The following is a 57671-nucleotide window of genomic DNA, read 5'->3' as shown; positions in this document are numbered from 1 at the left end:
CTAATAGTATTGCACAATCATTGGCTTCTAATTGCTCTAATAGTATTGGTATTTTAGTTTCTGAGTTACATGGTCCTTTTTATGGTGCGATGTTAACCGGTATTGAAGCCGAGTTTCGTGCTGCGGGTAAGCACGTGATTATTGCTGCGGGCCACAGTGAACGAGAAACCGAGCAAGACGGTATTGAGTTTTTAAAAAGCCGCAATTGCGACGCACTTATTTTGCATGTCGAAGCGGTATCTGATGACTATCTTATTGAGTTGGCGCAAGGTGATACGCCTTTTGTGTTGTTAAACCGGCATATCGATGCCTTAGCCGATCGCTGTATCAGTTTAAATAACGAATTGGGTGGGTATCTCGCCACTCAGCATTTATTAGAGCAAGGACATCGGCAGATTGCCTATATTGCTGGCCCAATGTGGAAAACGGATGCGCGCGAGCGTTATGCTGGACACCAGCGGGCATTACAAGAGTTTCACTGCGCGCTAAATACCGGGTTATTTTTTGAAGGCGACTTTCGAGAAACGGGTGGTAGCGAAGGCTTACAGAGTATCATTGCAAGCAAACAGCCCTTTACCGCGGTGGTTTGTGCTAACGACGAAATGGCTTCTGGTGCACTGACGACAGCGCGTGAGCTAGGTTATCGCGTGCCTGAAGATTTTTCTGTTGTCGGGTTTGATAACGTTAACTTTGCTTATTACACCTATCCTAAATTAACCACCATTGATTATCCGATCAGTGCAATGGGGCATATGGCGGCACGTTGGGTGCTTAGTCAGGTTTATCAGCAAGCGGATACCGAGGTGCAGCAAGTGTTTGAACCGTATTTAATCAGTCGCGACTCAACTCACCTTATCATTTAGTTCTATCTCATTACCGGGGTCAATCATTGGCGATGGCCGCGGTTTAGCCTTTGTAAAGGCTTTGTCCGATTTTGGAGTGTCTATGCCAGATCAGCCAGCAGCAAAACCGACCAAACAGCTCTATCAGTTGTTGGCCGATGATACTGATGGCCGTGCCTGCAAGGATATCCCTGATGAGGTTTGTACTGCCTTACCGAACAATTATTTATTGTTGTTATGCAGTCAATGCTGCACCGCCTTAGCCGACTTATTAGCTAATCCAAAAACCATCTTAACGTGGTTACTGACCTCACTTGGTACGCCAGCCAGTTTTATCGCTTGGTTGGTGCCGCTGCGCGAGTCAGGTTCAATGTTGCCGCAGTTAATGATTGGGGCCTACGTTAGGCGCTTTGCTAAACGTAAAGCTTTTTTGGTGTTGGGCAGTGTGTTGCAAGCTAGCAGTTTGCTTGGGATGGCGCTGGTTGCCCTTTGGCTGGAGGGGCTTCAAGCGGGGGTCGCTATTCTAATATTGCTAGCTTGTTTCAGTTTGGCGCGTGGTTTGAATTCGGTGGCGCAAAAAGATGTCTTGGGTAAAACCGTACCCAAAGGGCGACGCGGCCGTTTAAGTGGCTTAGCTACGTCTGTTTCAGGTGTTATCACCGCAATCATATCTTTATGGTTATTGCAGCAAGATAGCCACCATAGCTGGTTTTATGCCGGTTTTTTGTTGGCAGCAGCGCTATTATGGTTTGGCGCAAGCGCACTGTTTTCAGCGATCCGCGAGCAAGCTGGCGCCAGCGACGGCGGCGTTAATGCAATGCAAGCGGCGTGGCAAAATGTGCGTAAATTAAAAACCGATAAGGTGCTACGTAATTTTATTATCTGTCGCGGTTTGTTGTTAAGTTCAGCCTTAGTGCAACCCTTTGTCGTGTTATTGGCGCAACAACAAAATAATAGCCATCAAACCTTAATGTTACTGTTACTCGCCAGCAGCGTGGCAGGTGCCGTTAGCGCCAGTCTTTGGGGAAAAGCTGCTGATCGAAGCAGTAAACAAGTACTGCAACTGGCCGCGGTTTTCACCATGTTGGGCTGTGTGTTGCCGATTGTTTATTTACCCGCTGCTGAGAATAGTTGGTTTTACCCTTTACTCTTTGTGTGGTTAAACATCAGTCATGCTGGGGTGAGGTTGGGGCGTAAAACGTATTTAGTTGATATCGCCACCGGTAACCAACGCACCGAATATGTTGCCTTAAGTAATAGCCTGATGGGCGTGTTATTGTTGCTTGTAGGCGCAATAGCGGCCTTGTTTGCTGCATGGTCAGTAACCGCTGTACTGTGTTTCTTTGCGCTGCTGAGCCTTGTAGCCATTTATTTTACTTTTCGTCTTTCTGCGACATAACACAGCGTATGCCCCCTGAACTAGGTTTCTTGCCAGTGCTGTATGCATTGCTGAATTTTTGATCAGCTCACAGCCGTGCTTTTTTCGGCACATATTCACCAATATTTTTTGAGGTTTTTTTAAACAGCTGATTGACTGTTACATGATATTGGCCTAATTTATGTAAGCGCTTACATGAAATTGGGTGCTTTGCTGTGGGCAAATGCCGGCGTGACAAGGTTAAAAACAGGAACTCAGGGTATGACTAAAATAATGAATAACGCTAAACCCCTAGCCGCTTTGGCGCTGCTGGCGGGTTTAAGTGCATGTGGCGGAGACGTTACAACGAACTCAGACTTTACCGCTGTCAACACCGAGCAGCCAGTATCTGATTGGAAACTGGTCTGGAGCGATGAATTTGATGGCACTAGTATCGATCGTCGTAAATGGAATTTTGAAATTAACTGTTTGGGCGGCGGAAACCAGGAAAAACAATGCTATACCGATAGCCCAGAAAATGTTTTTGTTTCTAACGGTAGCTTAAAAATTGTGGCTAAACCTGCAGCAGAGGGTGCACCACAACCTTACACTTCAGCTCGGCTAAACACCCGTTATCAGGGTGATTGGCGTTATGGCCGTATTGAAGTTCGGGCAAAAATGCCGTCGGGTCAAGGTACTTGGCCAGCCGTGTGGATGATGTCGACGGACGAAGTATATGGCGGTTGGCCAAAATCAGGCGAAATCGACATTGTTGAAGCGGTAAACTTAAAAACCGTGGACGGCGACGGTGTAGTAGAAAACAAAGTCTACGGCACGCTGCATTATGGTAAAGATTCACCTAATAATGTGAATAGCGGTAAAGAATACAGTTTACCTTCGGCCAATCCAGCCGATGGTTTCAATACTTATGCCATTGAGTGGCAGGAAGGCGAAATTCGTTGGTATGTAAACGATTATTTGTATCAAACGCAAATGGCCTCAAAGGTTCGTACCAACAGCAAAGGTGAAGCTATCGGTTTAAGCCACCGTGGCTGGTTTGTTGAAAACTTTAATAATGTTACCGGTGAGCTAGAAACTCAGTGGAATAATGCACCCTTTGATCAGCGTTTTTACTTAATTATGAACTTGGCTGTTGGTGGCAACTGGCCAGAAAACGTGAATAACTTAGGTATTGACGAAGCAGCTTTAGCAAATGGTCAAACTATGGAAGTGGAATGGGTGCGCGTGTATCAATGCGACCAAAACCCTAACACCGGTAAAGGTTGTGAAACCATTCGTGCTGGCTACAAAGATGCCGAAACCTTAGTTGAAGGTAAGGCGCCTATTCCAGTGCCACCTTCAGACGGCATAGCCCGTAATTTGACTATTTTTGATGGCACGCCTAATCCAAACTGGCCGGCTTGGGATTGTTGTGGTGGTTCTACCCCTGCGCTGGTTGTTGATGCCGACCGTGGTAATGTTTATGAATTTTTAGTGGGTCCACAACCTACCGTAAATGGCTTTATCACGCGCTCTGCTTTCATCACCGATCCAAATGGTCAGGCTTCGCCTTTTGATGCGTCACCGTTAATTGAAAACGGCAGCATCAGTTTTGATATGCAAGTGGTATCAGCGCCATCTAACTCGGCTTCTACTTGGTTGTTTAAAGTAGAAAGTAACGAAAACACCACTTTTGTTGAATTACCGATTACTGCGAGTTCTGAAGGTGTGGCTCCGGTCACAGGCCAATGGCAAACCTATACTTTCCCGTTAAAAGAACTGGATGCAGCGGGCTTAGACTTGTCGGCTATTGATGTGCTGATGGTGTTTCCTGCTTGGGATACGGGCAATGGCGCAGTATATCGAATGGACAATGTAAAAATTTCTCAGCCGAGCAGTTCACCTGAATTAGTGATCTTTACTGATCAAACGAATCCAGCGTGGCCATTATGGGATTGTTGTGGTGGTAGCACCCCAATTGAAGTGATGGACGATGAAGCGCATGGTACTGTGGCTGAATTTACCGTGGGTCCTCAACCTACCGTATTAGGTTTCTTCAACCGCGCGCCTTTAGGTTCAGGTACGGCTTTTGATGCGTCAGCCTTGTTAGCTGAAGGTGTAGTGCAGTTTGAAGTAAAAGTAGTAAACGCACCCACAAACCCTGCATCAACTTGGTTGTTCAAAATTGAAGCAGCGGGTGGTGATTCAGCAGTTGAACTGCCATTAAGTGCTGGTAATGCGGGTCAAGCTCCGGTAACAGGTCAGTGGGCAACGTACACCTTTAGTATCCAAAGTTTGTTTGATGCGGGTTTAGATATCAGCTCAATCGATGTCTTGATGATCTTCCCTGCTTGGGATACCGGCAACGGTGCAGTATTCCGTGTTGATAACGTAAAAATCTTCAATCCAAACGCTGCGGCTGACGGTGATGGTTCGCTTAATGTGTTCAGCAATAGCGTCAATGCGCAATGGGATCTATGGGACTGTTGTGCCGGTTCAACGCCAAAAGTGGTTGATGCAGGTGCGCCGTATGGCAACGTGGCTCAGTTTGAAATTTTGGGTTGGCCAGAAACCGTATTGGGCTTCTTAGCAAAAGCCGATGGCGCCTTTAATGCCACGCCACTGTTAGCCAATGGCAGCATTAGCTTTGATATGCGGGTGGTAACTGCGCCAACCAATACCAGCAGCACGTGGTTCTTCAAAGTAGAGTCAACAGGTGCAGCGACCGCGGTCGAGTTACCCTTGGCCTCTGGTAATAATAACCAAGCTCCGGTTACGGGTGAGTGGGCCACTTATCGTTTTTCACTGCAAAGTCTATTTGATGCCGGCCTCGATATCAGTGATATCAATGTGTTAATGGTCTTCCCTGCGTGGGGTACAGGCCAGGGCGCGGTATATCAAATTGATAACGTAAAAATTGCCAATAACTAAGCAGTGCGACAAGAGTAGGATAATTATGAAACCAATAACTTTTACTAAGAGTCGAGTAGCTGCAGCGGTATCTGTAGTATTGACTGCCGGTATGATGCTGCCATTACAGGCACAAGAAGCAACTGCTGCTGAAGCTGAGCCGCAAGTTGAAATAATCGAAGTCCGCGGTATTCGGGGAAGTTTAGCTCGTTCAATGGACGTTAAGCGTGAATCGTCAGGCGTCGTTGATGCGATTTCTTCTGAAGAGATGGGTAAATTCCCAGACACGAACTTAGCTGAATCATTACAACGCATTACGGGTGTTTCGGTAAGCCGAGTAAATGGTGAAGGTAGCCAAATTACCGTTCGGGGTTTCGGCCCTGAGTTTAACTTGATCACCTTAAATGGTCGTCAGATGCCCGGTACCGGTTTTACCCGTTCCTTTAACTTAGAAAACCTGTCTTCTGAGGGCGTTAGCGCCTTGGAAGTATATAAAACTGCGCGAGCAGAAAACCCGAGCGGTGGCCTAGGTGCTACCGTGAACATCGTTACCTCGAAACCGCTATCAAGCCCAGGCGAGAAATTTGCCATGATGGGTAAAGCTGTGCATGACAGCTCTAATGAAGTTGGCGAAGATGTTACCCCTGAGTTTTCAGCGTTATACAGCAATACCTTTGCGGATGATCGTTTTGGTGTGGCAGTGTCTTTTGCTTCGGCCCGTCGTGATTTCCAAATCCAAAATGCCAACATTCAAGGCTGGCAAGCAAACGTGCCGCTGCCTAGTAACCCTACTGAGGTTATCGATCGGCGGCCACTGGGAGCCGATGGTTTACCAACCGGCAATTACTTCTTTCCAAAAGATATGAACTACGGCATTGCTGATTTTCAACGGGAAAGAACGACCGGTCAGCTTACCTTTCAATATGCGGCTACTGATGATATTACCTTTACCCTTGATTACACTGGCAGCCGTGCCTTAGTTGGAAGTGAAAGTATTGGTTGGGGTATTTGGAATAACTTTGGCGATAACATCAATGCTTATGAGCTAGACGAGCGCGGTACTGCCATTTTTGCTGATATCAGCGGGGATGATGGTTCTTTTACTGCGAGTAAAGGCACCACTGAAGTTAAAGCTGCGTCTATCGGTTTTAATATGGATTGGCAGATCACCGATGATTTGAACGTCAGTTTCGACTTTCATGATTCCAATAATAAAACCGATAACGGTGCCGATAAAGGCAGCGGTAATAGCGGCCAGGTGATCTTAGGTTCTGATCAACTTATTACTAAGTTTTATGATTACCGTACCGGTGAGATCCCGCAAGCGTACATTTTATGGCGTAACGGTAGCAATGTATTAAACCCAGGTGAAATTGATTCTAACTTTAGTCAGTTTTTTGATTCACCAGGTGAGTCAGATATTCAACAGTTTCAGTTGGATAGCACTTGGTTTAACTCGAGCTTTAATATTCCGTTGGTTTCAATTAAAGGCGGTGTTGCTCGTACTGATCAAAACTTAAGTGGTTCAAACGCTTGGAGTGGCTTACGTGGTGGCCCAGGCTTTAACCCAAGCTATACGTTTATTTTCCCAGACGGCATGTTTACTCGGCGTGATACCGGTAATTTCCTTGATCAATTTGCCGGTGGTGGCAATGGCTTAGTCAGTAATTATTACTACAGCTATAGCTACGATGAAGCCGTGGCTCGGCAAACTGCTTATTTAACTGAAACACTGCTAGGCGACAATGCGTATGTGCCAGATGCCTTTTATGGCCCTTACGGCGAAAGTTATGTACAAGAAGTAACAGACAGTATCTACCTACAATCTGCATGGGAATTTGAAGTGGCAGATTTCCCGGTACAGCTGAATGTTGGTGTACGCTATGAACAAACCGATGTGACAAGTACGGTGCTGCAAGATGTAGAGCGCCAAGTAAATTGGGTTAGCCCATCTGAATGGATTATGCAATATGAGCCGGGTGATGCCAACTACTTAACCTTGACCGGTTCCCATAACGTCTTATTGCCGATGATGGATTTACGGGTTGATATTACTGACGACTTAGTCAGTCGTTTATCAATTGGTAAAAGTATCACTCGCGCACCTTTAGGTGCTTTGGCTGGCGGTCGTAGTTTAAGTGGCAGTCCAAAACCCGGTTCGCGTAGTGGTGGCCAGGGTAATACTAATCTGCAACCGTATGAGTCAACGAACCTCGATTTAAGCCTAGAGTATTATTACGCACCGGGTAGTTATGCCGCCATTGGTTACTATCGGAAGAGCGTGAAAAACTTTATCGGTAATACCATTACAGATATTACTATCGAAGGTTTAAATGACATTCTAAATGGTCCACGTTATCAACAAGCGGTTGCTGATATTACGGCGCGCGGAGAACAACCTACCGACACGGCTATTTATAATCAGTTGTTAGCCAATGGCCATGGTGATGCTAACGGTGCAATTGCACCGACCAGTGCTGATCCGTTAATTGTTTGGAGTATTAGCCAACCACAAAACATCGATGATACTAAGACGGTAGATGGTATCGAAGCCGCTTGGCAGCATATGCTAGGTGAAACCGGTTTTGGTTTTGGTGTTAACGGTACCATCGTTAATGGTGACGTTGAATTTGATATTGAAAGTTTAACGCAACAAACACCGTTAGTCGGCCTGAGTAACTCTGCTAACTTACAGTTATTCTATGAAGACTATGGTTGGTCAGTAAAATTAACTTACGCTTGGCGTGACAGTTATTTAATCGGGGTAGGCCAGAGCCAAGGTTCGTCTGATGCACCACCGCAGTTTGCTAAGGCTTATGCGCAATGGGACATCAGCATCAACAAAGATGTCACTGATAACTTTACCGTGTTCTTTGAAGGGATCAACCTAACAAATGAAACCGAGCAAGGTTACGGCCGTTACGAAGAGCAGTTCCTGTTTGCTCGTCAATATGGTCCACGTTATATCTTAGGTGCCCGTTACCGGTTCTAAGCGTTTCTTCTCCCTGTTGTTTCTTTAGTGCCCGCTTGCGGGCACTTTTTTTGTCTTAACCTTTGTATTAAAACCAAATGAGCTTGGCGTATCATGCTGCTACGCTGTTTGCTGAGTGTCTTTTCTTGCTGCTATCCGCGCCGTTACTCTTCATGCTCAACACCCTGCTCTTGTTTACATGATGCCCATTACCACTTGTATTAGCCTACGGCAAGTAAACCCACCTTTTATAGGTAGCGCCCACCTTGCAATATGTCAGTAAGGTTTAACAAGGATAAGCGCTGAGCGGCAATTGAATAACAAAGGGCGTAACAGGCAGCATAGCAGAGGCACCCTTAAAGTGAGCGGTTGAGTGGTGTGAAGGCGCTAATGAGTTACATAGAATAAGCTTTTGGCAATGAGACGATATGGTAATAACCATAACCCAGCGCGAAGGGATTAGTAAGCAAAGTGCGACAACTGTTCTGTGCATCAAGTAGCAAATCTAGGCTGTAAATCGCAAGCATAAAAAAGCCCAGCGAGGTAACTGGGCTTTATACGGCAAAGGCGCTTTACATATCACAACTCAGCGTAGTGGTGCTGGCATTACTGGTAATGCGTGCATCTGACAGGCTTAATTGCAGCTTGCCTGAAGTACTGATACTGAATACTTCAAACACCTGAGCCAAATTTAAGCCCTGCTGTTGAAAGCAGCTGATATTAAGAGTGAGCTGCTGCCATTCGTTTTCTGGCATAGCGGCGAGTGCGGCAGCAATATTTTGGCTAGCCGTACAATCTGCACCACACTGCATGCCTAATAATACGCTATCCGGTACTGCGCCATGGCGCTGCACAGTTAAACTTAACACGCTTTCTGCGCTGCCAAAGGCTCGCAAATCACGTGGAAACGGACTACCAAAAATTAAGCTAGCAGTTTCTTCACCCGTAAATTCAAAGCGGCGCGCATCTTCTTGTACCAGATTATCAAAGGTACGGCTGCTTATACTTCCTAGCTGTTGTACGCTACTGCTAACGGTCACCGTGTCAGTACCGCTACGTAATTGTAATTGCCAAGGTGAACGCGGAGCGCGCTCAAAAATGGCCATTTCGGTTTCTCCAGCAGCATCACCAGCATCTTCAGACAATTGATTACCTAACACATCTGCTTCGCCATAACGTAAACCAAAACCAAATGGCAGCAGAGGTGCATAATCGGCATCACCAACATTGACCGTCGTTTGCTGCGGGTTAGCAGGCCATGAGAACGATAATTTACCGTGGAAGTCATACTGCGGTGTGCCGTCTGCTTTTGCTAAAATCACATCGGCCACACCTGCGCCTTCACTGCCCGGTAACCATACCGCGACAAAGGCGTCTGAGGCGTTAAGCTCTGGGTTGACCCACATGCCTCGGCCACTGATAAACAATGACACCACAGGAATACCTTGTGCTTTAAGCTGTTGCAGTAAAGCTAAATCAGCTTTATTACCGCGCTGATATTCTAGGTTATCGATATCACCGTTACCTTCTGCATAAGGCTCTTCACCAAACACCACGATGGCCACATCGGGTTTTTGCAAGAAGCTGCCATCAGTTGATAACTCAGTGCTACCACCCGCTGCACTAACTTGTTGCTGGATCCCCGCATAGATGGAGGTACCACCGGGGAAGTCGGCGTTGGTGTTACCGGTGCCTTGCCAGCTAATAGTCCAGCCACCTGATTGTTGGCCTATATTATCTGCGCCTGGGCCAGTTACTAAAATGCGTTGCGTTGGGTTTAATGGCAGTAGATTATTTTGGTTTTTCAATAACACCAAGGACTGACGCACCGCATCACGCGCTACCGCACGGTGCTCTGCCGCACCAATCAGTTCAATGCGACCGGCTAATGGGCGATTGGCGGGGCTGGGCTTATCAAAAAGACCGGCGCGCTTTTTCACGCGTAAGATACGGCGAACCGCATCATCCACACGTTCTTGACTGATCACACCGCTTTTTACTTGCTCAATCAAATTGTAGTAAAGCGGCTTCCACGCTGCGGTAGGTACCATGTAGATATCTAAACCGGCATTGGCTGCTTGTGGGCAGTTATCGTTGGTACAACCAGGAATTTGGCCATGACCATTCCAATCACCCACGATAAAGCCATCAAAACCCATACGCTTTTTCAGCACATCTGTTAACAAATAGCCATTACCGTGAATTTTGCTACCGTTCCAGCTATTAAAGGAGGCCATCACGCTTTGTGCACCGGCTTGCAAGCCGCCCACATAGCCTTGGGCATGAATTTCAAAAAGTTCTTGTTCGCTGACTTCGGTATTCCCTTGGTCGATACCGCCGGTGGTGCCGCCATCGCCAACAAAGTGTTTTACGGTGCTGATCACGCGACGATCGCCCAGAAAATCTGCATCGGCTGCACCTTGTAAGCCCCGCACAATGGCTGCAGCATAGTTGCGTACGATGGTCGGATCTTCAGCATAGCCTTCATAGGTTCTGCCCCAACGATCGTCTCGCACTACCGCAACGGTGGGTGCAAACACCCAATCAATGCCCGTCGCCATCACCTCGCGTGCCGTAGCCTCAGCAATTTGCTCAATTAGCGCTGGGTTGTTGGCCGCACCCAAACCGATGTTATGTGGGAAAATCGTCGCGCCAATCACGTTATTGTGACCATGTACTGCGTCAGTACCCCACATAGTTGGGATTTTGCTGCCATCTAAACTGTCATCAATTGACGCTTGGTACATTTTTTCTGCTAAGGCGGTCCAATCGGCTGGCGTGGCATATTTATCATCGTTAGGGAAAGCGCCGCCGCCATTTAGGTATGAACCGAAACCATATTTGCGCATATCTTCCACGGTAATATCACGAATTTCCGGCTGGATCATCTGCGCAATTTTTTGCTCTAAGGTCATCTGTGCCATTAACTCAGTAATGGCTTGCTCAATGTTGGGATCTTGTGCCACGGGTAAATTCAGTACTGGCCAGATGTTTGCTGGTTGTTCAGTTTCTGGTGGTGTTACCGCCTTATTACACCCGGCTAGCACTAAGGTGCTCGTCAAGGTAAGTAACAGGGTTTGGCGGTTAAGGGAGGTCTTAAGTTTCATCATCAATCCTTAGCTGCGTCTGTAACAACCTGAGGTTTTGAACCAATCAAGCCGTAATAAGCAATGTAAATGTAGCAAAGTAGTGGCAGGATAAAGGCCGGTTGTACGCCAATTCGATCGGCTAAAGCGCCTTGCGCTAAAGGTAAAATGGCGCCACCGACAATAGCTAGGCACAAAATACCAGAGCCTTGACTGGTCATATGTTTTAAACCATTGATCGCCAAACTAAAAATGGTTGGGAACATAATAGAGTTACATAGGCCAATAAACAGTAATGACCACATGGCCAATTGGCCTTCACTTAGCATAGTTAAGGCCAGTAATAACACGGCAGCGATAGCATTGAATGCCAGCGCTTTACCCGCATCTACTTTTTGCATTACCGCGGCACCAATAAAGCGGCCTACCATAGCACCACCGAAATACCAGGAAATATAGTGTGAAGCGGCGGCCGTTGTCATGTTGCCAATTTCAGGTAACGATAAGTAAATAGCTAAAAAGCTACCAATGCTCACTTCGGCACCGACATAAACAAAAATACCCACCGCGCCTAATACTAAATGCCGTTGTTTCCAGGCACTACCTTGCAGCGGTACTGCTGCACTGGGCGCTTTTTTGCCCATGGCGGGTAGTTTTAACCAAACAAAAATAATCGCTAAAACAACTAAGCTTGCCGCTAATAATAGGTAAGGCAGTTGCACAGTTGATTCTGTCACTTCAGTAGCGGTTGGGGCTGGGGCATCTTTACCACCAAAGATTAACCAGGCACCAAAGAATGGCGCCACTGTCGTACCCAGCGAGTTAAAGGCTTGCGTCATCGTCAAACGGCTAGACGCGGTTTCTGCTCTACCAAGGGCGCTAACGTAGGGGTTTGCTGCAACTTGCAGAATGGTAATTCCGGACGCTAATACAAACAGCGCCAATAAAAACAGCCCATACACATGCATTTCAGCGGCTGGATAAAACAACAAACAGCCCGCGCCTGCAATCAGTAGACCAGTGACAATACCTGCTTGATAGCCGATGCGGCCAACCAAAATCCCTGCGGGTACAGAGACAATAAAATAAGCACTAAAAAAGCAAAATTGGATCAACATGGCCTGGGTATAACTCAGGTCAAATAATTGCTTTAGGTAGGGAATTAAAATGTCATTCAGACAGGTAATAAAGCCCCACATAAAGAACAATGTGGTCAGTGCCGTGAGTGCAAAACGGTAATTCCCCGGGTTGTTTTGCATATGCGTTTCGGCCGGGTTTGATAGAGGTGATGCTGCCATAAAGGCTCCCTTGTCTTTTGGGTTGTTAATTGACGTCTTGTCTATTGGCGTCTTTTTAATGTAAGCGCTTTCATTTATAGCACATTGACTGCTGATAGCAATGTTTTTCGGTATTTAGCCGCGGTTTTTTTGCAGAAAAAAGATACAACTTTTTACTCGGTAGGCTTTGTGTTGTGTATGGTATCTCACGAAGCTATCCGTTACTCTGCTTGGCAAAGCGTAAAGGTAATAAGCTATATCATGACCACACTAGCCTCTAGTAAACCGACCTACATACTAAGCATTGATTTTGGTACGCAAAGTGTGCGAGCAATCATTATTGATGAGCATGGCAACATCTTGGCAAAAGGCCAGCAGCCGATGCCGGCCTATCAAACTACCTCGCCTGGTTTTGCAGAATTAACAGCGGCTAGCTATTGGCAAGCGTTACAACAAGCGTGTCAGCAGCTATGGCAAGTAAGTGCTATTCCAGCTTCTGCTTTAGCGGCTATGACGTTAACTACCCAACGAGGCACGATGTTTTGTCTAGATAAAGACAAAAAGCCCTTACGGCCTGCCATTATTTGGCTTGATCAACGACAAGCGAGTCAGTTGCCTCCTCTGGGGTGGCGTCGAGTACTATTTAAGTTCGTTGGTGCAGCGGCCATTGTACGCCGATTTCAAACACGCGCTCCATCAAACTGGCTAGCCAGTAACGAACCAGCCATTTGGCAGCAGACCGCGCATTATGTATTGCTGTCAGGTTATTTAAGTTGGCGCTTAACCGGTGAACTTACCGATTGCACTGCAGCACAAGTTGGCTATTTGCCTTTTAATTTTAAACGACAACGTTGGGCCAGCCGTTTTAGCTGGAAGTGGCGAGCATTATCGATACAACCCCATCAGCTGCCCCGTTTAGTCGCAGCGGGTGAGCCAATAGGAAAACTCTGTGCAGAGGCCGCGGCTGATTTGGGTTTACCAGCAGGATTATCGCTATTGGCGGCCGGATCGGATAAAGCCTGTGAAGTGTTAGGGTGTGGCGGGTTAACGCCCGATATCGGTTGTATCAGTTATGGCACTACTGCCACCATCACCACAGTAAACTCGCGCTATGTAGAACCGCAACGCTGGTTACCCGCCTATCCAGCTGCGCACGGGAATGCTTATACCAGTGAGGTGATGATTCATCGCGGGTTTTGGCTAGTCAGTTGGTTTAAAGAACAGTTTGGTTTGCAGGAACGACAAGCGGCTACAGAGCAAGGAATAGAGCCTGAGCAACTGTTTGATGCGCTGTTAAAAGCTGTACCTGCCGGCAGTATGGGATTAATGCTCCAGCCATATTGGTCACCGGGTATTACTTTTCCGGGGCCTGAAGCGAAAGGCGCGATGATTGGTTTTAGTGATGTGCATGAGCGGGCCCATGTCTATCGTGCCATTATTGAAGGGTTAGTCTATGCCTTAAAAGAAGGCAGCGAGCGGCTGCAACGGCGAAATGGCCAACCTATTCAAACGCTGCGTGTATCGGGTGGCGGTGCTAAAAGCGTTGAAGTTCTGCAAATAACTGCGAACGTCTTTAATCTGCCGGTTGAGCGCCCGCACACCCACGAAACGTCAGCGCTGGGCGCGGCGATCTCAGCCATGGTGGGTTTAGGCCGCTACCCGAGTTACCCCAGCGCTATTGCTGCCATGTGCCGTTTACCGCAGCGTTATTTGCCTGATCCGGTTAACGCTGCGCAATATCAACGACTGTATCGGGAAGTGTATTTGAAAATGTACCGCCAACTCCAGCCGCTGTATAACAAAATCCGCGACATCACCGGTTACCCTACCTAACCCACTGGTCCAACCGCACTCTGAGACAGGTCAGACCGGTGTCTGAGTGTGGTCCAACCTGTCTCAGAGTGTGGTCGGAGGTGTTTGAGCCGAAAAGCGGGCGTCAGCATTCGTTATCGCGGTATATTAATCAGCAATGATCAGTTAGGATTTCAATTGTGACGTGTCAATATGCAGCTTGCAGCGTTACATACTCAGCTGCAGCGACATGGCGGTTTGTTATCACTATGCACGCCACTGGTTTTTTTCATCAATGCGGGCGGGTTTTACTAGACCACTACAGTCACGGTTATCCAACCTGACAAGTTGCACATAGTTTGAACATTGAGTAGCACCAACATGGCGCAGAGAGATAAAGATGCAAGGTATTGATTACTTAGCGAGCCCGCTGGGCTTATTAGAAATTGTGGCGAACGAGGCCGGTGTGGTTGCGGTGACGTTTTGCCAAAGACAACAGCAGCCGAGCACTGAGCCGCAATGGACGCGCGAAGCGAAAGCCCAGTTGGCTGCTTACTTTGCCGGTGAGTTAACGGTGTTTCAATTACCGCTGGCGGCAGAGGGCACTCCTTTTCAGCAGCATGTTTGGCAGGCGCTTCTCACCGTACCCTATGGCCAAACCGCCAGTTATGGTGATATCGCCAAACAAATTGGAAATCCAAAAGGCATGCGCGCGGTGGGTTTAGCCAATAGTAAAAACCCGATTTCGATTATTGTGCCTTGCCATCGCGTTATCGGCGCCAATAAAACACTCACCGGCTATGCCGGTGGCGTTGATAAAAAAGCTTGGTTATTGGCGCATGAAGGGGTTAGCGGTCTAAAGTATTAATCGTCAGAGCGCAGAATACAATGCTTGGCATAATCTTTGGCTTCATTGGCTGTCCAATCGCCTTTAGCTTTGGTATCCATCTGTTCACACCATTTCTTTGAACCCACTTCAGGGGCACAACCTGCTAATAACACCACACTGGCCAATAATGCTAGGGAAAGTTTTTTCATAGTATCTTCCTGATAATTCATATTAATAGGTGCTGCAATATGCAGAAGCGCAGCGCTGTAAAACGCTTTAGCAGTGTAGCGTTTTCAACGGCGTTTTGTCAGAGAAATATTGCGGGGTGTTTTTGCAAAATAAAAGCAGGCTATAGCACTTTAGCTTAGCCTGCCAAATGCGACGGGTTAGCGTGGTACAAACTCTAGCACGGTAGCATTAATGCAATAGCGTGTCGTGCCATTAGGGCCATCATTAAAGCGATGTCCTAAATGAATACCTGATACCGCCGCGACAATTTCGGTGCGGATCATGCCATGGCTGTAATCAGTGCGGGTGGTTACCGCGCCATCAATCGCTTTTTTAAAGGATAACCAACCGCTGCCCGAGTTAAAACGATCTCGGGTGTCAAATAACGGTGCGCCGCTAAACGCATCAACAAATATGCCGTCAGGGGTATTTTTAAATATTTCATATTGTTTACAGAAAGGCCGGTCGGTATCACTTTGAAAGGCCACTTGATAACTTTCGCTATCAGCACCGACACTGAATAAACCCAATGCCTTATAAAATACCTCTGGTTCCATATAGCCTTGTACGCCAAAGACTTCTACCCCGTTTTCGATAAATAACAGGGTGGGGGTTGCCCAAGTGGGCGTGGTGATGGTTAAACCTTCTAACTGGCTGGCTAAGCGATAATGTAGCGGGATCTTACCCTGATATTTACTGCTGACATTGGCTTTGAATTTTTCGCAATATGGGCAATATTCCGCGGCATCAATCATCACAATGTGTTTGCCTTTTAATAAAGCGCTGTTGTCCACCGCCGGCGCGGCGGTAACATTTGAGCTATCAAAGCGCACGCCGGTTGCATGATCTGGGCAATAGCCATTGGGATTTTTGGCGATGTAATCTTGATGAAAATCTTCGGCGGGAAAAAATTGGTTTAATGGCTGTATTTGCGTTTGGATCTCGCCATAACCGGCTGCCGTAAGCAGAGGCTGATATTGCGCCGTCACTTGCTTAGCGATTTTTTGTTGCTGTTCATTTTGAAAGAAAATGGCCGAGCGATATTGCGTACCCACATCATTACCTTGGCGATTGCGCTGTGTGGGATCATGCATTTCATAAAAGCGCTGTAACAAGGTTTCGAGGCTGACTAATTCAGGTTGAAAAGTCACTCGAACCACTTCGGCATGGTTATTCGGGTTAAATTTGTTGCGCTGCTGGGTAATCACCCGATAGCTTGGTTCCACACCATTGCCACCGGCGTAACCTGACTGCACATCCGTGACCCCTGGCATCGCTTCGAAGCGTTTTTCTACACCCCAAAAGCAACCGGCGCCCAGCACTATGGTTTCAAGCTGCATACTGGCTTGCGGTGTAGTTGCCATTAATGGCGTGGTTAAAAAGAAAATACTGAACAAAAAACTGCTAACGATGTTGCTTAAAATACGCATGTTACTGCCCTCAATGACGAGTTTTAATCTACGTTGCGTTATTGGGGATAGACCATTTCAATGCCAATCAGTTCGGGTTGTTACCGAGAGAGTGTTTGTTTCATCCTTTATTTTCCTGCGTTTATCAGATGCTTTCCTTAGCTAAGCCGAAGTGCCTTGTTGCCTCTGAGGTCTTTGCTAATACTCACTGCAAGCCAAACAACCAATAGGTAAATAACGATGAAAATTGAACACGAAGTAAAAGTATTGCGCGTTACCGCTTTGACCAGCTTAGTTTTGTCTTTAAGTTTATGTTTGATGGGTATGAAATCATCTAATGACGGGCGTTTTGAGACCTTAACCGTTGAGCGCTTAAACATTATTGAAGCGGATGGTACCGTGAGAATGCTGTTAACGAACACTGCGCGCTTTCCTACTACCGAAGAAGTGAATGGCAAGGTGTTAAACGAGGATCGTAAAAAGCGCGCCGGCATGTTGTTTTTTAATGAAGAGGGTATGGAAGCCGGTGGTTTTATTTACGATGGTGCGAAAAATGCGAACGGTCATAGCGCGGGCATGTCGATGACTTTCGATAAATACGATGGTGATCAAGTCATGCAGATGCTAACCGTTGATGAGCAGCGTGGTGATAAGCGTATTATTCGCTCTGGGTTGGCTTTTAATGATCGTCCTGCAGCAGAAACCCAAGATGGCGTGCGGAAAATTATGCGCGAGTTGGCACAAATTACCGATCAATCACTAAAACGGCAGAAGATACAAGAATATCAAGATGCCGGACTAATTGGCGGCGCACCCCGTATCTTATTAGGAAAAACTGCACAGCAAAACAATGGTTTGTTTCTTTTTGCCAAAGATGGTTCGCCACGTGCGATGTTTTATGTAGACGAAAACGATGAAGTGCAGTTAAAGTTTATGGACGCAGCCGGCGAAGTGACGCGTTCATGGTCAAGTACTGCGGCTAAATAATGGATAAGGCGGCAATGGCCGCCTTTGTCACTTTCCAAGGACAGAAAGGAACTGATTATGTTGCAGCGGTTTTACGCCTACTTACAAGTTGACCGGCCTTTTTTACTGGGTATTTTCTGCTTTAGTTACTTTTTAGTCATCAGTAACCGCGTGCGAGCGGGAATGGTATCTTGGTATACCTTTACGCCCGAAGCGCCCATTGTCACGTTTTTTTCCGCCTTGCTTATTTTTTTGTTGGTGCGTTATTGCTTAAACCGGTTTCAACATAACGATGACGGCCAGCTCAGTTGGTTGAAGATGTTGCAGATTATCTTTGTCTCTCTGCTAGTCTATTTAGCCGCTAATAACAGCATTAGTGTTCTGATTTCCTTGATGTTTAACACTGTCGAACGTAATTTCTCACCGAATTTGCTGTTAAGCAAAAATTTAGGTGATATTGTCGATGTGGTGTTATTCGCGGGTATTTATTTGGCGCGTTATCATTGGCAGGCGGCCAGTCGTTATCAACAACAAGTTGCCGATTATAATCAACAGCTGGCGCAATTAACTATTCAGCAATTAAAAGCGCAACTGAACCCGCACTTTATTTTTAACGCGTTAAACACTTTAGATGAGTTGATCAGTGTCGATCAAAAACAGGCCAGCCGCTATTTGCATGACTTTGCTGCGCTCTATCGGTTATCTATGCACAATGCTACGCAGCAGTTGGTGCCGCTGTCACAAGAAGTTGAGTTTGCTGAATATTATTTTAAATTAATGCAAACTCGTGTCGGGCCCGGTTATCAGCTAGCCATTGATCCGGATTTGCGCACCAATCAAAGTTTGTTGCCACCCTTTAGTTTGCAGTTATTACTCGAGAATGTGTTTTTACATAACCAAGGCAGCTTGGCAGCGCCGTTGCTGGTGAATATTTCACTACAGCAACAACGTGTTGTGGTCAGTAACCCCTTACAGCCGAGCGCCAAAAAATCACAGAGCGGTAATGGTATCGGTCTAACAAATTTAGCTAAACAGTTTTTGTTTTTAACCGGCCGTAATTTAGATATCAGTCAGGCAAATCAGCGCTTTAGTGTAAGCTTGCCGTTATTAGAGGAGCAGCAACGTGTTTAGGGTAGCCATTGTGGAAGATGAGCCATTGGCGCGTAGCAAGTTACGGCGGTTGATTGCCGAATTACCTGATCCGATGGAAGTCGTCGCTGAACTGGCGACAATAAAAGAAACGGCCGCTTTTTTAACGAGCGGCCAAGCTGTTGATGTGATTTTTTCTGATATCGAGCTGGCGGATGGTAATGTGCTGACCACTTATCAACAAATTCCGCCTTGCTGCCCGCTGATTTTTATTACCGCTTATGATCAATTTATGTTGTCGGCTTTTGATAGTCAGGGTATTTCCTATTTGCTTAAACCTTATAACAGTGAAAAGCTGTTGCAGGCTTGGCAGAAATTTCGCTTATTAAGTGCCAAAACCGTTACTACGCAGCCTGATCTCTCCAAGCTGACTGCCTTGTTAGCGCAGTGGCCTGCAACCCCTGCCGTGGCAAGTTATGCCACGCGCATAGCGATACGGCAGCAGCAACAGATTTACTTTTTGGATATAGCCGATATCAGCTATATCCAAGCTGATGGTGGCCTGATTATGGCGTTTGATGTAGCAGGAAAGCGGCATTATTTGCCTTACACGAGCTTGCAAGCGGTAGAGGCGATTTTAGATCCGCAACGTTTTTTTCGAATTAATCGCAGCGAATTAGTGCAAACGCATTACATTGAGCGGTTAGAGCGCTTTTGTAAAAATACGCTCACGGTCTTTCTTCGTTCTGGCGTGCAGTTAAAAACCAGCCAAAGCCGAACCAGCGAGTTTAGTCGCTGGTTGGGTATTTAGTTGCTTAAACAAAGGTGAGTACTAGGCTAATAATCACGCCGGTGATCAGCAGCTGCATTAAACAAAACCCCATGATGTCTTTGGCTTTTAAACCGGCAATAGCCAGCACAGGCAAGGCCCAAAATGGCTGGATCATATTAGTCCAAGCATCGCCCCAAGCCACCGCCATGGCAACGCGACTAATATCAGCGCCTAACTCCAGCGCAGCCGGTAACATTACTGGGGCTTGCACTGCCCACTGACCCCCACCAGAGGGCACAAAAATATTAACGATACCGGCACTGATAAAGCTAAAAAACGGCAAACTTTCTGCACTAGCAAAACTAACAAACCATTCTGACATGCTTTGTGCTAAACCCGACTGAATCATAATAGCCATAATGCCAGCGTAAAATGGGAATTGGATCACAATACCGGCGCCGCCTTGCACCGCTTGTTGCAAGCTATGCAGTAAACGCCGTGGTGTGCCATGCAGCACTATCGCTAAAAATAGGAATAAGTAATTAACGATGTTTAAATTAAGGCTGCCGCCTTTGACAAAATACTGGACTAAATAAGCAACACCCGCAAAGCCGACGATCAAAGCTAACAGTAGGCTATTTTCAAGTTTATCTGCCGGGCGTTGCTGGGTGATTTCTGGTAAAGGCGTGTCATCGAGTTTAGCGGGGTCGACATAGATACTGTCTTTTGCTGACGGTAACATCAGGTAGTTTACCAGCGGCACTGCAACAAATAGCAAGGCCAGCAATATCAAGTTAAAGTGCGCGAAGATAGTCTCACTGGTTGCGATTAAGCCAATTTGCGCTTCGGCAAAATGTCCTGGTGTCGCAATGGTCAGCGGCACCGAACCGGCTAAACCACCATGCCATACAATAAAGCCTGAATAAGCACTGGCTACCAATAAGCGATAATCCACTTTGATTTGTCGGGCTAATGCTTTGGCAAATAATGCGCCGACCACTAGGCCAAAACCCCAGTTAAGCCAACTGGCGAATAATGAAATCACGCTAACTAACACAATGGCTTGGCCCGGCGTTTTGGCCAGCATAGCTAAGCGATCTAAAATGGCTTTTACCAAGGGCGTACTGGCCAGCATGTAGCCGGTAACCAGCACCAACAGCATTTGCATGGCAAAACTGAGTAAGCCCCAAAAGCCATCTCCCCATTGTTGTAATACTTGCTGCGGCGACTGCTGTTCAAACAGCACTGCGGCAGCAAATACCACTATGGTGAGTAGTAAGACAAAGATATAAGGATCAGGTAGATAACGTTCGACTAAGCGAACAAAGGGTTTCGCAGCGGTATTAAGCATCATCAACTCTTTTTATAATAATAGGCTTAACTTTAAAACAGCTTAGCCAAACAACACAACCGCTACAAGGCGTTAGCCGCAGCACACTTTAGTCTTATGCCAAGAGTGATTAAACGTAAAGGCACTGGCTTCGCCTTGTCGCTTTAGCGTATGCTTAGGTTTTGTGTCTATCCGGAAAAATTAATGAAATTATCTCGTTTATTAGCCACGACAGCGTTGTTAGTTGGCAGCACCTTAATGGCGCCGTTACATGCGACCATCGTGCAATTTAATACGTCGTTGGGCAACTTTGAAGTCAACTTATTCGACGAAACCACGCCAAAAACCGTAGAAAACTTTTTAAGTTACGTTAAAGATCAAAGCTACGATAATAACGTGGTGCATCGTTTGGTGCCGGGCTTTATTGTGCAAGGTGGCGGTTTTGTTTACACCGGTCAGGTGCCGTTTGGGAATGTGGTGGCTAAGGCTGCAGTACAAAATGAACCGAAATGGTCTAATCGACGTGGCACTATCGCTATGGCTAAAATTGGCGATCAACCCAACAGTGCGACTAGCCAATGGTTTTTCAATTTAGTGGATAACCAAACCAACTTAGATGCGCAAAATGGCGGTTTTACCGTATTCGGTCAAATCTCTGTGCAAGGTTTGGAGATTTTGCAGCAAATGGCACAATTACCTACTTATAATTTTGGTGGCGCCGCAACCAACATTCCACTGCGTAATTATACGTCAGCCGATTTTGCCGCCGGTAAAGCCCTAACGGCTGACAACTTGGTGCTGATTGAAAGTGTGTTTGTGATTGATACTCGAGTTAACACTGCTGCCGGTTTAACCCCTGTAGCCAATACTTTAGCAAGTAATGGCGCTTCAGAAGGCGATTCAGGCTCGGGCTCGATTAATTGGCTCGTGTTGTTATTATTGCCATTAGCGGCTTTACGTTTGCGTGCCGCTCATCGTAGCTAAGGCTTGTTGACGTTTGCTGTTTAGATTTTGTTCGTTTGGCGATGTTTTGATTGCGAAATGAGTGCGTTAAGCTTTTCAGGCCGTTTACTAAAAAAGGGTTGCGGCCTTAAATCATTTTTTATCTCTTCCTCGCGCTATTAACAGCAGGCTTAACGTGATGGATGTTTCTACCCTTCTCAAACAACTACCTGTGGCCACGCAACCGGCTTATCGGCAAGTTTTACAATTGTTATTGCAGCAAATCATACCTTTGGCACGGCCTTTAGTGCTGGGTATTAGCGGTGCGCAAGGCAGCGGTAAAAGCACCTTGGCCAAATTGCTGTGTGGCTTGCTGCAACAGCAGGGTATTTCGGCCGCCACCGTGTCGCTAGACGATTACTATTTGTCGCAACACGCTCGGCGACAGTTAGCCGCGCAAGTGCATCCGTTGTTGGCCCAACGTGGAGTACCCGGCACACATGACATTCATAAAGCATTAGCGGATGTGCAAGCGGTACTCGCTGGGCAGGCTGTAGCATTGCCACAATTTGATAAGGCGATGGACGATCGGCTAGCTGACTTACGCAAACAACAGCTTGATGTGCTGATTATTGAAGGCTGGTGTTTAGGTGTGGAAGCCGAAGCTGCTGAGGTGTTGGCGCAGCCTGTAAATGATTTTGAAGCCGCTGCCGACGCTAAGGGCGTGTGGCGTAGCTATGTTAATCAGCAACTGGCCGGTAGTTATGCCGAGTTATGGGCTTTCCTACAGCCACTGATTTGGTTAAAAGCGCCTGATTGGTCCAGTGTTTGTCGTTGGCGAGCTCAGCAAGAGCAGCAATTATGGCAGCAACGAGGTAAAGGTATGTCGGCTACTGAATTGGCTGCTTTTATGTTGCCCTTTCAGCGGCTGACTCAAGCCAGTTGGCAGCAGTTGCCGACACGAGCAAATTACACTATTGTACTAAATGAGGCACAGCAACCGTTGCTCAGCCCTGGAGGCTGCTGGTGATTTACACACATCGTTTGACACTTCGGCCACTGACCCTTGCTGATGCACCTTTTATGCTGAGGTTATTAAATGATCCGGGCTTTTTGCAACATATTGGCGATCGCGGGGTACGCGATTTGGCTGGCGCTGAGCAGCATTTGCAACAAGGGCCGTTGAAAAGTTATCAACAATACGGTTTTGGCTTGCGGGCAATGGAGCACACCGCCACCAAACAGTTGATTGGTATCTGTGGTTTATTACAGCGCGAACAGCTTGATGCGCCCGATCTTGGTTATGCCTTGCTCGAACCTTATCAGCAACAAGGTTTTGCTTATGAAGCTGCCAAGGCCGTGTTGCAGTGGGCGGTTACGTTACGGATACCATCGTTGTATGCCATTGTTAATGAAGATAATACGGCTTCGCAGGCCCTGTTACACAAGTTGGGTTTTGCTTACCATAGCCCCTTTAGTTTAACGCCTGAACAGACCGGTTGGTTATATCAACGAGCATTACCAATAGCTTAAATAACGTTGCTAAACACCGCCGCTTAACAGCCACATTCCTGTAGTTTCCGTTCTAGTTGCGCAATACGCTCCTGTGCTTGTTCACGATAGCGTGTTAAACGCTCGATGGTTGCGGCTGAATTGCTCTTCACAAAATTCACTTGTTCTTCAAATTGCACTTTCTGTTTATTAAATTGAAAGCGTTCTAGTTGAATTTGCTGCACCGCCTCGCGCTGTTGTGCTAATTCTTCCCGTAACTGTTTGATCGTTTCGCGTTGCTCGGCCTGATGTTGCGAGGTAATGCTATTTTGATGTTTCAACAATGCTAAATGAGCGCGTAATTGTTCCACATTGTCGCATTGTTCAGGGTTATTCGGTTGCAACAAGGCTTTTAATTCGGCTAATTCGTGTTGCACGTTATGCAGTTGATCCGCTTGTGCTGCATTAATGGCTAGCGCCTCATCCCGCTCTGCTGTTAACGCACTGAGTTGCTCGCTTTGCGTTGCCTGCTCGGTGGCACTGTGTTGTGGCGAGGCCAGTTGTTGCAGTAAGTCTTGGTGCTGTTGCTGCAGTTGTTGCAATTCTTGCTGTAACTGAAGGTTTTCTGTTGCCGTGGCCTGCTCGGCGGCACTGTGTTGTGGCATGGCCAGTTGTTGTAGTAAGTCTTGGTGCTGTTGCTGCAGTTGTTTTAATTCTTGCTGTAACTGAATGCTGTCGGCTAATGCAGATGGCTCTGCTGTGGTTTTTTGACGGCGTATCTGACTCAACAGCGTATCGCGCTCAGAGCTGAGTTCAGCACATTGCTCGGAATATTCGGCCAGTTGCTGATGGATCTGTTTTTTCATTTCAAAGTGTTGGCGTTGCTGCTCTGTCAATCGTTGTTGTAAGGCATCATACTCGGCCTGTAGCTCAGAAAAATGCTGTTGCTCTTGTTGATACTGCGCCACCGCGTTTTGCGCTGCACTTAACGCTTGCTCGGTGTCTTGCTGTGCGCTTTTAGTCTGCTGCAACGTTGTTTCAAGTACTTCGAGTTGCGTTTGAGCTGTGCTTAATTGCTCAGCCAGTTGTTGCTGTGCCGCCTGCTTTTCCTCTAATTGAGCAATTAACTGCTGTTGTTGTTGATACTGTTGTTGTAACTCAGACAATTGCTGCTCGGTGTCGTTAAGCTGTGCTTGCTTTGAGGCGAGAGCGGTTGCGTGCTCAGAGGCTTGAGCATTGGCGGCGGCCACGGCCGCTTGGCTGGCGGTTAGTTGCTCCGTTGCCTTGCTCAGTTGTTGTTCTAACTGGCCCAGTTGTTGTTGCAAAGCGGTGCGTTCTTGTTGCAGGCTGGCAAAGTGTTCTGCCTGTGTGGTCAGTTTCTGTTGTTGGCTGTGCAATGTTTGCTCTAAAGCCGTTTTACGCTGTTCCAACTGCTGCCATTGCTGCTGTGCCTGTTGTAAGTGCTCAACCGCAACCACTTCACCTTGCAGTGCTTCGGCTAATTGTTTTTGCAACTGTGCCGTTTGTTGCGCGCCTTGTCGCTCGGTTTCACGCAAAAACGCTTGCATAAAATCGTCACTGAGTATTGGCGCTTGCTCAAGCTGTCGCTGTTGAGCTTGCTCGTATCGCCACTTTTTATAGTGTGCTATCACCGTTGCTTGTGCGTCAGACACTTTAGACAAAACATAATCTAGCGACACGGTTTTACCGGTACTTTCTAGATCATCACAAATTCTTTTAACATCAGTATATTGCGACATTTTCTACGCCCTCATAGCGAAGCAACAAAACCAGGGTAGGCAAGAAACCCATGTTGACAGCTTAGAAAATAGCCAAGTTGTCAGCAATGTCGATCTACTCAATAATTATGCTGCGATTGCTTTTTAAATATTAAAGCCTCTAAGTAACTAAAATAATTCATTTTAATTTTTATTTGGCGAGTTAAGTTAACGGTCAAAATTGTGGTTTTAAACATCAATATAATCCTTAGGTATTAGTCAGTGTCACAAGTTTTTGCTATTTAATGTTAGGCAAGGTAAATTAACTGATTATTTGTACAGTGTTTTGTCTGATGATTTTATACATTGCAGAAAAGCCCAGCGTTGGCCGTGCCGTAGCCGATGTGCTCCCCAAACCACAGCAAAAAGGCGATGGCTTTATTAAAGCCGCCAATGGCGATGTGGTGACTTGGTGTATTGGTCATTTACTGGAACAGGCAGAACCTGAAGCCTACAATGCCGATTACAAAAGTTGGCGCAAAGCCCACCTGCCAATTATTCCAATAGAATGGAAACAACACGTTAAGTCGCAAACCCGCCAGCAATTTAATGTGGTTAAAAAACTGATCAAAGAAGCCGATGTGTTAGTGAATATGGGCGATCCGGATCGTGTCGGGCAAATTTTGGTGGATGAAGTGATTAATTATGCGGGGATCAGTCAAGCCAAGCGTGCGGCCACCAAGCGCTGTTTAGTGAATGACATGAATCCGGCGGCGATCAGCAAAGCCTTAAAGGATTTGCGCCAAAACACTGATTTTATTCCGTTAGCCACTTCAGCCTTAGCGCGGGCAAGGGCCGATTGGTTGTATGGTATTAATATGACACGGCTATGTACCTTACTAGGCCAAGAGCATGGTTATCAGGGCGTGTTGTCGATCGGCCGTGTGCAAACGCCGGTGTTGGGGTTAGTGGTGCACCGCGATCTAGAGATTGAACACTTTGTAACGAAACCCTTTTATGAGGTGTGGATAACGCTGCAAACCCGCAGTGGTGAGCAATTTAAGGCAAAGTGGCAACCGAGTGCCGCCTGCGAGCCTTACATGGATGAAGATGGCCGGGTGTTACTGAAAAAGTTGGCTGACACCGTGTTAGCAAAGGTGAGGGGCCAAACGGGCCAAGTTAAAGCCGTGAAACGCGAACAAAAAAGCCAGGCTGCACCCTTGCCTTACAATTTATCCTCATTACAAATTGATGCGTCTAAACGCTTTAATTTAAACGCGCAAAAAACCTTAGATATTTGTCAGCAATTGTATGAACGCCATAAGCTAATTACCTATCCGCGTTCTGATTGTCGTTATTTACCGGCGGGTCACTATGCTGAGCGGCAAAAGGTAAGCCAAGCGATTGCCAGCAGTAGTTCGCCATTAAGTGAGGCCTTGAAAACAGCAGATTTAAACTTAAAAAGTAAGGCTTGGAATGACAGCAAGGTAGGGGCGCACCATGCCATTATACCTACCGAGCGGGTGCTGGATGTGCAGCGTCTTTCGCTAGATGAGCGACATATTTATGAGTTAATTGCCCGACAATATTTAATGCAGTTTTATCCGGCGTTTCGTTATAGCGAGCATCAAATTGATACTGAAGTTGCCGGGGGGTTATTTGTCGCCAAGCAAAAATCGACCGTCGATCTGGGCTGGAAGGCCTTACTTGCACGTTCCGGTTCAACTGACGAAGAGACGAATGAATTCAGTACAGCCTTGCCGGCAGTGCAGCAGGGCGATCAGGTTAATTGTGTTGAAGGGCAACTGGATGAGAAGCAAACCAGCCCGCCGAAGCATTTTACCGACGCTAGTTTACTGGCAGCCATGACCGGCATTGCGCGTTATGTTACCGATCCAGAAATAAAAAAAGTGCTACGCGATACTGACGGTTTAGGTACTGAAGCCACGCGAGCGGGCATTATTGAATTGCTGTTTAAACGACAGTTTTTAACGAAACAAGGTAAAGAGATCCACGCCACACCCATTGGACGGCAATTAATTCAAAGTTTGCCGCAGCGCATGGTCGTGCCCGATATGACGGCACACTGGGAAGCGCAGCTTGAAGCGATTTGTGAAAAACGCTTGCGCTACGATCAGTTTATGCAACCGTTACAACATGGCTTAATTGAGCTAATTAGTGAGGTAAGCCAGCAACATGGGCAGTTTTCCGGATTAAAAGGGCTGGGTCAAAACCGCTTTAGCCGCAGTAAAACCGGCCGAGCTAAATTTGCCGCCAAGAAAACCAGCAGCAAAGCAGCAAGTAAAACAACCTCACCCAAAAAAGCGGCCGGCAGCACTCGGTCTCGTCGCAGCAGCCAATAAAAAACCGCAGTAACAACCTAACCCAAAAGAGTTATAGCCGCTTAGGCTGTTTACTAATAAAGCACAGTAAAACAAGGCTTTTGCACAACAGCGCTAATTCAGGTGTCGCTAACATGAAGGATGCACTAGGCTATAAATAGAGCTAGATAACCGTAACAGTGCAGCGCTGAAAAGGCTGGCACTAGCTATATTGCAAAGATTGCCTACACTTTAATTGTGTCATGGCAGATCAAACAGCCAGCGCTGTTGTACAACAGAGAGGGTGCACAAATGATTTTGTTAGTTGGTGGTGAAAAAGGTGGCAGCGGCAAAAGTTGTCTTGCACAGAATATTGCTGTGTACTTTTCCCGCGAGAAAAATGCTAATGTGATGTTGGTTGATTGCGATCCGCAACGTACCACGTCGGATTGGGTGCAAGAGCGACACATGAATCCAGAATTACCTTGGCTGAATTGTGTGCAAATGTATGGCAAAATTCGTTATGAGCTGAAAAGCTTAGAAATGCATTACGATGTGGTTGTGGTGGATTGTGGCGGCCAAGACAGTGTGGCTTTACGTTCAGCGATGGTGGTGGCCAGTCATGTATTATTTCCACTAAGACCGAAGCGCCGCGATTTAAAAACACTTGAACACCTTGAAGATTTGGTCAGTGCCTGTAATGTAGTTAATCCAGAGATGATTGTGGGTTGTGTTTTAACCCAGTGTCCGTCACTACCTAATCAAGCTGGGCGCATTTTAGATGCAAAAGAGGTCTGTAAGAGCTTTAATTTACGTGTGCTCGACAACATTACTTACAGTCGCAACATTTATGACGATAGCGAAGAAAAAGGCTTATCGGTAATGGATGTGGATAATGAAGGTAAAGCAGCCTCGGAAATGAAATCGATTATTGAAGAATTGCTATCCATGAGGGCGATACAACAAGATGGCGCTAAGCGACCTGAAGAAAAAGTCTTTGCCGTCAAATAAACCCAGTTTTACCACTGAAGAGTTTATTGATGATGCAAATAATTATGCCCTGGGGCTGCCGCAAATTGTCAGCTTGCGGCAACTATTACCAGACGAGGATGAAACGGCTAAACTGCCGATGCGCCATGCTACTTTTACGTTAAGCGAAGAGGCGATTGCCGCCTTAGCCGAGTTAAGTGAATTAACCGGTGAATCTAAATCGAAACTGATCCGCACCTTAATTAAACGCGCCACGCAGTCAGTGCAAATTGATTTGGCGCGCTTAAAACCCACAACATCAAAAAAAGACTAACGATTCCACCAGTGTTTTGTGAGTTAGTTAACTAAAAACGCGTAGGCAGTTACATAAGCCGTTTCTTGAAAAACTTTTAGGCCGGTTGATTTAAAATCTACAGGTAAAGGATGACGTTTAATGCGATCTTTTACTGCCGCACCCGACAAAATGGTGGTGGGACAAGTGGGAATTAATTGAATTGCCGCTTCAATTTTAAACCCTACCGCACCGCCCGCAAATTTACCCTTTTGTGGCCGTTCTTTAATGATCAGATGCTCAATTTTATAATCTTCGACCAGTTTTTTTATCGCAAATTGAAATTTTTGTACGCTTTCAGCTTGTTGATCTTGGCTCAGCGCGATTCGATTAACCCGACATTCCGGAAGATCAAATAAGCCGTCTTCTAAATTCATTAAACATAAAATGGCTTCACTGCCTTTTATTTCGATCCCGCAGACGCGCATGGCAATTTCCTGTTAGTTATCTTGTAATTGGTTTAAATGTTTTTCGATAATGCGGCAGCTTTTTTGCTGCACCTCACCAAAAAGCAAAGAATTAAATTCTTGGTTTACGCAGTAGGTTTGCCGATATTCCAAAATACTGCTGCGACTGGCTGCCGCATTGTTTAGTAATTTTTGTTGGCCAACCCCAAGGTTTTCAGTTAAGGCGGTAAATTCGCGCTGTACCGCAATCACTCCACGATCTTCCTGCTGCCAGCTTTCAGACACCACAGACTCTACCTTGTTAAAAAACATATCTCGGTAGGTTTTAAGTGGCTCTCTGCCAGAAAAAGTGATTAAAAGTAAGATAATAAAGGCAAACCAAAAAAACTTCTTCATAGTTAAGGCTTATAATTGCAAGCGATGCCTCATTCTAGCGGAATTCAAACGCTTTCGCATTAAAGTGTTGTGATATATGGCGCTAGCTTATTTTATGTCAAATAATTTCGGTAAGAGCCTGATATACTGAGGCCATCACCAGTTGTCACCCAGTGCCATGTTATTGTTGAGGAAGACCAGTGGATAAGCAAAAAATTGACGTGAAAAACATACCGGTTGAAGTGAAAATTCATCGACCTGCCGCTGATACCACAACGAAATATGCTTCACGCGATCGGATCTATATTCGTTCGGTGAAGGGATTACACCAAAGCCTGCGTCGTAATATGGGCTTTATCTTTATGTCGTTGTTTTTTCTTTTGCCATGGATCCCATATCATGGTCAGCAAGCCATCTTGTTGGATATTGGTGAGCAAAAATTTAATATTTTTGCCTTAACCCTGTGGCCACAAGACTTTACCTTATTAGCCTGGATTTTTGTGATTGCCGCTTATGCGTTGTTTTTTGTGACAACCTTTTATGGGCGGGTCTGGTGTGGTTATCTTTGTCCGCAATCGGTGTGGACTTTTACCTTTATGTGGTTTGAAGAGAAGATCCAAGGCACGCGTAATCAGCGCATGAAGCTTGATCAGGCGCCGATGAGTTTTAATAAGTTTTGGAAGAAAGCCCTAACGCATTTTTGTTGGTTGGCTTTTGCATTGTTTACCTCATTAATTTTTGTCGGTTACTTTACGCCGATTGGCCCACTATTCCTTAATTTCTTTACACTGCAAGCCGGGTTTTGGGCGGTGGTGTCAGTACTGTTTTTTACTTTTTGCACCTATGGTAATGCCGGCTGGATGCGCGAAATTATGTGTACGCACATTTGCCCTTATGCGCGCTTTCAATCAGCGATGTTTGATAAAGACACTTTTACCGTCACCTATGATGAAGCGCGTGGAGAAAACCGTGGACCTCGAAGCCGCAAAGATACCGATTATAAAGAAAAGGGCTTAGGCGATTGTATCGACTGTAACCTGTGCGTGCATGTCTGCCCTACGGGCATCGATATTCGCAACGGCTTGCAATACGAATGCATTAATTGCGGGGCTTGTATCGATGCCTGTGACGATACGATGACAAAAATGGGCTATCCCAAAGGCCTGATCAGTTACACCACTGAACACACCTTACAAGGTAAACCGGCGAAAGTGTTCCGGCCGAAACTACTGGGTTACTTCTTCGTGTTGATCTTGGTGTGTGTGGCCTTTGTCGTGAATTTAGCCATCCGCAAGCCGTTGGAGCTCGACATCATCCGCGATCGTGGAGCCTTGTATCGTGAAACGCCAGAAGGCTTAATTGAAAATACCTATACCCTCAGTATTATCAATAAATCGCAGCAACCAAAAACGCTGAACTTGTCGGTTATGGGCATTGAACAGTTAAAATGGATTGGTGATACCGAAGTGATATTAGCCGGGGGAGAAAGCCGTAACGTGGTGATAAGCCTCGCTTTAGACCCTTATTATGCGAAGAAGCCGGTGTTAGACGTTAGCTTTACCGTGACGGATGCAGCACAACCCGAGTTAACGATTTCTCAGGAGAATAAATTCTTTGCCGGGCGTTGAGTTGACGCAGCGATTTGATTTTTCAACGCTGCAGCCCGACCTGATATTAGATGCGTTGTACCATTATGGTTTCGATGTTAGCACTGGTCTGTTGGCACTAAACAGTTATGAGAATCGCGTTTATCAATTTAGTGCTTATCGTGATGGTGCCGCACAGCCCGAAAAACTGGTGGTTAAGTTTTACCGACCAGAGCGTTGGACCGCGGCGCAGATTGAGGAAGAACATCAATATGCTTTTGCCTTAGTCGACGCCGACATCCCCATAGTGGCGCCGCTTCGTTTTGCTGGCAGTAGTTTATTGCATTATCAGGGCTTTTTATTTGCGGTTTTTCCAAGTCGTGGTGGCCGTACTTTAGAAATCGACAATGATGAGCAATTGGCTATGCTGGGGCGGTTTTTAGGTCGGATGCACCAGGTTGGCCGCCAGCAACCTTTTCGTGAACGCCCCACCTTAACCGTCGAAAGTCATTTAATTGAAAGCCAGCAAGTATTAGCCAACTTAAGTTTAATACCCACTTATCTGCGGCCGGCCTTTGACAGCGCCTTAGCGCAGGTGATTGCCGAAGCCAGTCGACAATATCGGCCCGCTCAGCTGATCCGGCTGCATGGTGATTGTCATGCGGGTAATCTCTTTTACACAAGCAATGGCCCGTTTTTTGTCGATTTAGATGATTGTCGCATGGGGCCGGCGATGCAGGATATTTGGATGATGCTGTCCGGTGATCGGCAACAGCAGCGTTTTACCCTTGAGTTAATGCTAGAAGAGTACGAACAGTATTGTGAATTTGATCCGGCCGAGTTAAAACTGATCGAGCCATTACGCGCTATGCGTATGATCCATTATATGGCATGGTTAGCACGGCGTTGGGAAGATCAAGCTTTTGTGATGAACTTTCCATGGTTTGGTACAGACAAATACTGGGAACAGCAGTATCTGGCGCTAAAAGAGCAACTGTCATTATTACAGCAACCCCCTTTAAGCTTAGTGCCAGACTATTAACAATTTGCTAAGCTAGTGCGCAAAATGACCCCGCAGTATGACTAAACAGAGGTAAATAATGAAAAAGTGGTTAGTAGCAGCCGTCGCTGCCGTCTTGTTACCCTTGTCGGCATTCGCCAACAATTACGAAGAAGGCAAGCATTACGAAGTGATATCAGAACAAAAAACAGCTAAGCCAGAAGTGAAAGAATACTTTTCTTTCTATTGTGGTGGTTGTTACGCTTTTGAGCCGATTGCCCAGAGTTTATCGAAAAACTTACCTGCCGGTACCGAGTTCAAAAAATCACACGTCGACTTTATCCGCGCCGCTTCACCTGAAGTTCAAAATGCCTTAGCGCGTGCTTATGTCTCTGCTAAAAACCTAGGTAAAGGCGATGAAATGGCCACAGCTATTTTTAATCAAATTCATAAAAGCCGCGTACCATTTCGGGCAGAAGACGATGTGCGCAGCCTGGCGCTGATTAATGACATTGATGCAGAAGCCTTTGATAAAGCCATGCGCAGCTTCCCAGTGCGCGGAGCGGTAGGCCAAATGGCACGTGAGCAAGAACAATTAAGTGAAAGCCGTGTTCTAACGGGTGTGCCAATGTTGGTTGTTAACGGTAAATATAAAATCAATAATCAAAACTTAGATCAACGCAATCTGCAAACAGATATGCAAAACCTTATCGAGTTTTTATTAAAGAAAGACTAGTTATATCTTGCTAATAAAAAGGGCCTGCATGCTGATAATGCAAGTCAGTTAAGCATGACCTGTTTGCTCTAAATCAACCGTTGAAGGCCATGGACGGCCGGAATCGAGCCTCAGGGATGATTCATGGCGTGTTGATGTGAGCAAACCGTGTCATGCTAAATACTAAACTGATCGTCATTACAGCATGCTGGCCCTTTTCTATACGCTTAATCTGCAATCTCAACACCCGTAGGGACTAACTGATAAGCCTCCGCTTTACCTTCAGCTTGTGGCCAAACTTTAACGATACCTTTTGCATAAGCCGTTTTGCCTTTCGCGCTTAATGGAAACACCATATCGCCATCTTTTACTTTGATGCGAAAGCGAGACTCTGCCTCATCGCTTGCGAGTGTCATCCAGCAATGCATTTTGGTACAAACGGCGGTGACAGTACCTGCAATGGTAATTTCTTTATCAAGATAGGTGGCAGGCGATGCTAATACCGAGGCTACACTGGTCAATGCGGTTTTATCAAGGTTCTCACCAAAGGTAGTGGCTGCAGATAAACTGGCCGCAAAACAAAGTGACGCTAAGCTGAAAAGTGCTTTCATGGTTTCTTCCTACAAAGGCCAAAAGAACAATAATGCCGGCACACCGACGACAAGAACAACAATTTGCATCGGCAAACCAAGCTGCCAGTAATCTGTAAAGCTAAAACCACCCGGGCCTAAAATCAAGGTATTATTTTGATGGCCAATAGGGGTTAAAAAGGCGCAAGAAGCACCGATAGCAATAGTCATCAGCAGCGTATCGGGGTTTACGTCAAGTTGTGTGGCCAAACTGATTGCAATGGGGCACATCATCGCGGCTGTGGCGGCATTATTTAGAAAGGACGTTAGAACAATAGTGAGGATTAATAAGCTGATTACCGTTAGCTGTGGGTCTGCTTTACCGACTAAATCGAGCATACTTACGGCTAATAAATCCCCTGCACCCGTCGAACTCATGGCCCCGGCAACGGGGATTAAACAGCCTAATAACACGATCACCGGCCAATCAATCGCACTATAGACCTTGCGCAACGGAATCACATGAAAGGCCATGATCAACAACATGCCGGTAGCAAAAGCCACGGCGGCCGGTAATAATCCTACCGAAGCCGACAGTACGGCTGCGAGCATAAAGCCACTGGCCAGTAAGGTTTTGCGTTTATCCGGCACCTGAATTTGCCGCTCAGCCAAAGGCACACAGCCAAAATCGGTAGCGAAGTTTTGTAAGGCTTGGCTGTTGCCTTGCATTAAGATCACATCCCCGGCTTGAAACCGAGTACGGCGTACCCGTTTAACTGAGCGATTACCGTGGCGTGATAACGCTAACAAGTGAATATTAAAGCGCCGGCGCATTTGAATTTGCACGGCGGTGCGGCCAATAAGATCGGAGTTGGGTAACAGTGTTAGCTCAATCAAACTGACGTCAGGGCTGACTAAGGTTTTTTCTTTAGAGGGGGGAATATCGGTTTGGCTTTTGGCTAATGCTTTATCTTGTTCTTTTTGCAGCTGCGTATCGGCGCTATCTTCCAGCGCTAATTCTAAGCTCGACAACAATTTACCCAGTGTTTCTGGTTCGGCTTCAATCACTAAAATATCGTTTTCTTTTAGTTGATAAGAGCTAGAAGGAACATGCTCCCGGTACTTGTTTCGAACTATACCCACTACTTGTGAATCGAGTTCATCTAAACTGCGCTCGAGCTCACGTAAGCGGCTACCACAGAATTTACTACTCGCTTTGATCCTAACTTCCGTTAAATATTTGCTGGTTTCAAAGCTACTGAGATCAGCCCGTTGCCTTACCGGCACCAAGCGCCAACCTAATAAACCGATAAATAACACGCCTGCTAGTGTCACCGCGATGCCCGGCCCCGCAAAGTCAAACATGGCAAAGCCTTGGCCATGTACTTCGGCTCTAAAGCTGGAAATGATCAAGTTCGGGGGGGTACCAATAAGCGTCGTCATACCGCCAAGCATCGAGCCAAAGGCCAGTGGCATTAATACTTGGCCGGGTGCCAGATTAATGCGGCTGGCAAGCGGAATGGCCATCGGCATCAATAACGCTAATACGCCAACGTTATTCATAAAGCCGGACAACACCGCCGCAAACGCGGTTAAAGCGGTAATAGTGAGTGTTGGCCCTGCATTAGAGGGTAAAACTTTGTGTGCTAAGACATCAATCGCGCCAGTCGTTTGCAGTGCTTGGCTTAAGACCAATACACAGGCAACGGTAATCACCGCGGGGTGACCAAAGCCATTAAAGGCTAGTTCTGCAGGGATCAAACCTACCAAAACGCAGGCTAGTAGGCTAAACAGCGCCACAATGTCGTGTCGCCAACGATCCCAAACAAACAGTACTATGGTGATGCCAAGGATCAAAAAAATCAGTAACTGGTCAAGCGTCATAAAGGTTCCTGTACCAGACAGGGGCAAAGCCACTGTCGAATAACCGCTCTTTCTCTATACTAGGCGTTAATGGGTAGAAGTAACAGCTAAAGAGTTGAAAAGTCGGCCTTTAGTTTGGATGCCGAGAGAAAAATTGCAGCACGCAGCGCGTGCTGCGTGCTGGGAGGGATTAACGCGCGCCGGGCTCGGCGAACTGGGTCATCCAATCTTTCACTTGGTTATACCAATAGATGGAGTTGTTTGGTTTTAAGATCCAGTGGTTTTCATCGGGGAAGTAAATCATTCGCGATTCCACGCCACGGCTTTGCAAGGTGCGGAATAATTCAAAGCCTTGCCCAACCGGCACCCGATAATCTAACTGGCCATGGATAACTAAGGTTGGCGTATTAAAGTTACCGGCAAAATAATGCGGCGAAATACTTTTGTATATCTCTGGTTTGTCCCAGAAATTGCCAAAGCGGGTTGAATGTACAGCAAAGTCTGCCGCCATTTGCGAATACATGTTGTATACCGCGGCATGGATCAGCAGCGCTTTATACGGATGTTCAGTACCTAACAAGATAGCACTTAAGTAACCACCGTAGCTGGCGCCACCGGCCACCATTCGCTCGGTATCAATCCAGGGTTGTTGCTGGAACCACGCTGTCGCGGCTTGAATATCGGCTAAGGGTTTCGTGCGCCAATCGGGGTTAATGGCATCGGCAAAGTCTTGGCCAAAACTGCTAGATCCATGGAAGTTAGGCCAGGCCGTAACATAGCCCCAAGAAGCAAAGGTTTGTGCATTCCAGCGGTAGCTAAAGCTATCGCCAATGGCATTGTGCGGGCCGCCGTGGATCAGCATAAAGAAGGGATACTTTTTGCTCTTATCAAAGCCCGGTGGGTAATGCACCCACATTTGGATATCTTGGCCTTCAGCACCTTTATAGGTTACCGATTCATAGGTGCCTAAGTTTGTTTTTGAAAGTAATTCATCATTAAAGCTATCCAAACGCGTGGTATTACCCGAGCGCACATCTACTTTTACCAGGCGAGCTGGATACATAAAGCTGTCGTTGGTGGTGACTAGGGTATTTTTACCCGCTAATACTGGGCTACCAAAGCTGGTGTTTTTGGTAATGGCGCGTGGCTTGCCATTCTTGGCATCGACATAAAATAAACGGCGGGTGGCAGCATCGTCGACGCTGGCGTAAAAGCCTTTACTGTCTGCGGCCCAAACAAAGTCATTCACCGAACGATCCCACTCAGTGGTGAGTTCTCGGGTGGTTTTCTTCGCTAGGTCGTACACCATTAAACGTGCGGTATCGGCATAAAAACCCTGAATACGCTGGCGGCTAAAGGCCAAGCTTTTGCCATCAGGACTAAAGCTGGGGTTCGCATCGGGGGCTTGGTTATCCGGTGTAATGTTGTCAGCTTTATCGCTACCGATGGCCGCTAAAAATAAATCAATTTTCGGGTCAACAGTATTGCTGGAGCCATTGGCATTAAAGGCGATATAGCGCTCTTGCGCATCTATGTCGTAGCTGCTGGCGCTTTGGCTAGAGCGCGGTAATTCGATGCCGATTTTTTGGGTGATAGCTTCTACTTCCCCGCCTTTAGCAGGAATACGGAAAACATGCGCTTGGCGATTTTCATCTATCCAATGGTCAAACTGCGAATAAGGCAGCGCATTCCACTGCCACGCTGACACTTTTTTCTCTTTATTGGCTTTTAGCTCGCCGCTCATTTCTTCCCAGGTTTTGCCTGGCCAAATACGGCTAACAAAATACAGGTGCTCCCCGACCCATTTCATACCATAAACGCCGGTAGGTACTTGTGTTAAACGCTGTGCTTCGCCGGGGCTGGTAAGGGGTAACAGATAAATTTGCCCGGCATCGTCTTTATGCCGTTGGCTGATAAAAGCCAAAGTTTTACCATCTGGCGAAAAGGTGGCTTCGCTGGCACGCAGGCCTTCAGCGGTAATGGGGCGTTGCATTTTACCATCGGCGCTAAATAGCCAAAGCCGGGTATGGCCTTGATCGGCGGGTACATCATAGCGGGTCACGGGCGCGACAATCATACTGCCATCGGCGGAGGCAACCGGAGTGCCAATGCGCTCTAATTGCCATAACCGCTCTACACTTAAGCTGTTATCTTCAGCCGGGTTAGCCAGGGCTAACAGTGGCCAAAACAAACACAGCAACACGAATTTTTTCATCGTAAGACTCCGTATTATTGAATGCCGATCAGTTTGGTTTTTTATAAAACGCGGTTTGCTCATATCCACATGCCATAATCATGCATGGCCTGTCAGGGTTGATTTAAAGTAAACCGGTCATGCTTACTGATCGGCATTACCGTATTATTAGGTTATTTTTATGAAACTTTACCGTTAGAATAGTAGCACAAAGCCTTACTAGGTTAAGGCGTTCTGCCGCAAGAACTAAGGCGTTAAACGGGAGTATCTATGCCACTGGTTGGTGTGACAACAGCGCCGCCGCTTGTGAGCGAACTCGCCATAGGTTTTGGCGTTCCGCAGGCACAAATCTGTGTGTATGTTGCAAAGCGGCCACCGATGCAGGAATATGCGGCACTTAATCATATACAGCCGCTAAGTACCGGTGAAATTGCTGCCATTAATCAGGCCTGTGGTAATGGCTGGCGCAAAGTGTTTAATGTGTATGCCAAGCTGCTCTTTACCCTAGATAAGCGGCAGTTTACTTTCCAACAAACCGCCGACAGTTGGCAGCAATTCCGTGAGCAGCAGTTATTACAAACCGGCAGTAACACGGCGTTGTTATTTAGCCTGCCGCAGTTCGCCGTTAACCGCCATGCAATCCATATTATTGCTGGGCGCACCCATGCCAAAGCGCTGCTAGATGCGGGGTTAGCGGCGCAATTGCACTGGTTAAATCATGAGTTTGCTATTGATCGCCAGCAGCGCCTATTGGTCTGCCCCTATTTTGACTATCGGCAACTGAATAACGAAAAAATTCAGCGGCTTGCAACCCTAATAAGTGAGTTACCTTATGTTAAAACCTGACGCGTTAACCGAACAACTGACCGAGCTATGCAGCTTATTAGCCGACTATCAATTTGGCGTAGGCGGCAGTTGTTTGTTGTGGCAACTGGGGCTAGTCGATAAACCAACCGATATTGATCTGGTCTGCACGGAAGCGGATTTTGCCGCGATAAGTGCACTGCTGACCAATGCAGGCTACCAAGCACAGGCCATTAAGTCTGATCCAATGTATGCCACCGCGAAGTTTAGCCACTTTACTTATGCTGGTGGTCGCAGTATTGATCTGATGGCCGGTATAGCGGTGCGTAAAGACAATGGCGTTAGCGCTTTTACTTTTCATCCTGAACGCTGCCGCTGGCAAGACGGCATCTGTTGGATGCCCCCTGCCGATTGGTTGCACATTTACCAGTTGTTTGGTCGCAGCGAACGGGTTGCGCAACTGCGGCAGTATTTAGTGCAGTTGCGCTTAGGCAGTTTGTCTTAACGATCGACCAACAACTCAGTCAGTACCTGTTTGATAAAGTAGGCCACCGCACCAAGGGTGCTAATAGGCAAAATAAACGGGATAATGCTGTAAATTGTTTTTTCAAAAAAGCCAATCAACAAAAAGAAGATGACAGGCGCGACGGCCAACAGCAATGTAAATCCTAGGTGTTTTTTGATGATGTTTGCTATGTGTTTTTCTGTGATTTTGTTCATCGCATATCGTCTTATGTTATAGCTATAAGCACAGAACGAGCAGTAGTGGCAGCCTTTGAATTTAGCAATCTTTCTGTTGAACAGCAAACAATCCAAACGTAAGTTTACGGCCGATAATTTTTGTTCTGACTTTAAACACGTGCTTTAATTTTATAACAGTTTAGCCGCTAGCATGGTCGTTGTTAGTCTTTAAATCGCAGCTACTTTTGTACAGTTGAACATAACTGCGCAAGATTCAAGGCCTGACCCTGTTAGCTCACCTTGTGATTTTTACACTTTTATGCGCATAAAAGTGTATTTTTGGTGGCAAGTAACAGCATTTTCGTTGTGCTAAAGAACGCGATTTATTGACCACCTTGTTTCCGTTAGCTTAAAACAGGAAGAACTGATGCAAGCATTAGAACTTAAAGTCCCGCCGTTGATTTTGGTGTTGTTGTTTGCGCTGGCGATGTGGGTGATCGTACCTTTGACACCGCCTTGGTTGCGGTGGCATACGCTTAGTGTTTTCTTGGCTGCAGGTTTTGTTAGTGCAGGAGTAGTTGTGGCGTTGATGGGCGTGTTGGCGTTTCGACGGGCAAAGACTACGGTAGACCCGCGGGTACCGCAACAAAGCTCCAGCCTGGTGATTCGGGGTATCTATCGTTATAGCCGTAACCCTATGTATCTGGGGTTCTTACTGCTGCTAATGGCATGGGGCTGTTATTTACAAAGCGGAGTGGCATTGCTGTTACTGCCCTTGTTTGTGCTGTATATGAACCGGTTTCAAATTACGCCGGAAGAGCGCCATTTACAGCAGAAGTTTGGCGCTGACTATCAGGCTTATTTTACGCAAGTAAGGCGCTGGCTGTAATTGGCCAGCGCCTTATTATTACTGGTTTAACAACGGCTTTAAATATTGACCAGTATATGACTTTTCACAAGCAGCCACTTGCTCGGGTGTGCCCGCTATTAAGATCTCGCCGCCGCCGTTACCGCCCTCTGGGCCGAGATCGACAATCCAGTCGGCGGTTTTAATCACATCGAGGTTGTGTTCAATAACCACGATGGTATTACCGTGGTCGCGCAAGCGGTGCAATACGTTTAGCAGTTGCTGAATATCATAAAAATGTAAGCCGGTAGTCGGTTCATCCAAAATATACAGGGTTTTACCGGTGTCGCGTTTGCTCAGTTCGCGCGCCAGTTTAACCCGCTGTGCTTCGCCGCCCGATAAGGTGGTGGCAGATTGGCCGAGTTTAATGTAAGTAAGCCCTACATCTTTCAGGGTTTGCAGTTTACGGTTTACTGCCGGTATCGCTTCAAAAAACGCCAGGGCGTCTTCGACCGTCATATCCAGCACTTCGTGAATGTTTTTGCCTTTGTATTTGATTTCCAGCGTTTCGCGGTTATAGCGTTTGCTTTTACAGACATCGCACGGCACATAAACATCGGGTAAAAAGTGCATTTCCACTTTAATTAAGCCATCGCCTTGGCAGGCTTCACAGCGGCCGCCCTTGACGTTAAAGCTAAAGCGGCCCACCTGATAACCGCGTGAGCGGGCTTCTTGGGTGCCGGCGAATAGCTCACGTACCGCAGTAAAAATACCGGTATAAGTGGCGGCATTCGAGCGCGGGGTACGGCCAATCGGACTTTGATCGATATCGATCACTTTATCAAAGTGCTCTAAGCCTTTAATGTCTTTGTGCGGAGCCGGATCGGCACCTTCGCCTTTATTCAACACACGATGGGCAACGCGAAACAGCGTGTCGTTAATCAGGGTAGACTTACCTGAGCCCGATACGCCGGTAATACAGGTCATCACACCAAACGGGATTGCTAAATCAACGTTTTTCAGGTTATTACCAGTAGCGCCGGTCACTTCTAACCATTTATCGGTCAATGCTGTGCGCTTCTCTGGTACGGCAATTTTGCGCGTACCGGCCATATATTGCCCAGTGAGAGACTCCGGCTCGGCCATTACCTGCTCAAGGCTGCCTTGCGCCACGATGTAACCACCATGCACGCCTGCGCCCGGGCCAATATCAATAATATGATCTGCCATGCGCACGGCATCTTCATCGTGTTCAACCACAATCACCGTATTGCCTAAATCGCGCAGGTGGGTCAGCGTACCTAATAAGCGATCGTTATCACGTTGATGCAAACCAATCGACGGCTCATCCAACACATACATCACCCCCACTAAACCCGCACCAATTTGGCTGGCCAAGCGAATACGCTGTGCTTCACCGCCCGAGAGGGTTTCCGCACTGCGTGACAAATTAAGGTAATTTAAGCCGACGTTGACCAAAAAGCTTAAGCGGTCTTGAATTTCTTTTAATACTTTTTCAGCAATTTTGGCTTTTTGCCCCAGCAAGCTAAGCTGTTGGAAAAAGCTTAAGCAATCACCAATCGACAGCTCCACCACTTGCGGTAAATTGGTTTGGCCAATAAACACATGCCGCGCTTCGGTGCGTAAACGGGTGCCGTGGCAGCTTGGGCAAGGTTGGGTGGCAAGGTATTTACTCAGCTCTTCGCGTACTGAATTGGATTCGGTTTCGCGGTAACGCCGTTCCATATTTGGCAAAATGCCTTCAAACGGATGACTGCGCTGCACAATATCACCGCGATCATTTAAGTATTTAAAGTCAACAATGGTGGCGCCGCTGCCTTGTAAAATCGCTTCTTGGTGTTTTTTACTTAGGGTACTGAAGGGGACATCGAGCTGAAAACCATAATGATCGGCCAGCGCTTTGAGCATCTGAAAATAATAAAAATTGCGTTTATCCCAACCGCGAATGGCGCCACCAGCGAGGCTTAACTCGTCACTGACGATGACTTTTTTCGGATCGAAAAACTGTTTTACGCCTAAGCCATCACAGCTGGGGCAAGCACCCGCCGGGTTGTTAAACGAGAATAAACGCGGTTCTAGCTCGGCCATCGAATAACCACAGGTTGGGCAGGCATAATTGGCCGAGAACACCAGCTCTGGGGCAGTACTATCATCCATTAACGCCACTTTGGCCACGCCGCCAGATAACTGCAAGGCGGTTTCAAAGGATTCGGCTAAACGTACTTTAATGTCGTCGCGCACTTTAATACGGTCGATCACCACTTCAATGGTGTGTTTTTTTTGTAAATCGAGTTTTGGTGGATCTGATAAGTCACAGATTTCGCCATCAATCCGGGCGCGAATATAGCCTTGGGCGGCTAAGCCTTCCAAGGTTTTGACATGTTCGCCTTTGCGCTCTTGTACCACCGGCGCCAGTACCATTAGCTTGGTGCCTTCAGGAAACTCGGCCACTTTGTCGACCATTTCACTGATGGTTTGCGCGGCCAGCGGTAAATCATGCTCGGGGCAACGCGGTTCGCCGACACGTGCAAACAGTAAGCGCAGGTAATCGTATATTTCGGTAATAGTGCCCACGGTAGAACGCGGGTTATGCGAGGTCGATTTTTGCTCTATCGAAATAGCCGGCGATAAGCCTTCGATATGATCGACATCGGGCTTTTCCATCAGGCTTAAAAACTGCCGGGCATAGGCCGATAATGACTCAACATAGCGGCGCTGTCCTTCTGCATACAAGGTATCAAATGCCAGTGACGACTTGCCCGAACCTGATAGGCCGGTAATCACCACTAGTTTATCTCGGGGAATTTGCAGCGAAATGTTTTTTAAGTTGTGGGTGCGGGCACCCCGGATATCAATTTTGTCCATTCAGGCTTCCAGTGGTGGTTGGCGTGCTGTTTGCTGTACAAATATACACTAATGGCAGGGTTAATAGCCAGTATCGAGCTAGAATTGCCCCTGCTCAAGCTATTTTAGCAAGATAAAACACCCATAAAGCGCTTACTTACGTATTGAAGTGGGGTTTGGCTTAAAACACCGAAATTTATCTGTAAACCGTGATTTTTCAGTTAGCTTACTGGCATGTCTTGTGGCGCGTGATATGGCCAGTTAAGTTGATGCAGGGTAACAGCGCTTGGTTAAGACAACCGGTCGTTAGTTATACCGCCTGCTCAGTTTTTTTATGCTAAACTGCGGCCTTCGTGAAATCTAATATCTAGCAACGCTCTGGCAGAATGCATCAACTAAATTCTCTTGAAAAACGCGCGGCCATCGCACTGGCTTTAGTTTTTTCTACCCGCATGCTCGGGCTCTTTATGCTATTACCGGTATTTGCCCTGTATGGTAAAGAGCTAATTGGCTTTTCACCCTTGTGGATTGGTTTAGCGATTGGCGCTTATGGTCTGACGCAGGCGATTTTACAAATTCCTTTTGGTTGGTTATCGGATAGAATTGGCCGGCATAAAGTGATGTTGTTGGGGCTGTCATTATTTGTGCTTGGCTCGGTAGTCGCCGCGATGGCTGAGTCAGTGTATATGGTAACACTTGGGCGTGTACTGCAAGGCGCCGGTGCTATTGCGGGTGCCGTGTTGGCGTTAGCTGCGGATTTAACCCGAGAAGAACAGCGCCCTAAAGTCATGGCGATTATTGGTGGCAGTATTGGTTTATCCTTTGCGCTGGCGATGGTGTTGGGGCCAATTTTAGCGCGTTGGGCAGGGCTTAGCGGCGTATTTTGGTTTACCGCCGTGTTAGCGTGTGCGGCTATGCTGATTGTGGCTTTTTTAGTGCCACACAGTGTGAGCCGTTCGGCTGGCGCTGAAACCATAGCGTTACCGCAAAGCTTAGCCAGTATGTTGGCGCATGGTCAGTTGTTGCGTTTAGATGTTGGTGTAATGCTATTGCACCTAATGTTAACCGCTATGTTTGTCGCTTTGCCGCCGTTATTACTTAAGCAGCAGTTAGCGGCAGAGCAGCATTGGCAGGTCTATTTACCGGTGCTGTTGTTATCGTTTGTGTTTATGGTGCCGATGATGATTATTGCGATGCGTCGGCAGCAAGAAAAACGCTATTTTTTAATTAATGTTCTATTATTAGTTATAGCAATGTTAATTAGTTGGCAGGCGGCTACCCTCTGGGGTTTTGTTTTGGCATTGTTGGTCTTCTTTATTGGTTTTAACTATTTAGAAGCCAGTTTGCCCGCCATGGTTTCGCGTGTTGCGCCAGCAGGACAACGCGGTAGCGCCATGGGCATTTATTCCAGTAGTCAATTTTTGGGCGCCTTTTTTGGTGGCTTATTAGGCGGCACCTTGGCACAGCAATTTGGTTTTAGTGCAGTGTTTGCAGGTTTAGCCTTGATTGGTTTAGTATGGCTGGCAATTGCCAGCACCATGCAGGTGCCTGCGCGTTCTCAGCGCTTATCGTTACCGGTTTCGGTAACGACTGAGCAGCAAGCCAATCAGTTGGCCAGCAAGCTGGCCGCGTTGGTGGGAGTTCAAGAGGTCACGATATTGTTAGCAGATCAACGTTGCTATCTGAAAGTTAGCTCGCAGCAGTTCGATTTAGCGCAAGCTCAGTCTTTGGTTGCCAACGGCAACCAGTAACATTTTTGCAGGAGAGATACGCATGGCGCGTGGAATTAATAAAGTCATTTTAATCGGTAACTTAGGTGCTGATCCTGAAGTGCGTTACATGCCGCAAGGCGGTGCTGTTGCGAATATGACTATCGCAACGTCAGAAAGCTGGACCGACAAAGCGACCAATGAGCGCAAAGAACAAACCGAATGGCACCGTATTGTGATTTATCAGCGTTTAGCTGAAATTGCCGGTGAATATCTGCGTAAAGGCTCAAAAGTGTACATTGAGGGTAAACTTAAAACCCGTAAATGGACCGATAAAGACGGCGTAGAGCGTTACACTACGGAGATCGTGGCAAACGAGCTGCAAATGTTGGATGGCCGTGGTGAAGGTCAACAACAAGGTGGCGGTATGGGTGGCGGTCAGCAAGGCGGTTACCAGCCTCGCGGCCAACAAGGCGGTAATAATAATTACCAACAAGCGCCACAGCAAGGTGGCAGTAACTATCAGCAACCAGCGCAAGGCGGTGGCGGTTATCAAAAACCTGCACAAGCTCCTCAGCAGGGCGGTGGAAATTATCAAGCACCTAGGCCCAATCAGCAGGCTGCACCAATGGAACCGCCAATCGACTTTGATGACGATATTCCGTTCTAGATTGTACTAAAGATGTAATTGTGTAATTTATTGCCAATAAATTTTATTTAATCAATGCCTTAAATCAAACCCCGCTATTGCGGGGTTTTTGTTTAGGTTAGTAGGGTGTTGACGCTATGAGCGCTCAATAAACTGCGCCCGGCGTAAGCGATCATGCACAGCAAGCCAGGCTTCACCTTGCGGCGGCAGTTCACACCAGATCGCGCTTACGCCTAGCTTATCGGCTTGGTATAACTGGCGATAGAGCTGGCTGGCGTAGCCGGCAGCGTCGGTTGGCATCTGTTTGCAGATAATTCCTGCTTGTGCTGTCGGTAAAGCGTTGAGATGCAGCACCGCAATATTGCTTGGCTGTTCTAACAACAACGCATGCAGTTGTGCGCTATCTAAGCAGCGCAGTGGCGTATTCGGTTGATAATGCGCATCAACATTGCCGGGCACTTGCATCTGATGTTGCTGCGGTTGCAGTACAGTTGTTTTAAGTACAGCTTGCAGTTGCGAGGCCGTGATGGGGCCTGCGCGCACAATGCGGATTTGCTCGCCGGTTAAATCGACAATGGTTGACTCCACACCATGCTCACATTCACCGCCATCCAATACCGCATCAATACGGCCATTTAACCCGGCAAGTACTTGCTCGGCACTGGTCGGGCTCAGCTTTTTATAACGGTTAGCCGAAGGCGCTGCAACGGCCAGTTGGTTTAGTTGCAATACTTGTAACAAGGCCGGGTGTGCCGGCATTCGCAGACCAATACTATTTAGGCCACCGGTAATCACTGGGCTAACGTGATCGGCTTTGGGCAATAACAGGGTTAATGGCCCTGGCCAAAAAGCCTCGGCCAGCTGCCAGGCAGCCGCGGGAATATCTTTTGCCCACTCACCTAGTGCGGTTTTCGCATGCAGATGCACAATTAACGGGTGATTGGCTGGGCGGCCCTTGGCAGTAAAAATGCCAGCTACCGCGCTAGGGTTACTGGCATCGGCGGCTAAACCATAGACGGTTTCTGTTGGCACGGCCACTAACTTACCCTGTTGTAGTAAATCAGCGGCGGTGGCAATATCTTGGCCCTGTTGGGCGTTTAATCGTAGTGTGTTCATGGGTTACATATCTGACAATATTGAGCGGCAGCAAACGATTTTGCGACCGGGTAGCTTTCGGTATGCTGACAGCGTTGGCAGCTGGCTCGTCGCAGCCGCGTTAAGCTGCTAGGGGCACCACAGTCTTCGCATGGCAAACCCGGTAAGGCGTGATCTGGCCAAAAACCGGGGGTGGCACACGCAGGGCAATGTTGCTTTAAGCGCTGCAGCAAGTCGCTGGCTGCATGGGCAATATGTTGCTGGCGCTCTGGGCAACAATGCGCACGCAAATCATAACTAAGTTGTAGCGCGCCGTTGGCTAACAGCTGTCTGGCTTGTTGTTCTGCTTCTGCCAATGTTAAGCCTTTACTGATCTGTTGCTGTTGTTGGATCAACAAACGTTGATCGGCAGGCAGCTGTTTTAGCGCCTGCTGTAGTGCGGTGTGATCCGATATCGTCCACTGCTGCACGGCACTTGGGCCATAAAATCGCCCGGTAACAACCCAGCCTGCCTCAATGTTTACCGCGCTAATCAGTTCTTGGTTAAAGGTACCTAGGCCAAAGGGGCCAGCGGAAAAACTGCCTTCGCTGCCAAGACCGATAGCGCAACCACTGAGATCGGCAGCAATAGCGGCTTTGCGTAGGGTGCATTCAACCGGTGACATAAAGCGTGCCCGCTCGTTGGCAAAGGTGCCTAAGCTATCTGTATCAAAACTGTTTAGCTCTTGCACCTGCCAGCCCAGTTCGGCCAGTATGGGGCGGATAATTGCCCCTTTACCGTGCAATGTGGCTATGGCAACGGTTTCACTCATAGCGGGGTCTCTTGCCAGCCTTGCTGCTGCCACTGGTGCACGCTGCCGTCTTTGTCCAGTTGATAAAGCCACAACCATTGCTGATTGACCAAGGCTGCCACATCGGGAGCGCTCTGGATAATATTGGCGATGGCGTCTTTTGGCGCAGCGATTACTACACTTAAGCGAACCGGTTGGTGCATCAATTTTTTACCATCATGCACTGATTGCCAGGCTAAGCCAGTGCGTAAGTCACCGCCGTTACCTTCAAAAACACCAACATGGCCTGCCACAACATTATGCAATAACTTGTTACCGCTGCCGTATTTTTCTGGAGCAACCACTGAGGCGTAATATTGTAAGTTAATCCAGTTAGTCACCACCATCGGTGCCGTCATAATGGTATGCAATAAACTAAAATTGCTGTCCTGTGCCGCATCGTAATCATGCAAAAAGCAGCGACCTTGTAAATCGAGGTTCTTGGTGAGGCTGCGTGGTGCCACGATAAAAGCGGCATTATTGGCTAAGCCCCATTCAGGGCGAACTTGTGCCCAGTCACGGGTGCGCAGTTTGAAAAAGCGCGCTAGCGCCTGATCGCTTTGACCTTTCAATCCAAATTGCGGCGCGCGCTGTTGCCGGGCTTGTTGAGTTGCCTTGGCTAGCCATGGCAGCCAATGTGCTTGCTCAGGCGCACGGTATACTTCCAGCTCGTCTGAGGTAGTATGGTGCATCGCGGCATAAAACTGGGTGTCAGCAGGGATGTCAATATTCTGCTCAGACGCTAAAGCGGTACGTACTGCCGCATCGTTCAGCATTTGCGCTAACACTTTGACGTTGACTTCACCGGTTTGGCCGCCACAGGCGCCGCAATCTAAGGCAGCAGCATGTGGGTTATTGCAACTGTCGCTGCCATGTCCAAACAGCAATACAGTGGGCGCCAATTTATGCTGTAAGCCCATGGCGGTTAAAATGGCGGCGGCTAATTGTGCTTGCTCGCTGATGCTCAGTGGTTGGTCGGCTTGACTTAATTGCCACTGGCTGTCGGTAAGGTGCTTATTAATGGCATGCGGTGCTGCGGTGCGCAGAAATGCCCGTTTGATTAAACTCAGTAGCTTAGTCGCGCCAGCCGCTTCTACCATGCCTAAGCTAGAGGAGGCGAGATCAAAGCTTTGTTTCCAGCCCAAGTCAGGTTGGCGTGATAGGGTAGGTGTGTTGGCACGAATTTGTGTGACTTGTAACGCAGGGGCTAACAACCCTGGTAATTGTGGCCGACTAAGGGCACTGTCTGTGGCTTTAAAAGCGATAGGCAGGCCGAAAAAGCCAGCAAAACCGAGAGTTTGGATTTGCTTATGTTGTTGCTCCAGCGCGCGGCGCATTGGCTCAGACCTTACATCGATGCAAAAAGCCGCTTGCAGCAAGGGCTGTGCTGGCTTAGTTGCAACCGTTTGCTGTTGCTGCAGTTGGCGCAGCAGAGGTTGTTGCACACTCAGCTCCAGTGCGCGTTGCCATACTTGGCGAAGATGCAATAAGCGTTCGGTCTGTGCTAACGTTTTGGCATAGTGTTGCGCTTGTTGCTGCAGTGCTTGTAGCAGCGATTGATGCTGCGGATTATGCTGTTTGCTGTGTTGCCATAACACCCAATCCCACCCCAATAACATATAAAGCAGTTGGCAAACAGCATGTTGGCCTTGCTGGCCTTGCAAAGCCTGTTGCCAATCGAGCCATGCTTGCCAGCCGGCCCAGCCAGACAGGCTTTGTAACAAACTTTCGAAATAAGCTTGTTGAGCTTGTGTAGTCGGTAGCCACGTTGCAAACCAGTGGCTTAATTGCTGCAATAATGCTTTGGGTGAATCCGGCAATGCCAAAAATAACGCCGTTAAACCTTGCCCGGTGAGCACCTGCAAGCCTTTGTCTTGGCGCACCACACTGAGCCAACTGTGATAGGCATGATCGGGGCTGCTGGCATCGGCATTAAAGCGCTCGGGATATTGGTAATAGAGTGCCAGAAATTGGCTTAACTGTTGTTGAATTAACTGCGGCCAAGGCAAGCTTGAAGTGGCTTTTTTTTGGGCAGCTAAAAGTGTGGGCAGGCTTTGCCACTGGCTTAATTCAGTGGGCTGCGCCAGGCCAGCAAGGGCTTGTTCATGGCTGAATGATAAGCCTGCTTCTAACAGTGCCTGTTGTAAGTGGTTCGGCATAATTTGCTGCTGCCACTGTGCCAGATACCAATCAGCCGGCATTAGGCAAGATGTGCCAGCCAATAGCTGTTGTTCGGCACAGACGGCAGTAAAGGCCGTGGCGCGTTTCGGCCACCAAGGGTTAACCGCGATCATTTGATCTAATGGCCACTGTGGTGCAATCTGACGGGCGGCAGCCGCGAGTAAACGTTCAGTCTGTTCCAGCGTAATATCCACGTTGCTTTGCAGCGCACTCATAATGGCTCCTTTAGTTGCGATGAGGCGGTTTTCGATTGTGGCGTTGTTGCTTTGTAAGGCCAAATTTTAAGGGTTAACCGGGTTGCCCATTCATCCAAATAACCACCGGCATTCAGCCAAATAAACAGCTGATTTAGCGCCGGTTGGCTGGCGTGATAACGCAATAGAACGGCCACCACAAACAAGATGATAAATACCAAGCTGCTTAGCACATCAGCGACAAATGTGCTCCCTTGCGGTGTCGGCATAACTGCAGAGAGGCAGGTTTTACCCAGCAGATACAGTGTCAGTAAACCCAGAGCATAGCTGCTGGCTAACAAGCAACGTTGTAGGCGATGGCTATCGGCCCGGCTAAGCGAGGGCAGCAACAACACGGTAATGGCGAGGATTAACAGCACGCTACTGGCTAAGCTGGCGAGTGGCACAATGAAATGGGTTAGCCCAGTGAGCAAGGCTGCCAGTATTATAGCGGCAAACCAGTGTTTAGCGCTGGGCTCTATCTGATCAGCCAATTGCGCGGCAAGGTAATGATTCACAGCATTGCCACTGTGTAAAAAGGCATAGGCTTTGTAACAGGAATGCGCCAGCAGATGCAGTAGCGCTAGGGTATACAAACCCAGTGCAATCTCCACCAGCATTAAACCCATTTGCGCCACGGTTGACCACGCTAAACGTACCTTGATGCTAACGCGAGTGGTCATTATCAGCGCGGCTAAAAAGGTACTGATTAGCGCGGCAAACAGTAATACTGCCGTGGCTAAAGGGCTCAGGCTGAGTAATGGCGCAAACAATAACAGCAAGATACCGCCAAGATTAATAATACCGGCATGCAGCAGAGCCGACACTGGCGTTGGTGCTTCTACCACTTGGATCAGCCAGCCATGTAACGGCAGTTGAGCGCACTTTAGTAAGGCTACTGCTACCAGCAAGAGTGCGGCGCTGTGCAGCATGGCTGAGGCTTCAGACGTTTGACTAAGCTGCAGGAGCAGTTCGTTGATGCTAGCGGTATCAAACTCTAAATACAGTAATAGCATAGCGAGGGCTAACAGCAACTCACCCAAGCGTGCGCTAAGGGCTTTTTTATGCGCAGCCAGTTGTGCTCGTGGCCGCTCGGGATAAAACAGCAGTAATTGTTGAACGCTTAAACTGATGGCGACCCAACCGAGCCAGAATAGCACCAGATGATTACTCAGTAGCGTAACCATCACGGCTGCTAGCGTTGCGGTTAGCGCGCGCATAAAACGTGCTTTTTCGGCTTCACCATATAAAGCGGTGGCGCTGTAACGCCAAATGACAATACCCAGTAAGACAACCAGTGAGAGCAGTACCAGCTTTAAAGAGGTTAAATGAAATAATGTTTGCATGCCACACCTAGGCTGATTAAACGTGGTGCTATTTTGCGAAATGCACTAATATAAGTAAAATACATATTAAGTTAGAAATTGTTCACTAAAAGAGAACTATGAGCCGACTGAATTACCATCATCTCTATTATTTTTGGCAGGTGGCCCGTGGTGGTAACTTGACCGAAACCGCGCAGCGCTTGCATATTTCGCAGTCGGCCTTGTCGGCACAAATCAAGCAATTTGAACAAAGCATGCAGGTACAACTGTTCTCGCGGCAGGGGCGGCGCTTAGTGTTAACCGACAGCGGCTATCAAACCTTAAAATATGCCGAAGATATTTTTAGCCGTGGCGAGGAGCTGGAGCAATTGCTGCTGAAAGGCATGCAACCGCAACACAACCCTCTGCGCATTGGCACTTTAGCCACGATGTCGCGAAACTTTATTGAAAGCTTTATCGCGCCCTTGCTGTTGTCTTCTAATGTGCGTTACAGCTTGTTTTCTATGAATCAAACGGCGTTACTGAATGCACTGGCCGCACATCAATTAGACCTAGTATTAAGCAATATTGCGGTGCAAGGAACCGATAACCAACTGTGGCAGTGTCGTTTGTTGGCACGACAACCGGTGGCAGTAATTGGCCCGCCGGGTAAAGCCTTACCCGAAAACTTGGCGGCCTATCAACAACAGCGCTGGGTGTTGCCACCAGTGCATAGCCCCATCCGCACCGCCTTTGACGCCTTGGCCGCACAATACCAGTTGCAACCCGATGTCGTAGCAGAGGCAGATGATATGGCGATGCTGCGGCTGTTAACGCGCGACAGTGGCGCCTTGTCGGTGATCCCCGAGGTGGTAGTAAAAGATGAATTAAAAAATGGCAGTTTAGAGAAATACCTGATGCTGCCAGAGGTGTATGAGAACTTTTACTTTATCACCACCCATCGTGAATTGATGCATCCACAGCAAAGTTTGTTATTAGACGCTTTTGATGCTCAAAGACTATCTTACTCGGCGAATAGCTGATGAATGATGCTTAACTCGTTAGCCGCGGCAGTTCGGATTTGCTGCTCAAGTTCGTCAGTAAGCATAGTAAAGGTTGCAACATCTTCGGCATGCACGCTGTCCTGCTTTAGGTTGTGTTCCAGCTGACAAAGTAGTTGGTGCAGATCGGTTAATCCCACAGTACCAGAAGTGCCTTTTAGTGTATGCACAATAGCTAGCATCTGCGCCCAGTCTTGCTGTGTAATGGCTTGCTGCAAGTCTACTAATTGCTGTGCTAGGTTTGATTCGAAGCTCTGTAAGACTCGTTGAAAAAACTGTTCATTATCGGCAAAACGTTGCAGCAAGTTGGCACGCGTTTTTATGATGCGAGGCTGGCTTGGCAGATCTGCCTCTGCGCTGTTTATGGCGTTTTCCATAACGATACGTTTATGGCGGTTAATTGGCAGTTTGTTTAGGTTGTTGCTGTTTGCCGCTGCTGGGCTTCGGCCCGTATACTGAAGTAATGTGCTAATGACGGCATCAATATCAAAGGGCTTGGTCAGGTGCGCATTCATACCGGCTTGCAAGCAAGCGGCTTGATCAGCGGCATACACATTGGCGGTCATTGCGATTATGGGTAAATCAGAAAAACGGCCATCGGCGCGAATGCGCCGAGTGGCTTCAAGACCATCTATGTTAGGCATCTGCACATCCATTAAGACCGCATCATAGCCTTGTTCTGGTGTGCTGCTTTGTAACACTGCATTTACCCCTTCGAGCCCGCCTGTCGCAATATCCACTATGGCGCCTTCGTTTTGCAGTAATTCTTTGGCCACAAACTGGTTAATTTCATTATCTTCTACCAGCAAGAGGCGCAGCCCTTTGAGCTGTCTTGTGCGTTTTGATGGCTTCACTCGTGTGTTCAGCGCAGGTTGTTTACCGGCAAGCACGCTCGCGATCAGTTCAACTAATTGCTTGGGGGTAACGGGTTTCGTGAGCATGGCGGCGTAGGGTATCTGACGGTCTTGCGGTAGGGTGCTCAGGGCTTCACGGCCCTTTGCCGTTACCAGCATAATAATCGGCGGTAAGGCATGGTCAGTTGATGTGTTGAGTTGTTTTAATGTGCTGAGTTCGCTCAAGTCGGGTAGAGGGTAATCCAGCAGTAGCGCCTGTATGCTTTGCTGCTGGGCATAGCAGCCTGTCAGCTCAGCCTTTGCGGCTATTAACGATGCCGCGGTTAGCACCTTGGCACCATGCTGACTGACCGCCTGGCTTAAGAGCGTCAGAGCTGAAGGGTTGTCATCAATAATTAAAATGTTGGTATCTTTTTCAAACGTTGTTGCTTCAGCTAAGGCTCTGTCGGTATCTAGCGCTAAGTCAATGTCAAACCAAAAGTGGCTACCTTCACCTAAAGCACTTTTAAGCTGTAATTCCCCGCCCATCATCTGCACCATGTTTTTACTGATCACTAAGCCCAAGCCACTACCACCATATTGACGTGTGGTAGACGCTTCAGCCTGAGTAAAACCATCAAAGATGCGCTGTTGCTGGGCCGGACTTATACCGATACCCGTATCGATTACACTAAAGCGGATCCGGCAGGCACGATCTTGTGCATGAACTTGTTGTAACTGAATGATGACTTCACCCTGGTGAGTAAATTTAATGGCATTACTCGCTAGGTTAATCAGGATCTGTTGTAGTCGAAGTTTGTCGCCAATAATCCATTGTGGAAGTTCGGGATCGATATCGAACAGCAATTCTACTGTTTTAGTCGCGAGGTTATGCGCCAGAACCACGGCTAACTCCCGCATCAATTCATCCAGATTAAAAGGATGCTGTTCTAATTCTAATTTACCTGCTTCAATTTTTGAGTAATCGAGGATGTCATTGATTAAATGCAGTAGCGACTCGGCGGCAATCTGCGCATTACTGGTATAATCATCTTGCTGCATGGAAAGTTCGGTGGTTTTCATCAGTTGCAGCATACCCAATATGGCGTTCATCGGGGTACGAATTTCATGGCTCATATTGGCTAAAAATAACGATTTGGCTGCATTGGCATCTTCTGCAGCGGCTTTAGACTCTCGTAAGTATTGTTCTAACTCATGTGTAGCAGTGATATCACTGTTTACGCCAATGACTCTAATGGCCCGTCCTTTTTCATCGCGCTGTACATAGGCACCTGCTTGAATGTAGCGAGTTTTTCCACTGGGTAAAATCAGTCGAAAGGTCAGGGTATATTCACCAATACCGGCAACGGCATTGTGTAGGCTGGAGAGAGTGAAAGCGCGATCTTCTGGATGCACCCGAGACTCCCAATGTGCATAATTTAAGCCTTGTTCGCGTAAAGTGATGGGTTGCTCGTACAGCTGAAACATCTTGTCATTCCATTGCAGCACATCATCACTGATAGACCACTCCCAAATGCCGAGTTGGGCAACTTCATAGGCCAACGTCAATTGTTCAGTTTTTGATAATAATTGCTTTTGAATTGATAGCAAAGCGGCTTGTTGCTGTTTTTGTTGAGTAATATCCGTTGAAATGCAGAGATAGCCGACAACTTGAGCTTGATCGTTACGCATGGTGGTAACCACCATGGTGATCGGAAAGCGTTGGCCATCTTTACGAATATAATGCCATTCGCCTTTATCTACACCCGTTAGATTAGAGGTGTAAATTATCGTTTGAAAGCCACTAATATGGGTATTGTGGATCTTAGACAGTGCGGTAGCATGTGAGGCAATTTCGGTTTGATCATGAAACAATAAAGGTGTGGTTTGGCCGATCACTTCAGACGCTTGATACCCTAATAAGCGCTCAGCGCCGTGGTTGAATAATTGAATTTCTCCTGAGGTATCGGTAGCAATAATGGCAAATTCAGAGGCTGCCGACAGCACATTTTTAAAGAGTAAATTAATTTTGGCCAAATCAGCGGTTCGCTGCTCAACCTGTGTTTCTAAATTTGCGTTAAGTTGTTGGATCTTCGCTTCGGCGGCTTTTTGTTTTGAAATGTCGCGTACAACCTTAGACACGCCAATTACGCGACCCTCTGACGAACGAACGGGTGAAAAGGTAATGGAGACATCGATAGACTTGCCATTTTTATGTTGACGTACAACCTCAACATTAGGAATGTATTCGCCCTGCGCGGCGCGTTTAAAAAAAGCCAAGTCGGCGTCGATATCCGCTGGCCTGACAATCAGTTTGCTTAGCGTTTTGCCTATAGCTTCATCCGCTTTAAAGCCAAAAATAGCTGTTGCGCCTTGGTTCCAACTTGTTATATTGCCGTCAATAGTATGACCAATAATGCCATCTGCTGAGCTGTGTACAATAGCTGCGAGTTTAGCTTGTTCCGCTTGTAACAAACGCTTATGGGTTAAATTGATATTAATTAACCCTGTTAGTAAGGCCAACAAGAAGGACAGCATTGAGCCAATAATACCGAGTTGTGAAGGTGAGGGCAGTCGCAGTTCTGCGATAAATTGTGGCGTGACTGAGTAATCAAACTGCCAAGTACGACCATAAACTTGGTGTGTTTCCCTGATGGGGTAAAGCCCGATTTGGTTATGTGTCGTATTTTTAAAAAATAGATCAGGTTTTTCGGGATCGGTAATATCAGTTAAATGCAAGATGACCTGTTGGCTATCAATACTTTTATCGGCTAATACCTCTGACATCAATAGCGCTGCATAGCTCCATCCAAAAGCTAATTCTTCGCGCTCAGCTACCGTTGTCGGTGTCACTGCACCACGGTACATTGGCATCATAATTAAAAAGGATTGTTGAGGTTGACCGCTAGCTTGTACTAAGGTGATCGGCCCTGTTAACCGCACCTCCCCGCTTTGCATGGAAGACAAAGCCGCCTGATAGCGATTATGTTCTGATGCAATGTCTAAGCCGACAGCCGCGAGATTTCGCTCTACCGGTTCAATATATTGGATAACATAACGCTCACCTATATGAGGTGTCAGCTCTTTAATGCTAAAACTAGGCCAACCATCCGCTTGGGCTGCTGCTAAAAAGGCCGCCTCTTGCTGGCGTGGTACTCTGCGAATAAAACCAAAACCACGCGCGCCAGGAAATTCGCTATCCACATCTCGGGTTTGGCTATAACGATGAAATAGGTTACGGCTCATTTTTTCTTCATCTATTGTTATTAGCGCTCCACGAGCACCGCGCAATCCATATTGGTAAAGTTGAATACGCGTTAAGATATCTTGTGCTTTTTGTTGCAATGAGGCTTTGACGGCTGTTTGAATACGTGACTGGTTTGCTTGATGAACTTTATAACTCAGGGTAATACTCAATACTAGGCTGCAAATTAAAACAAGCAATGACCATTTATTTAATAGCGATTTGTTAAATTTGGGCAACAAAGGCGCATCCTTTTTTATTATTTAAGATACATCGTAACAAGCTTGTCGCTTTTTAGTGAGTCTAGATAGCACCATATCAAAGATAGCTTGAGCCGGATTGAAAAGCCACAATTTAACATGTTGTTCTAGGTTTTAGTGAGTGTAACTAGGCAGTAAAAAAGTAATAGGGATGCACAGAAATAGCCACTGGGATGTTTGTCTTAAAACTCTGTAATGTATTTTTATTTAGGGTGACAAGACTTTAGACTTGACAGTGTTGGTACTTCCTAGGAAAGTTAGAAAAGTTCAATATTGTGGATAAAATATGTTCAGTCATTATGCAAAGTCTTTGTTCATCGCTTCTCTCTTGCTCTGCCCTAGTTTGGCGCAGGCGCAAGAGTCAGGTTTTGAATGGTCGGGTTTTGGCCGGGTTGTCGCGGGTTATTTGGCTGAAGATGGCATGGTGTACAGTGGGTATGACGATGAGTTATCGTTTAAACCGAATAGCTTACTTGGCTTGCAAGGAGAATGGCAGTTTGATTCAAAGCTATCTTTAGTTGGCCAAGCCGTATTAACCGCCTCTGATCAGCGTGATTCAGACATTGAATGGCTTTACTTAAATTACCGTCTAAATGACCATTGGCAAGTCAAGCTCGGTCAACTGAATACGCCCTTTTTTTCTTACAGTGATGTGCAAGATGTTGGCTATGCCTATCATTGGGTGCAATTGCCAATAGAAACTTACCCTGAGTTCTTATTTAAAAAATTTCGTGGGGCCTCCATTCGTTTTACCCCAGCGTTTGAACGTATAGCCTTTGATCTAGAAACCTATTTCGGCTCGATGAATGACACGGCTTCAGTTAAAGGAAGCAAAGTCGATATTGATTTAAGCAAGGTTTACGGTGTTATAGCTAAATTATCCTATGACAAATATCGTTTATCAGCCTCTTACCACAAGGGGGAGTTTAGCTATGATGTGCTTGGCTTAAATGAGATACAAAATGTTTTAACGGGGATTGGCTTTAGTGACCTCGCAAGCCAGTTTATGAGTGCAGGCTCGGGTGAATATTATCAACTGGGTTTAAGTTATGACGATCTGAATTTCTTTGCTCGCAGTGAAATCACGTATACCACTCAAAGCATCAGCACTATTTCTGATTACCTTTCTTACTATTTAATTGCCGGGTATATTTTTGACCCTTTAAGTGTATATGTCAGTTTTGCTGAGCGAGTTTCAGATCATAACCGCATCGTCAACACGGTTCCTAAGGGCTTTACACCTCAGCTAGATGAATTATCGATTGGGGTGGATGCCGTCCTTAATAGTTTTTCGATTAATAATCATACGTTTTCTTTTGGAGCCCGATTCGATACAAACAGTAATGTTGCGTTTAAAGTAGAAGTCAAGAAGGTCAAGGGTAATGATTTTCAATTTGATTCGCCACTCGTGACAAAAGGCAGTGCGGTGCTGCTACTCACCTCTGTTGAGTGGGTTTTCTAATGACTGCTGTTTTAAGGCTCGTCCTCACCCTGAGTTTGTCTTTGCTGCTACTGGGAGGCAACGCAGATGCTGATGAACTTTGGCTGATTTCAGCTAATACGCAGCAAGTTGAGATCAGCAAAGAGGTTGTTAAACAAATTTACTTACAAGGTGAGCAAGGGCGCACACCTTTGCAGCCAGTTAATTTAGTAAAAGGTGAGTTTTCACGAACCATTTTCAACGCCTTAGTGATGGGACTTACCGAATCACGCTTG

Annotated in this window: 44 protein-coding genes (2 of these 44 only partly in view); 26 read left to right on the top strand and 18 right to left on the bottom strand. The window is 47.1% G+C overall.

Going from position 1 to position 57671, the window contains the following annotated elements:
- The 4 genes from ORJ01_RS07190 to ORJ01_RS07175 form a co-directional block, all read left to right on the top strand.
- Nucleotides 1-863, top strand: partial view of a LacI family DNA-binding transcriptional regulator gene (locus ORJ01_RS07190; RefSeq protein WP_306177453.1) — the 3' portion only. Its footprint begins 139 nt before the window's first position; only the last 863 of its 1002 coding nucleotides appear in the window; its start codon lies off the left edge, out of view; its stop codon occupies nt 861-863.
- An 82-nt stretch (nt 864-945) separates the two neighbouring features.
- Nucleotides 946-2241, top strand: a complete 1296-nt coding sequence (locus tag ORJ01_RS07185) for an MFS transporter (protein ID WP_306177452.1) — start codon at nt 946-948, stop codon at nt 2239-2241.
- Between the two features lie 240 nt (nt 2242-2481).
- The gene (locus tag ORJ01_RS07180; protein WP_306177451.1) at nt 2482-5130 is read left to right on the top strand and encodes a glycoside hydrolase family 16 protein; all 2649 of its coding nucleotides are present in this window, start codon (nt 2482-2484) and stop codon (nt 5128-5130) included.
- Between the two features lie 25 nt (nt 5131-5155).
- Nucleotides 5156-8101: a TonB-dependent receptor gene (locus tag ORJ01_RS07175; RefSeq protein ID WP_306177450.1), complete on the top strand. Its 2946-nt coding sequence runs from the start codon at nt 5156-5158 to the stop codon at nt 8099-8101.
- A gap of 551 nt (nt 8102-8652) precedes the next feature.
- Here the strand turns inward: ORJ01_RS07175 and ORJ01_RS07170 are convergent.
- Together ORJ01_RS07170 and ORJ01_RS07165 are read right to left on the bottom strand one after the other, a co-directional pair.
- A complete protein-coding gene (locus ORJ01_RS07170; RefSeq protein WP_306177449.1) occupies nt 8653-11187 on the bottom strand; it encodes an exo 1,3/1,4-beta-D-glucan glucohydrolase in 2535 nt (844 codons plus the stop codon).
- Between the two features lie 2 nt (nt 11188-11189).
- Complete coding sequence (locus ORJ01_RS07165; protein WP_306177448.1) at nt 11190-12464, bottom strand: sugar MFS transporter; 1275 nt, start codon at nt 12462-12464, stop codon at nt 11190-11192.
- Nucleotides 12465-12641: 177 nt separating this feature from the next.
- Here ORJ01_RS07165 and ORJ01_RS07160 point away from each other — a divergent pair, with 177 nt between their 5' ends.
- Both ORJ01_RS07160 and ORJ01_RS07155 read left to right on the top strand, forming a co-directional pair.
- The gene (locus ORJ01_RS07160; protein WP_371930712.1) at nt 12642-14276 is read left to right on the top strand and encodes an FGGY-family carbohydrate kinase; all 1635 of its coding nucleotides are present in this window, start codon (nt 12642-12644) and stop codon (nt 14274-14276) included.
- 358 nt (nt 14277-14634) lie between these two features.
- Nucleotides 14635-15102 (top strand): methylated-DNA--[protein]-cysteine S-methyltransferase, encoded by a 468-nt coding sequence (locus ORJ01_RS07155; RefSeq protein ID WP_306177447.1) that lies wholly within the window; start codon nt 14635-14637, stop codon nt 15100-15102.
- Here ORJ01_RS07155 and ORJ01_RS07150 read toward each other — a convergent pair.
- On the bottom strand, nt 15099-15272 hold the full coding sequence (locus tag ORJ01_RS07150) for a DUF3012 domain-containing protein (RefSeq protein WP_226750620.1): 174 nt from the start codon (nt 15270-15272) through the stop codon (nt 15099-15101). The two genes, ORJ01_RS07155 and ORJ01_RS07150, sit on opposite strands and share 4 nt — an antisense overlap.
- A gap of 177 nt (nt 15273-15449) precedes the next feature.
- On the bottom strand, nt 15450-16655 hold the full coding sequence (gene msrA / locus ORJ01_RS07145; RefSeq protein ID WP_306177541.1) for a peptide-methionine (S)-S-oxide reductase MsrA: 1206 nt from the start codon (nt 16653-16655) through the stop codon (nt 15450-15452).
- Nucleotides 16656-16940: 285 nt separating this feature from the next.
- Here msrA and ORJ01_RS07140 point away from each other — a divergent pair, with 285 nt between their 5' ends.
- Genes ORJ01_RS07140 through ORJ01_RS07130 form a run of 3 tightly spaced genes read left to right on the top strand, consistent with a single transcriptional unit; the run spans nt 16941 to nt 19566 of the window.
- A complete protein-coding gene (locus tag ORJ01_RS07140) occupies nt 16941-17687 on the top strand; it encodes a hypothetical protein (protein ID WP_306177446.1) in 747 nt (248 codons plus the stop codon).
- 57 nt (nt 17688-17744) lie between these two features.
- On the top strand, nt 17745-18797 hold the full coding sequence (locus ORJ01_RS07135) for a sensor histidine kinase (RefSeq protein WP_306177445.1): 1053 nt from the start codon (nt 17745-17747) through the stop codon (nt 18795-18797).
- Complete coding sequence (locus tag ORJ01_RS07130) at nt 18790-19566, top strand: LytTR family DNA-binding domain-containing protein (RefSeq protein ID WP_306177444.1); 777 nt, start codon at nt 18790-18792, stop codon at nt 19564-19566. The genes ORJ01_RS07135 and ORJ01_RS07130 overlap by 8 nt, the downstream gene beginning before the upstream one ends.
- A gap of 4 nt (nt 19567-19570) precedes the next feature.
- Here the strand turns inward: ORJ01_RS07130 and ORJ01_RS07125 are convergent, their stop codons facing one another.
- On the bottom strand, nt 19571-20878 hold the full coding sequence (locus ORJ01_RS07125; protein WP_226750616.1) for a short-chain fatty acid transporter: 1308 nt from the start codon (nt 20876-20878) through the stop codon (nt 19571-19573).
- A 183-nt stretch (nt 20879-21061) separates the two neighbouring features.
- On the opposite strand from ORJ01_RS07125, the gene ORJ01_RS07120 reads away from it, so the two are divergent.
- The 3 genes from ORJ01_RS07120 to ORJ01_RS07110 all read left to right on the top strand — a co-directional run bounded on the left by ORJ01_RS07120 (nt 21062) and on the right by ORJ01_RS07110 (nt 23332).
- The gene (locus ORJ01_RS07120; RefSeq protein ID WP_306177443.1) at nt 21062-21841 is read left to right on the top strand and encodes a peptidylprolyl isomerase; all 780 of its coding nucleotides are present in this window, start codon (nt 21062-21064) and stop codon (nt 21839-21841) included.
- Nucleotides 21842-21998: 157 nt separating this feature from the next.
- Entirely contained in the window at nt 21999-22829 is an 831-nt protein-coding gene (locus tag ORJ01_RS07115) for an ATP-binding cassette domain-containing protein (protein ID WP_306177442.1), read from the top strand.
- Nucleotides 22826-23332 (top strand): GNAT family N-acetyltransferase, encoded by a 507-nt coding sequence (locus ORJ01_RS07110; RefSeq protein WP_226750613.1) that lies wholly within the window; start codon nt 22826-22828, stop codon nt 23330-23332. Before ORJ01_RS07115 ends, ORJ01_RS07110 begins: the two co-directional genes overlap by 4 nt.
- Nucleotides 23333-23355: 23 nt before the next feature.
- Here the strand turns inward: ORJ01_RS07110 and ORJ01_RS07105 are convergent, their stop codons facing one another.
- Nucleotides 23356-25050, bottom strand: coding sequence for a hypothetical protein (locus ORJ01_RS07105; protein ID WP_306177441.1), 1695 nt, complete (start codon nt 25048-25050; stop codon nt 23356-23358).
- Nucleotides 25051-25361: 311 nt separating this feature from the next.
- Between ORJ01_RS07105 and ORJ01_RS07100 the strand changes: the two genes are divergently transcribed.
- From ORJ01_RS07100 to ORJ01_RS07090, 3 genes are all read left to right on the top strand, one after another.
- Nucleotides 25362-27371: a DNA topoisomerase III gene (locus tag ORJ01_RS07100; RefSeq protein ID WP_306177440.1), complete on the top strand. Its 2010-nt coding sequence runs from the start codon at nt 25362-25364 to the stop codon at nt 27369-27371.
- Nucleotides 27372-27641: 270 nt separating this feature from the next.
- A complete protein-coding gene (locus ORJ01_RS07095; protein WP_226750610.1) occupies nt 27642-28340 on the top strand; it encodes an AAA family ATPase in 699 nt (232 codons plus the stop codon).
- Complete coding sequence (locus ORJ01_RS07090; RefSeq protein ID WP_226750609.1) at nt 28327-28632, top strand: ribbon-helix-helix protein, CopG family; 306 nt, start codon at nt 28327-28329, stop codon at nt 28630-28632. The genes ORJ01_RS07095 and ORJ01_RS07090 overlap by 14 nt, the downstream gene beginning before the upstream one ends.
- Before the next feature lie 23 nt (nt 28633-28655).
- Here ORJ01_RS07090 and ORJ01_RS07085 read toward each other — a convergent pair whose 3' ends face one another.
- A complete protein-coding gene (locus ORJ01_RS07085) occupies nt 28656-29078 on the bottom strand; it encodes a DUF3010 family protein (protein WP_306177439.1) in 423 nt (140 codons plus the stop codon).
- A gap of 12 nt (nt 29079-29090) precedes the next feature.
- Nucleotides 29091-29453, bottom strand: a complete 363-nt coding sequence (locus ORJ01_RS07080; RefSeq protein ID WP_226750607.1) for a hypothetical protein — start codon at nt 29451-29453, stop codon at nt 29091-29093.
- A 179-nt stretch (nt 29454-29632) separates the two neighbouring features.
- Here ORJ01_RS07080 and ccoG point away from each other — a divergent pair, with 179 nt between their 5' ends.
- The 3 genes from ccoG to ORJ01_RS07065 are packed head-to-tail and all read left to right on the top strand — an operon-like array spanning nt 29633 to nt 32754.
- Nucleotides 29633-31060 (top strand): cytochrome c oxidase accessory protein CcoG, encoded by a 1428-nt coding sequence (gene ccoG / locus ORJ01_RS07075; protein WP_306177438.1) that lies wholly within the window; start codon nt 29633-29635, stop codon nt 31058-31060.
- 1 nt (nt 31061) lies between these two features.
- A complete protein-coding gene (locus tag ORJ01_RS07070) occupies nt 31062-32060 on the top strand; it encodes a serine/threonine protein kinase (protein WP_306177437.1) in 999 nt (332 codons plus the stop codon).
- 58 nt (nt 32061-32118) lie between these two features.
- Nucleotides 32119-32754 carry a thiol:disulfide interchange protein DsbA/DsbL gene (locus tag ORJ01_RS07065; protein WP_306177436.1) on the top strand — a complete coding sequence of 212 codons (636 nt, stop codon included), beginning with the start codon at nt 32119-32121 and terminating at the stop codon, nt 32752-32754.
- 206 nt (nt 32755-32960) lie between these two features.
- Here the strand turns inward: ORJ01_RS07065 and ORJ01_RS07060 are convergent, their stop codons facing one another.
- From ORJ01_RS07060 to ORJ01_RS07050, 3 genes are all read right to left on the bottom strand, one after another.
- Nucleotides 32961-33344, bottom strand: coding sequence for a DUF4920 domain-containing protein (locus tag ORJ01_RS07060; RefSeq protein ID WP_236129091.1), 384 nt, complete (start codon nt 33342-33344; stop codon nt 32961-32963).
- A 9-nt stretch (nt 33345-33353) separates the two neighbouring features.
- On the bottom strand, nt 33354-35186 hold the full coding sequence (locus ORJ01_RS07055) for an SLC13 family permease (RefSeq protein WP_306177435.1): 1833 nt from the start codon (nt 35184-35186) through the stop codon (nt 33354-33356).
- Nucleotides 35187-35355: 169 nt separating this feature from the next.
- Complete coding sequence (locus tag ORJ01_RS07050) at nt 35356-37380, bottom strand: S9 family peptidase (protein WP_306177434.1); 2025 nt, start codon at nt 37378-37380, stop codon at nt 35356-35358.
- Between the two features lie 249 nt (nt 37381-37629).
- Between ORJ01_RS07050 and ORJ01_RS07045 the strand changes: the two genes are divergently transcribed.
- Nucleotides 37630-38205, top strand: coding sequence for a hypothetical protein (locus ORJ01_RS07045; RefSeq protein WP_306177433.1), 576 nt, complete (start codon nt 37630-37632; stop codon nt 38203-38205).
- Nucleotides 38192-38668 carry a hypothetical protein gene (locus tag ORJ01_RS07040; protein ID WP_306177432.1) on the top strand — a complete coding sequence of 159 codons (477 nt, stop codon included), beginning with the start codon at nt 38192-38194 and terminating at the stop codon, nt 38666-38668. Before ORJ01_RS07045 ends, ORJ01_RS07040 begins: the two co-directional genes overlap by 14 nt.
- Here the strand turns inward: ORJ01_RS07040 and ORJ01_RS07035 are convergent.
- Nucleotides 38665-38883: a hypothetical protein gene (locus ORJ01_RS07035; RefSeq protein ID WP_236129086.1), complete on the bottom strand. Its 219-nt coding sequence runs from the start codon at nt 38881-38883 to the stop codon at nt 38665-38667. The two genes, ORJ01_RS07040 and ORJ01_RS07035, sit on opposite strands and share 4 nt — an antisense overlap.
- A gap of 388 nt (nt 38884-39271) precedes the next feature.
- Between ORJ01_RS07035 and ORJ01_RS07030 the strand changes: the two genes are divergently transcribed.
- Complete coding sequence (locus ORJ01_RS07030) at nt 39272-39733, top strand: isoprenylcysteine carboxylmethyltransferase family protein (RefSeq protein WP_306177431.1); 462 nt, start codon at nt 39272-39274, stop codon at nt 39731-39733.
- A gap of 18 nt (nt 39734-39751) precedes the next feature.
- Here the strand turns inward: ORJ01_RS07030 and uvrA are convergent, their stop codons facing one another.
- Nucleotides 39752-42577, bottom strand: a complete 2826-nt coding sequence (gene uvrA, locus ORJ01_RS07025) for an excinuclease ABC subunit UvrA (RefSeq protein WP_306177430.1) — start codon at nt 42575-42577, stop codon at nt 39752-39754.
- 365 nt (nt 42578-42942) lie between these two features.
- Between uvrA and ORJ01_RS07020 the strand changes: the two genes are divergently transcribed.
- Together ORJ01_RS07020 and ssb are read left to right on the top strand one after the other, a co-directional pair.
- Complete coding sequence (locus ORJ01_RS07020) at nt 42943-44307, top strand: MFS transporter (RefSeq protein WP_306177429.1); 1365 nt, start codon at nt 42943-42945, stop codon at nt 44305-44307.
- 22 nt (nt 44308-44329) lie between these two features.
- Nucleotides 44330-44935, top strand: a complete 606-nt coding sequence (gene ssb, locus ORJ01_RS07015) for a single-stranded DNA-binding protein (protein WP_306177428.1) — start codon at nt 44330-44332, stop codon at nt 44933-44935.
- Between the two features lie 114 nt (nt 44936-45049).
- On the opposite strand, the gene ORJ01_RS07010 is transcribed toward ssb, so the two are convergent.
- Genes ORJ01_RS07010 through ORJ01_RS06995 form a run of 4 tightly spaced genes read right to left on the bottom strand, consistent with a single transcriptional unit; the run spans nt 45050 to nt 50599 of the window.
- The gene (locus ORJ01_RS07010; RefSeq protein WP_306177427.1) at nt 45050-46030 is read right to left on the bottom strand and encodes an L-threonylcarbamoyladenylate synthase; all 981 of its coding nucleotides are present in this window, start codon (nt 46028-46030) and stop codon (nt 45050-45052) included.
- Entirely contained in the window at nt 46027-46821 is a 795-nt protein-coding gene (locus ORJ01_RS07005; protein WP_306177426.1) for a DUF6671 family protein, read from the bottom strand. The genes ORJ01_RS07010 and ORJ01_RS07005 overlap by 4 nt, the downstream gene beginning before the upstream one ends.
- Nucleotides 46818-49235 (bottom strand): DUF2309 domain-containing protein, encoded by a 2418-nt coding sequence (locus ORJ01_RS07000; RefSeq protein ID WP_306177425.1) that lies wholly within the window; start codon nt 49233-49235, stop codon nt 46818-46820. Before ORJ01_RS07000 ends, ORJ01_RS07005 begins: the two co-directional genes overlap by 4 nt.
- The gene (locus ORJ01_RS06995; protein ID WP_306177424.1) at nt 49232-50599 is read right to left on the bottom strand and encodes an NADH-quinone oxidoreductase subunit L; all 1368 of its coding nucleotides are present in this window, start codon (nt 50597-50599) and stop codon (nt 49232-49234) included. The genes ORJ01_RS07000 and ORJ01_RS06995 overlap by 4 nt, the downstream gene beginning before the upstream one ends.
- 98 nt (nt 50600-50697) lie before the next feature.
- Here ORJ01_RS06995 and ORJ01_RS06990 point away from each other — a divergent pair, with 98 nt between their 5' ends.
- On the top strand, nt 50698-51600 hold the full coding sequence (locus tag ORJ01_RS06990) for a LysR family transcriptional regulator (RefSeq protein ID WP_306177423.1): 903 nt from the start codon (nt 50698-50700) through the stop codon (nt 51598-51600).
- Here ORJ01_RS06990 and ORJ01_RS06985 read toward each other — a convergent pair.
- On the bottom strand, nt 51582-55868 hold the full coding sequence (locus ORJ01_RS06985) for a CHASE domain-containing protein (RefSeq protein ID WP_306177422.1): 4287 nt from the start codon (nt 55866-55868) through the stop codon (nt 51582-51584). The two genes, ORJ01_RS06990 and ORJ01_RS06985, sit on opposite strands and share 19 nt — an antisense overlap.
- A 373-nt stretch (nt 55869-56241) precedes the next feature.
- On the opposite strand from ORJ01_RS06985, the gene ORJ01_RS06980 reads away from it, so the two are divergent.
- A complete protein-coding gene (locus ORJ01_RS06980) occupies nt 56242-57417 on the top strand; it encodes a porin (protein ID WP_306177421.1) in 1176 nt (391 codons plus the stop codon).
- Nucleotides 57417-57671: the 5' portion of a hypothetical protein gene (locus tag ORJ01_RS06975; RefSeq protein WP_306177420.1), read on the top strand. It continues 186 nt past the right edge of the window; only the first 255 of its 441 coding nucleotides appear in the window; its start codon is at nt 57417-57419; the stop codon falls past the right edge of the window. Before ORJ01_RS06980 ends, ORJ01_RS06975 begins: the two co-directional genes overlap by 1 nt.

The sequence above is a fragment of the Alishewanella sp. SMS8 genome (assembly GCF_030737935.1).
In the GTDB taxonomy this organism is placed as follows: domain Bacteria; phylum Pseudomonadota; class Gammaproteobacteria; order Enterobacterales; family Alteromonadaceae; genus Alishewanella; species Alishewanella maricola.
This window is presented reverse-complemented; position numbering and strand designations above follow the sequence as displayed.

Excerpts from the sequence above, each read along its gene's own strand:
- ORJ01_RS07185 (WP_306177452.1), top strand. The coding sequence starts at position 946 with ATGCCAGATCAGCCAGCAGCAAAACCGACCAAACAGCTCTATCAGTTG.
- ORJ01_RS07180 (WP_306177451.1), top strand. The coding sequence starts at position 2,482 with ATGACTAAAATAATGAATAACGCTAAACCCCTAGCCGCTTTGGCGCTG.
- ORJ01_RS07175 (WP_306177450.1), top strand. The coding sequence starts at position 5,156 with ATGAAACCAATAACTTTTACTAAGAGTCGAGTAGCTGCAGCGGTATCT.
- ORJ01_RS07170 (WP_306177449.1), bottom strand. The coding sequence starts at position 11,187 with ATGAAACTTAAGACCTCCCTTAACCGCCAAACCCTGTTACTTACCTTG.
- ORJ01_RS07165 (WP_306177448.1), bottom strand. The coding sequence starts at position 12,464 with ATGGCAGCATCACCTCTATCAAACCCGGCCGAAACGCATATGCAAAAC.
- ORJ01_RS07160 (WP_371930712.1), top strand. The coding sequence starts at position 12,642 with ATGGTATCTCACGAAGCTATCCGTTACTCTGCTTGGCAAAGCGTAAAG.
- ORJ01_RS07155 (WP_306177447.1), top strand. The coding sequence starts at position 14,635 with ATGCAAGGTATTGATTACTTAGCGAGCCCGCTGGGCTTATTAGAAATT.
- ORJ01_RS07150 (WP_226750620.1), bottom strand. The coding sequence starts at position 15,272 with ATGAAAAAACTTTCCCTAGCATTATTGGCCAGTGTGGTGTTATTAGCA.
- msrA (WP_306177541.1), bottom strand. The coding sequence starts at position 16,655 with ATGGCAACTACACCGCAAGCCAGTATGCAGCTTGAAACCATAGTGCTG.
- ORJ01_RS07140 (WP_306177446.1), top strand. The coding sequence starts at position 16,941 with ATGAAAATTGAACACGAAGTAAAAGTATTGCGCGTTACCGCTTTGACC.
- ORJ01_RS07135 (WP_306177445.1), top strand. The coding sequence starts at position 17,745 with ATGTTGCAGCGGTTTTACGCCTACTTACAAGTTGACCGGCCTTTTTTA.
- ORJ01_RS07125 (WP_226750616.1), bottom strand. The coding sequence starts at position 20,878 with ATGCTTAATACCGCTGCGAAACCCTTTGTTCGCTTAGTCGAACGTTAT.
- ORJ01_RS07120 (WP_306177443.1), top strand. The coding sequence starts at position 21,062 with ATGAAATTATCTCGTTTATTAGCCACGACAGCGTTGTTAGTTGGCAGC.
- ORJ01_RS07115 (WP_306177442.1), top strand. The coding sequence starts at position 21,999 with ATGGATGTTTCTACCCTTCTCAAACAACTACCTGTGGCCACGCAACCG.
- ORJ01_RS07105 (WP_306177441.1), bottom strand. The coding sequence starts at position 25,050 with ATGTCGCAATATACTGATGTTAAAAGAATTTGTGATGATCTAGAAAGT.
- ORJ01_RS07100 (WP_306177440.1), top strand. The coding sequence starts at position 25,362 with ATGATTTTATACATTGCAGAAAAGCCCAGCGTTGGCCGTGCCGTAGCC.
- ORJ01_RS07095 (WP_226750610.1), top strand. The coding sequence starts at position 27,642 with ATGATTTTGTTAGTTGGTGGTGAAAAAGGTGGCAGCGGCAAAAGTTGT.
- ORJ01_RS07085 (WP_306177439.1), bottom strand. The coding sequence starts at position 29,078 with ATGCGCGTCTGCGGGATCGAAATAAAAGGCAGTGAAGCCATTTTATGT.
- ORJ01_RS07080 (WP_226750607.1), bottom strand. The coding sequence starts at position 29,453 with ATGAAGAAGTTTTTTTGGTTTGCCTTTATTATCTTACTTTTAATCACT.
- ORJ01_RS07065 (WP_306177436.1), top strand. The coding sequence starts at position 32,119 with ATGAAAAAGTGGTTAGTAGCAGCCGTCGCTGCCGTCTTGTTACCCTTG.
- ORJ01_RS07060 (WP_236129091.1), bottom strand. The coding sequence starts at position 33,344 with ATGAAAGCACTTTTCAGCTTAGCGTCACTTTGTTTTGCGGCCAGTTTA.
- ORJ01_RS07055 (WP_306177435.1), bottom strand. The coding sequence starts at position 35,186 with ATGACGCTTGACCAGTTACTGATTTTTTTGATCCTTGGCATCACCATA.
- ORJ01_RS07050 (WP_306177434.1), bottom strand. The coding sequence starts at position 37,380 with ATGAAAAAATTCGTGTTGCTGTGTTTGTTTTGGCCACTGTTAGCCCTG.
- ORJ01_RS07045 (WP_306177433.1), top strand. The coding sequence starts at position 37,630 with ATGCCACTGGTTGGTGTGACAACAGCGCCGCCGCTTGTGAGCGAACTC.
- ORJ01_RS07040 (WP_306177432.1), top strand. The coding sequence starts at position 38,192 with ATGTTAAAACCTGACGCGTTAACCGAACAACTGACCGAGCTATGCAGC.
- ORJ01_RS07035 (WP_236129086.1), bottom strand. The coding sequence starts at position 38,883 with ATGAACAAAATCACAGAAAAACACATAGCAAACATCATCAAAAAACAC.
- ORJ01_RS07030 (WP_306177431.1), top strand. The coding sequence starts at position 39,272 with ATGCAAGCATTAGAACTTAAAGTCCCGCCGTTGATTTTGGTGTTGTTG.
- uvrA (WP_306177430.1), bottom strand. The coding sequence starts at position 42,577 with ATGGACAAAATTGATATCCGGGGTGCCCGCACCCACAACTTAAAAAAC.
- ORJ01_RS07020 (WP_306177429.1), top strand. The coding sequence starts at position 42,943 with ATGCATCAACTAAATTCTCTTGAAAAACGCGCGGCCATCGCACTGGCT.
- ssb (WP_306177428.1), top strand. The coding sequence starts at position 44,330 with ATGGCGCGTGGAATTAATAAAGTCATTTTAATCGGTAACTTAGGTGCT.
- ORJ01_RS07010 (WP_306177427.1), bottom strand. The coding sequence starts at position 46,030 with ATGAACACACTACGATTAAACGCCCAACAGGGCCAAGATATTGCCACC.
- ORJ01_RS07005 (WP_306177426.1), bottom strand. The coding sequence starts at position 46,821 with ATGAGTGAAACCGTTGCCATAGCCACATTGCACGGTAAAGGGGCAATT.
- ORJ01_RS07000 (WP_306177425.1), bottom strand. The coding sequence starts at position 49,235 with ATGAGTGCGCTGCAAAGCAACGTGGATATTACGCTGGAACAGACTGAA.
- ORJ01_RS06995 (WP_306177424.1), bottom strand. The coding sequence starts at position 50,599 with ATGCAAACATTATTTCATTTAACCTCTTTAAAGCTGGTACTGCTCTCA.
- ORJ01_RS06990 (WP_306177423.1), top strand. The coding sequence starts at position 50,698 with ATGAGCCGACTGAATTACCATCATCTCTATTATTTTTGGCAGGTGGCC.
- ORJ01_RS06980 (WP_306177421.1), top strand. The coding sequence starts at position 56,242 with ATGTTCAGTCATTATGCAAAGTCTTTGTTCATCGCTTCTCTCTTGCTC.